The following is a 55,456-nucleotide window of genomic DNA, read 5'->3' as shown; positions in this document are numbered from 1 at the left end:
CGCGATGGCGTCGGTAAAGGCGGCCTGGTCGACATTCGGCGCGATGCCGGCCACGCCGGAGCGCTCGCGGCCGGCGTTGCGCGTGGCCAGCCAGCCTTCGACCTGGGCCGGCGTCATGCGCTCGCACTGCGCGAACAGCAGCACCTGCGCCAGCGGTCCGTCCTGGGGCCGCGCCGGCAATCCCGCCAGGTGCGCGCCCAGTTCGTAGCTCAGCAGCGGGACCGCGTACAGGCCGCGTGCGAGCGCCTCCTGCAGCGCCTGCAGCAGCGGCGGCCAGCCGGCGGCATCCTCGCAGCGCAAGGTGCCCGCATGGCCGCTATACAGGCGCGAGCGCGCCTCCAGCCCGGCGCCGGCGTCGTCCAGCAGCGCAAAGACTTCCTGGGTATCCATGTCCCTTGCGCAGACCTCAGGCTGCAAGCAGCAGCGACAGCTGCAAGGCTGTGCCTTCTGCCGGATTATGTTTGAAGCCGCTCTTGGCAAAACGATGCCAGCGGCCGGTAACATAGCTTACCAGCAGACTGGCGCGCGCGCCGACGTCCGCTTCGACGCCGTGTCCCTGGGTGACCGCGACGCGCAGCGCCTGCTTGCAGGCCAGTTCGACCTTGTCGTAGAACTGGTTCATGCGCAGCTGCAGGCGCTCGTCCTCGCCGACCAGCGCGTCGCCGATCAGCACCCGGGTCATGCCGGGGTTGTTTGCCGAGAAACCGAGCAGCATCTGCAGGATCGCGTGGGCCTGGTCGAGGCCGCGCTCCTCGCGTTCGCTGATCTGGTTGATGACGCCGAATACGCTCGATTCGATGAACTCGATCAGGCCCTCGTACATCTGCGCCTTGCTGGCGAAATGGCGGTACAGCGCCGCCTCCGACACCGACAGGCGCGCGGCCAGTGCGGCGGTGGTGATCTTGTCGCCCTTCGGGTGCTCGAGCATCGAGGCCAGAGCCTGGAGAATTTGCAGCTTGCGCTGGCCTGGCTTGGTGCTTGCCATGGAATCCCTAGTGATGTTGTTGTTCGATTAGCGCAACCGGTGCAGGCGTGCAGGAAGTTGCCGCACGGATTTTACTTTGACATCGACATAACCGGGGAGTTTCAAGGTTCGCGGCAGCGGCGCGCGCCGCCCTTGTCCTGAAAAGTCGCTCACGCGCAGGTATTGGGTGACCCAGACCGTGCGCAAGCCGAGCTGGCTGGCGCTCTTCAGGTTGGCCAGGGTGTCCTCGACCAGGATGCAGCGCCGGGCGGCCACGCCATGGCGGCGCAGCAGGCGGCGCAGCATCAGCTTCGAGGGCTTGGGGCGCAGCTGGCCGTGCACGTGCATGTGTTCGATCGCGACGTGCTGCGAGAAATGGTGGTGCAGCTTCAGGCGGCGCACGATCTCGGTCGAGTAGTGGTTCGGCGCATTCGTCAGCAGGATCTTGCGGCCCGGCAGGCGGCGTAGCAGGCGCGCCAGGCCGCGCTCGGCGCGCATCATGCGGTCGAGCGGTCCGATGTCGTGGGTTTCGCGCAGGAAGTCGGCGGCCTGCACCTGGTGGTGGCGGATCATGCCGAGCAGGGTGGCGCCGTAGCGCTTCCAGTAGCCCAGGCGCGCCGCATCGACCACGGCCTGGCTGGCGGGTACGCCGCCGGCGCCCAGCACGCGCGCGATGTAGACGTTCATGTTGGCGCTGATGGCCGGGAAGATCGCGTGGGAGGCGTCGTGCAGCGTGTTGTCGAGATCAAACAGCCAGACCGGCGCGCGTAGGGTCGAAGTTGCCACGGTGAGCATGAAGCGAATGGTTGCGACCTGCGATTATAGCCACCTGGACGGCGGCATGCAGCGGACGGACGGCTTCAGGCATGTACCAGGAGGTACAGCAGAAAATGTCGGGAAAAGCGGGGGAGGGAAATGGTGCCCTTGACGTGGATTGAACACGTGGCCTCTCCCTTACCAAGGGAGTGCTCTACCACTGAGCTACAAGGGCTGGTAGTGTCGCGGCGGGTAAGACCCGCCGGGATGCGCCGGGCGGGATTTTTTCCGCCGCAACGTTTAGTGCGAACGGATCATAGTGCCAAAAGCCTGTTCGGTCAAGACTTCCAGCAACAAACTGTGTTCGATACGTCCGTCGATGATATGCACCGTATTGACGCCGGACTTCGCGGCGTCGAGCGCCGACGAGATTTTCGGCAGCATGCCGCCCGAAATCGTACCGTCCGCGAACATTTCGTCGATCTCGCGCGCCGACAGGTCGGTGACCAGGTTGCCGTTCTTGTCCTGCACGCCGGCGATGTTGGTCATCATGATCAGCTTCTCGGCTTTCAGGATCTCGGCGATCTTGCCCGCGACGACGTCGGCGTTGATGTTGTACGCCTGGCCGTCCTGGCCGAAGCCGATCGGCGAAATGATCGGGATGAAGGCGTCGTCCTGCAGCGCCTTGACCACGGCCGGGTTGATCGCATCGATCTCGCCGACGAAACCGATGTCGAGGAACTCGCCCGGCTTCTCGCGGTCAGGCATCGCCATCCTGCGTGCGCGGATCAGGCCGCCGTCCTTGCCGGTCAGGCCCACGGCCTGGCCGCCGTAGTGGTTAATCAGCATCACGATGTCCTGCTGGACTTCGCCGCCCAGCACCCACTCCACCACTTCCATGGTTTCTTCGTCGGTGATGCGCATGCCTTGCACGAAGGTGCCCTGCTTGCCGATCTTCTTGAGCGCGTTGTCGATCTGCGGGCCGCCGCCATGCACCACGACCGGATTCATGCCGACCAGCTTGAGCAGGATGACGTCGCGTGCGAAGCCGTGCTTCAGGCGTTCGTCGGTCATGGCATTGCCACCGTATTTGATGACGATGGTCTTGCCGTGGAAATTGCGGATGTAGGGAAGCGCCTCGGCCAGGATTTGCGCCTTGATCTGCGGCGAGACCGCGGTCAGGTCACTGGGTTGGTCGTCGGTCTTCAGGCTGGTCACGTGAGCGTTCATGGAGGGTCCGAAAATAATTTCGCGAGATTTTACAGGCAACGGCGCGAAAACAGCGTATACCTTGTACGGATTATAGGGCGTCTTGTTGTATTTTATGGCGCTGCACACAACTCATCTTCTGACATGCCTGAGTGTCTTTTCATAGCAAACATTTCCTTGGTGCTAAAAAAGGGGGCGCGATGAGCACCTGTACCCGCTGCGGCGCAGCATTCGGGTGCGCCATGGCCGACGGCGCCAGCGGTCCGTGCTGGTGCACCTTGCTGCCGCCCGCCGTTCCCGTGCCGCAGGAAGCGGCGGGCTGCTGGTGCCCGTCCTGCCTGCGCGCCCACATCGCGGAGCAACAAGGGCCCGGGCCTGCGCCCGACGGCATCAGCGCCGGGTCGTGAAGAAGCGCATCATCTCGCGGCTCGCGTCCGGACCCTTGCCGTCCGTATAACTGCCGCGCGCATTGCCGCCGAACCAGGCGTGGCCGGCGCCATGCACCACCCAGTGCTCGGCATGCACGGCGCCGTCGGCGCGCCGGTGCACGGTGCGCGTATAGGCGTGCCCGTCCGGCACGCGGCCCGGCTCCACCGCCACCCGGCGCGGCAGGTGGCGCGCTCCCTGGGCCACCACTTCCTCGCCGTTGGCCGGGTGCACCGTGGTGTCGCGGTCGCCGTGGAACACGATGATCGGCAGCGGGCGCCCGGTTTCCGCCTGGGCGCGCCGGAACCCGCCCTTCATGGCCGCCAGCGCGGACGGCAGGTCGTGCGCCGACGCGAACGGCAGGCCCGAATGCACGCCCACCGCCGCATACAGGTCGGGATACAGGGTGCCCATGATGGTCGCCATCGCCCCGCCGGCGGACAGCCCGGCCACGTAGACCTGGCCGGCCTCGACCGCATAGCGCTCCATGATGGCGCGCGTCATGCCGGCGATGATCGAGGGCTCGCCCTGGTCGCGCCGCTGGTCGACCGCGTTGAACCAGTTCCAGCAGCGCGAGGCGTTGGCCTGCTTGCTCTGCTCCGGATACAGCACCAGGCAGGGGAGTTCCTCGGCCAGCGCATTCATCTGGGTGCCGTTGGCGAAATCCTCGGGGTCCTGGGTGCAGCCGTGCAACATCACCAGCAGCGGGACCGCTTCGCCCGTATAGCTGCCGGGCACGTAGAGCTTGTAGTCGCGCGTGCCGGCCTCGTTGGCATGGCTGCCATCGATGAACTTTCCCGGCGGGGTCTCTTGCCTGCCTGTCGTAAACGGCAGGTCCACCGGCGCGGGTGCCGGCGCCGTCACGCCCAGGTCATGCATCTGGCGCTGGGCGGCGTGTTGCGGGGCCGAGGCGTCATTCAGCGCCTCCTGGATCACCGCGGCCGGTCCCGCCGGTCCCTTGCGCATCAGCGAGCGGGTCACGGCGCGCAGTTGTGCGAGCAGTCTCTGGTTGAGTTTCATCGGTATCCCTTATCCGTGTGCATGCTTGCAATCTCGACCCCGATCCTTACACGAGCCTTGCAGGCGTTGCCGGACAGCCCAGGCGCACCAGTCCATCTTGCGAGGCAGGCAGGATCACGGTGTTTGGGGTAACCTGCGCGCATGCTCCCCACTTTTCGACCCGGTCTGCGTTTCGAATGGCAATACACGGTACCGCCGCGCGCAACCGTGCCCGAGCTCTACCACGATACCCCGTTTTGCCGCGACATGCCGGATGTGCTCGCCACCGGCTACCTGGTCGGCATGATGGAGCTTGCCTGTCTCCACGGAATGATGCCCTACATGAATTGGCCGCAGGAGCAGAGCCTGGGAACGATGGTGAGTTTCAGCCACTTCGCGCCGACCCCGCCGGGCATGACGCTGACCATCCGCGGCGAAGTGACCGAGGTGGAAGCAAGGCGCGTGCGTTTCCGGCTCGAAGCCTGGGACGACGTCGAGCCGGTCTGCGAAGGCGTGCACGAGCGCTGCCTGATCGACAGCGCGCGCTTCGCCGAGAAAATGGCGAAGAAGCGGGCGGCTTGGTGTTCTGAATTGTGAGTTCGCCGAATTTATTCAACGAATCTGCAATTCAGAACACTTAACCGCAGGTTTCGACGTACTCGACCGCCGGCTTGACGCCGGCGCGCATGCGCGTCAGCTTGCCGTTCTTCGCCTCGAAGATCAGCGCCTTCTGCTTGCCCTTCTCGAGGATGAGGTACTGGCCGTTCTCGTCGTACTTGTGCTTTTCCACGCGCAGGCTTTTCTGCTGGCGCAGCGCCTGCTCCACGGACATGGCGGACGTGATGCCGGCGCTGTTGCGCACGATGCTGCTGGCGTCGGCGCGCGTGATGCGGCCTTCCTCGACCATGAAGCGCACGTTCGGATATTTCTTGAAGCGCACCATCGAGCAGGCCGGGTCGACCGGCGGGGGCGCGGCGCGCTGCACGAGGCGGCGCTCGGCGGTGTCGAGCCGGTCGCCGAAGCGGATATCGCCGTAGCCATCGGGGCTGAGGGTTTGCGCCGACGCGACGGCGCAGGCGCCGAGCAGGACGGCGCCGACAAGCAGGGAAGAATTGGACATGGAAGCACCTTTCCGAGAGCGTTGCTCACAGGGCGACGCGTATTGACGAGTATAGCGGCCGCCGCGCAAATGCGGCGCCTGCCTCGCGAACGCGCGATAATGCAGGTTACCCGATCCGGCGCCCGGCGCCGATACCCCAGATAGCCCATGACGCCCCCTGAACTGCAAACCCCTGTTCCCTCGCCCTGCATCAACATTTGCCAGATGGCGCCCGATACCGGCCTGTGCCGCGGCTGCCTGCGCACGATCGACGAGATCGTCGCCTGGGGCCGGGCGGACGACGACTACAAGCGCGCCGTGTGGGCCGAGATCCGGCGCCGCGAAGCGGATATCGCATGGCGCTAGCATGAGCGTGCGCCTGCCGCCGCCGATCCGCCTCCTCGAGCGCGGCTGGCTGTCGTCCAACAGCGTCCTGCTGACCGGGCCGGACGACACCGCCCTGATCGACAGCGGCTACGCCACCCACGCCGGCCAGACCCTGGCGCTGGTGCGCCATGCGCTGGCCGGGCGGTCCCTGGACCGCCTGCTCAATACCCACCTGCATTCCGACCATTGCGGCGGCAACGCGGCGCTGCGCGCGGCCTACGGCTGCCAGGTCGCGATTCCGGCGCTCGACGCCGCCAGGGTCGCCGCCTGGGACGAGGAGGCGCTCAGCTACCGCGCGACCGGGCAGCAGTGCCCGCGCTTCGGGTTCGACGCCACGCTCGCGCCGGGCATGGCCTTGATGCTGGGCGGCCTGCGCTGGGAAGTGCTGGCCGCGCCCGGCCACGATCCGCATGCGCTGCTGTTTTTTTGTGCAGAGGAGGGCGTGCTGGTCTCGGGCGACGCGCTGTGGGAAGACGGTTTCGGCGTCATCTTCCCCGAACTGGCGGGCGAGCCGGGCTTCGACGAGGTCGGCGCCACGCTCGACCTGATCGCCGGCCTTGGGGCGCGCGTGGTGATCCCGGGCCACGGCAGCGCCTTCACCGGGGTGGACGGGGCGCTGGCGCGCGCCCGGGCGCGGCTGGACTACCTGCGCGCCGACCCGGTGCGCAATGCGCGCAATGCGGTCAAGGTGCTGCTCAAGTTCCTGCTGCTGGAGCGCCAGGCGATCGCGCTGGCGGCGCTGCCGCAACTGCTCGGTTCGATCCCGCTGGTGGAGCGCGTGCGGCGCGCGCAACTGGGGCTGGCGCCCGAGGACATGGCGCACTGGGCGGCGCAGGCGCTGCTGAAGGCCGGGGCCGCCCGCATCGACGGCGCCATGCTGCACGACGTTTAGAGTCCATGGTCTAGCACGGTCGTTCTTTTTTCGGGGATATAATGACCGGAGGCTTTCCGATCAATCCGACATGCGAGCTCTTCCATGACCTTGCCACCCGTGCTGCAACACCTGTCCCTTCCCGTCATCGCGTCGCCGATGTTCATCGCCAGCGGCCCCGCGCTGGTGGCGGCCCAGTGCAAGGCCGGCATCGTCGGCTCCTTCCCGGCGCTGAATGCGCGTCCGGCCGAGCTGCTCGACACCTGGCTGACCGAGCTGCAGCGCGAGCTGGCCGACTACCAGGCCGCCCATCCGGATGCCAGGGTCGGCCCGATCGCTGTGAACCAGATCGTGCACCAGTCGAACGACCGCCTGGCGCATGACGTCGAGGTCTGCGTCAGGCACCAGGTGCCGATCATCATCTCGTCGCTGCGCGCGCCGCCGCGGGAAATGCTGGACGCGGTGCACGCCTACGGCGGCATCGTGCTGCACGACGTGGTCTCGATCCGCCATGCCCAGAAGGCGCTGGAGGCCGGCGTCGACGGCCTGATCCTGGTCGCGGCGGGCGCCGGCGGCCACGCGGGGGCGCTGTCGCCGTTCGCGCTGGTGGGCGAGGTGCGCAAGTTCTTCGATGGCCCGCTGGCGCTGTCCGGATCGATCGCGACCGGCGACGCGATCCTGGCGGCGCAGGCGATGGGGGCGGACTTCGCGTACATCGGCTCGCGCTGGCTGGCGACCAGGGAGTCGAATGTCTCGGACGACTACCGCGAGGCGATCGTCACCTCGAACGCGGCGGACGTGGTGTACACCAACCTGTTCACCGGGGTGCACGGCAACTACCTGAAGAAGTCGATCGTCGCCGCGGGACTGGATCCGGAGAACCTGCCGGAATCGGACAAGAGCAAGATGAGCTTCGGGTCGGGCAGCGCCAAGGCGTGGCGCGATATCTGGGGCGCGGGGCAGGGCGTGGGCCTGATGGACGACGTGCCGAGCGTGGCGGAGATGGTGGAGAGGCTGAAGAGGGAGTATGCGGCGGCGCGGGCGAGGTTGTCGCTCGGGGCGTAGGCATGCAGTTCGTAGGATGGGCGGGGGACCCGCCCATCCTACACCGCCGGCTTCAGGTCTTCCTGGCGCAAGATCCACAAGCCCGGGAGGTTGCGCCAGTACCCGTACACATCCATCCCGAACCCCACCACGAACTCGTTCGGCAGGGTCAGCCCCACCAGGTCGGCCTGGATCGGCTTGGTGCGCTTCAGGTCCTTGTCCGCGAACACGGCGATGATCACCTCGGCCGCGCCCATGTCGAGCAGGCGCTGCTTCACGTGGGCCAGGGTCTCGCCTTCGTCGAGGATGTCGTCGACCACCACGATCGTGCGGCCGGCCACGTTCTGGCGCGGGATCACCTTCCACACGATCTGGCCGCCACGGTCTTCGTCGCCGTAGCGGCTCACGTGGATGTAGTCGAATTCGAGGGGAAAGTCGAGTTGCGGCAGCAGGTGGCCGGTGAACACCACCGCGCCTCCCATCACGCCCAGCAGCAGCGGGAAGGCTGCTTCGCCAGGCTTGCCAAAACGTTCGTTCAGCTGGGCTGCGACACGCCGCACCGCCGCCTGGACTTCCTCCGGGCTGACGATCTGTTTGGCGTTCGCAAGCAGCGCGCGGGCGCGCTCGTCGTGGAATTCTTGCATGGTCGCTCAGGTCAGTTGGATTGCCAGGGCATTATGCTCCATCCCGGGGCAACATGGCGTTCCCGTTGGAATCAGGCCACGTCGAGGATCTCGCGCTGCAGCTTGCGGGTCAGCCTGGCGAACACCAGTTCATACGAACGGCGCAGCAGGGCCGCCAGCTCCGCGTCGGCCATGTCCGCGCCGGCGGTGACGTACACCCATTTCGCGCGCGCCAGGTAAGGCGCCGGAATGATGCCGGGACGGTCGGTCAGCTCCAGGAAGCGCTCGTCCTCCGCCTTCAGGCTGAAGCCTTCCGAGGGAAGCGCCGCATTGGTCACCGCGAACATCTTGCCGCCCACCGAGAACACGGCGTCGTGCTCCCATTTCAGGTCCTCGGTCGCGCCGGGAAAGCCGCGGCACAGCGCTTTTGCTGCTTCGAAATCCATGTCTGTCTCCTGTGCTCCGTGTCTGGTCACGGCCGCCATCTTAGCGCGACCGGTTCTTCCTGATGTATTTTTGATGTCGTTATGCAATGATCCTTCACGCCACACAAAGGGATTGCGGCGTATCATACGTAGCTGGAAAACAAAATCGAATCACCGAGCCATGTCCATCATCGCCACCCGCCTTGCCCACCTGCGCGCCGCCATGGAGCGCCACGGAATCGACGCCTGCATCGTGCCGTCGAGCGACCCCCACCTGTCGGAATACCTGCCCGGCCACTGGAAGGGCCGCGAGTGGCTGTCCGGCTTCACCGGCTCGGTCGGCACCTTCATCGCGACCGCCGATTTCGCCGGTGTCTGGACCGATGGCCGCTACTGGACCCAGGCCGAGACCGAACTGGCCGGCACCGGCATCGCACTGATGAAGATCCCCGGCGTGGCGAGCCAGGTGCACATCGACTGGCTGGCCGCCAACCTGCCCGCGGGCCGCACGGTGGCGGTCGACGCGCGCGTGCTGGGACTGGCCGGCGCGCGCCTGCTGTCCGACGCGCTCAATGCGCGCGACATCGCGCTGCGCACCGACATCGACCTGCTCGACGACGTCTGGAGCGACCGTCCGGCGCTCCCGGCCGACCCCGTGTTCGAGCACCTGCCGCCGTACGCCACGCTGGCGCGCGCCGACAAGCTGGCCGCCACCCGCGCCGCGATGGCCGCGCTGGGCGCCGACCATCACTTCATCTCGACCCTGGACGACATCGCCTACCTGTTCAACCTGCGCGGCGCCGACGTCAGCTTCAACCCGGTCTTCCTGGCGCATGCGCTGGTCGGCCCGCAGCGCGCGATGCTGTTCGTCGGCGAGGGCAAGGTCCCGGCCGACGCAAGGGCGCGCCTGGAAGCCGACGGCGTCGACCTGGCGCCGTATGCCGGCGCCTCCGAGGCGCTGGCCTCGCTGCCGCAGGGTGCGACCCTGCTGGTCGACCCGCGCCGCATCACGGCCGGCATGCGCGCAGCAGTGCGCGACGACGTGCGCGTGGTCGAGGCGATCAACCCGACCACCTACGCCAAGTCGCGCAAGCTGGATGCGGAAGCGGCCAACGTGCGCGCCGCCATGGAGCAGGACGGCGCCGCGCTGTGCGAATTCTTCTCCTGGCTGGAGCCGCGCCTGCTCGACGCCAGGCGCACGCCGCTCGATGAAGTCGACATCGACACCCACATCACCGCCGCGCGTGCGCGGCGCCCGGACTTCATCAGCCCGAGCTTCTCGACCATCGCCGGCTTCAATGCGAACGGCGCGATCATGCACTACCGCGCCGCGCCCGAATCCTGCGCCGACATCGAAGGCGACGGCCTGCTGCTGATCGACTCCGGCGGCCAGTACCTGGGCGGCACCACCGACATCACCCGCGTGATCCCGGTCGGCACGCCGTCCGATGCGCAGAAGCGCGACACCACCCTGGTGCTCAAGGGCCTGATCAACCTGTCGTCCACGCGCTTCCCGCGCGGCACCCGCTCCCCGATGCTGGATGCGATCGCGCGCGCGCCGATCTGGGCCGCCGGCATCGACTACGGCCACGGCACCGGCCATGGCGTCGGCTACTTCCTGAACGTCCACGAAGGACCGCAGTCCATTTCGCCGTCGACGCCGCCCGATCCGCACACCGCCATGGAGCCGGGCATGATCACCTCGATCGAACCGGGCATCTACCGGCCGGGCCGCTGGGGCATCCGGATCGAGAACCTGGTGCTCAACCGTCCGCACGAGAGCACCGAGTTCGGCGAGTACCTGGCCTTCGAGACCCTGACCCTGTGCCCGATCGACACGCGCTGCATCGACCTGTCGCTGCTGCGCCCGGACGAGATCGCGTGGCTGAACGACTATCATGCGACCGTGCGCGCGCGCCTGGCGCCGCACGTGAGCGGCGCGGCGCGCGACTGGCTGATGCTGCGCACGGAGGCGATCTGATGGCCGGCGCGCGTTCCACCCGCGCCAGCGCGGCGGTCGAGCGGCTGAAGAAGCGCACCGGGAACGCCGCCTATTCCATGGCGCGCACCGGCGACGGCCTGTTCTTCCTGTCCGAGTCGCCCGGCGCTCCGCCGCTGTGCGCCCCGCTCGAACTCGACGACTTCGTGGCCTTCGTCGACAAGCTCGGCCCGCAGGCCGAGAAACGCGTCAGCAAGTATGACGTGGCGTTCGAGAAGCAGCTGGTGAGGAAGAAGCCCTGATCCGCAACACCTGAGAAAGCTGCATGGACTATTACGAACTGTTATCCGCCTACTGGTCGGAGCGCGAGATATACACCAATGCCCTGATCCTGGCGCACCTGCTCGGGGCGCTGGCGCTCGGCCTGCTGGTGGGCTACGAGCGCGCCTACCACGGGCGCGCGGCCGGCATGCGCACCTATGGCCTGGTGTGCATGGCCTCGGCGGCGCTGACCATCCTGGCCGGCTATCCCGATTTCTGGTACGGCGGCGGCCATTCCGGCGTGCTGGCGCCGGTCGATCCGACCCGCATCGTCCAGGGCGTGGTGACCGGCATCGGCTTCCTCGGCGCCGGCGTGATCATGCGCGACGGCTTCAACATCAGCGGCCTGACCACGGCGGCGTCGATCTGGGCCTCGTCGGCGATCGGCATCCTGGTCGGGGTGGGCTTCTACCTGGCCGCGATGGGACTGGCCTTCTTCTCGTGCATGATCATGATCTACCTGAACCGGATCGAGACCTTCCTGCCGTCGCGCCATGCGGTGGCGGTGCGGCTGCGCTTCAAGCCCAAGTACATGCCGAGCGAGGACGGGCTGCGCGAGGCGGCCCTGGAGCGCGGCTACGAGATCGCCGGCAGCTCGCTCACCATCAGCAGCGAGGACGGACGCCAGGAATGGCGCTTCGTGGCGCTGGCGCTGGCGCGCCAGAGCGGGGCGCCGCTGGCCGCATTGGCCGAGGAACTGACCGCCTTCGAGGGTGTGGAAGACTTCCAGCTGTCCCACGCCCGCAACTGACCATAACAATAACCATCCCTACCAAAACCGGAACACTCCATGGAAGCACAAGACGTACTCGATTTCTGGTTCCTGCCGCGTACCAGTGAAGGCTATGGACAACAGCGCGGTGAATGGTGGCGCAAGGACGACAGGTTCGACGCCCTCATCCGCGAGCGCTTCGGCGCCACCATCGCCCAGGCGGTGGCGGGCGGCCTGCGCGAGTGGGACGCCATCGGCCCGCACGGCGTGCTCGCGCGCATCATCGTGCTCGACCAGTTCACCCGCAACGCGCACCGCGATACGCCCGAGGCCTTTGCGGGCGATACGCTGGCGCTGGCCGGCGCGCGCAAGCTGGTCGAATCCGGCGCCCACCTGGAACTCTCGCCGGTCGAGCGCTCCTTCGCCTACATGCCGTTCGAGCACGCCGAGGACGCCCGCATGCAGGAGCAGGCGGTGGAACTGTTCACCGAACTGGCCGCCGGCCATCCCGGCTTCGAGAGCATGCTCGATTACGCGCACCGCCACCGCGGCGTGATCGCGCGCTTCGGCCGCTTCCCGCACCGTAACGCGATCCTCGGCCGCGCTTCCACGCCGGAGGAACTGGAATTCCTGTCCAGGCCCGGTTCCGGCTTCTGACGTGTCCCCGGTCCTGAACCTGGCCGGCGCCGGCCATGTCGGGCGCGTGCTGGGACGGCTGTTCGCCGCAAGCCGCGCCTTTGCCGTGCAGGACGTGCTGACCCGCTCGCACGACAGCGCGCAGGCTGCCGCCGCCTTCATCGGCGCGGGCCGGGCCTGCATCGACCCGGCCGCGCTGCGCCCGGCGCAGGCGTGGATGCTGGCGGTGAACGACGACCAGATCGCGCCGGTGTGCGCGGCGCTGGCGCAGGCCCACGACCTGCGCGGCGCGGTGGTGTTCCATTGCAGCGGCGCCAAGGCTTCAGACGAGCTGGCGCCGGCCAGGGATGCCGGCGCGCTGGTGGCGAGCGTGCATCCGGTGCGCAGCTTCGCCGACCCCGAGGCGGTGGCGCGCGATTTCGCCGGCACCTTCTGCGGCATCGAGGGCGACGCCGGCGCGCTGGCCCTGCTCGGGCCCGCGTTCGAGGCGATCGGCGCGCGCCTGGTTCCGATCGACCCGGCCGCCAAGACGGTCTACCACGCGGCGGCCGTGTTCGCGTCGAACTACCTGGTCACGGTGCTGGACGCCGCCCTGCGCGCCTACGTCGCCGCCGGCGTGCCGGAAGACGTGGCGCGCGAACTGGCGCGGCCGCTCGCCACCGAGACCCTGGCCAACGTGTTCCGCCTCGGCCCGGCGGCGGCGCTGAGCGGGCCGGTGGCGCGCGGCGACTTCGCGACCGTGGCGCGCCAGCAGCAGGCCCTGGGCCACTGGGACGCGCCCACCGGCAGCCTGTACGAGGCGCTGGTGGCCCCGACCGCGGACCTGGCAAGGCGCAAGCGCGAGCAGCAAGGCTGATACCAGGCTTGTGATGGGCTGGATGCAGCTACAATGCCTCTTTTTTTACTCTCCGAAACCATCATGATCCTGTCCGCCTGGGCCACGCTGGCCGTACTGGGCGTCTATTTCTGGACCTGGGCCAACGCGGCCCGCGCCCGCGCGCGCTACGACGTGCCCGCGCCGTCGATGGACGGTCCCGAAGGCTTCCTGCGCAGCCAGCGGGTGCAGATGAACACGCTGGAACAGCTGCCGCTGGTGCTGGTGCCCCTGTGGCTGTGCGCGCTGTACCTGGGCGACCCGTGGGCCGCCGCGGGCGGCATGCTGTGGTGCGCCAGCCGGGTGCTGTATGCGCTCGGCTATTACCGCGATCCGGCCAAGCGCGAAGCCGGCTTCGTCCTGGGCATGCTGGCCTGCGCCGCCCTGATCGGCGGGACCGTGCTCGGGCTGGTACTGCGCTAACGCCAAGAAAGTGCATTTAGAGATCGACAAAGTTACCGTATGGCAATAAGCTAGGGTATTTACACGACTAAAGCACCCGCGCGCCAGCCACACCTGGTGCTTGCCGACGCGGGACGGCGAAGGAGATCAGCATGTTGTTTCTGAAGAGCACCGCAGTGACCAAGGCCCCAGGGATCTACGAAGTCGACATCGCCGCCAAGCCGCCCGGCAAGACCTTCGGCGTCTTCCTGGCGACCGATCCCGACAACCCGCCGCAGGCGCTGCTGGCCGGGCTGGCCGAGCTGGGTTTCCGCAATACTCACCAGCAGAGCTATATCCACAAGGACAAAGGCAAGGTGCTCGACCTGCACTTCCACAAGGACGGCAGCGACCTGTTCGCCGGCTGGAAGGCGGAGGAATGCAGCGTCAACCTGGCCGCGATCGACACCCTGTTCGGGAATGTCGGCATCAAGGTGGCGCCGCGCGTGATGAGCCTGGCCGAAGCCTATGCCTGATCAGGTCTGGACGTCGATGTGGTAGAGCGCCCAGGGGCAGGCCCCGAAGCGTTCCCTGACCGGGCGGGCCGCCATCTCGGGCACCCGGTCGGCGTCGTAGACCGCCCATAGCGGCCCCAGGCCGCCCAGCGGCATCGGCTTGCCGTCCAGGTGGGTCGCCACGATGAGATTCCAGGCGCGCAGCTGGCGCATCTCGACCGCGGCGGCATACCCGTCGACCGCGCGCAGCAGCACCCTGGCCGTGTCCTTCGGCCGCGCACCGGCCTGTGCCAGCACCTCGTCCAGCAGCGGGCCGCGCAGGACGTGCACCTTGCCGTCGTATTCCAGGGTCGGGCGGATCGTGCGCGCGGGCAGGGCGGCCAGCGCGCCGAAGTCCATCGCCCAGGCGCGCGAAAAGGCCAGCTTCTGCTTGTGCATCATCTGGTCGAGCGCCGGGTCGAGCGCTCCGCGGTTGCTGCGGCCGATCGCGCCGGTCATGGTCAACAGCGCCGGGCCCGACAGGGCCGCAGGAGCGGGAGCGGCGAAGACCGGCGCGGCGCCGGCGAGCGCGGCCGCGCCGAGGAAATGGCGTTTGTCCATGCGAGAATGTCCTTCCGGTGGAAAGCCGCCATCATAGCTTTGAAACTTGCACCATGGATTTATTTAGCTCAGGCGCAAGCCTGACGCCGCTCCCCATCGACGATGGCGAACTCGCCTGGCTCGCACAACTGCCGCTGCCCTGGACCAATGCCGACGTGCTGGCCCGCCTGATCGCCGAGACGCCCTGGCGCGAAGAGACGGTGGTGGTCTACGGCAAGCGCCACCTGCAACCGCGCCTGAGCGCCTGGTATGGCGATGCCGCCTACCGCTACTCGGGACTGACGCTCGCGCCGGCGCCGTTCACGCCCCTGTTGCAGGCGCTCCGCGCCGCGGTGGAGGACGTCACCGGCCACGACTACAACAGCGTGTTGCTGAATTACTACCGTAACGGGTGCGACAGCATGGGCATGCACAGCGACGACGAACCGGAACTGGGGCCGGCGCCGGTCATCGCATCGCTCAGCTTCGGCGCCGAGCGTGTGTTCATCCTCAGACACAAGCGCAGTAAGCAGACAATCCGACTACCCCTTTCGGGGGGCAATTTATTGGTGATGAGTGGTTTTATGCAGCAAAATTGGTTGCATGGCATCAATAAAACAACAAAATCGCTAGAACCCCGCGTGAACCTAACTTTCAGGAAGATCCTTTCAACCTGAATCTTTTTACGCTATCGTGCACGCATTTTATCTAACCGGCTGGTCATTAACTTACATCTGCTTACAGTTTTTACGGAATAGGCACGGATTTGAAGTTTCGCGAGTGCTATCTTGGCCACATCGCGATTCATTGGGAATCGCGAACCAGGTAACAAGAAAGAAAAGGATTCCGAGATGAAAAAACTTATCGTTGCACTGATCGCGTCCGCTGCTGCCATGTCGGCAGCTCAAGCACAACAAGATACTCCGCGCGCCTACGTGGGTGCTGGCGTCAACTTCGCCGACCACGAGAGCCGCGCTCCGGGTGCCACCAATGTCGACGCCGATGGCTACAAGGCCGGCGGCAAGCTCTTCGGTGGTTACGAATTCAACCGTACTTGGGGTGTGGAGCTCGGTTACAACGACTTCCGCGGTGCGGACGTGAATTTCACCCGCAACGGCGTGCGCGGCAACGGTGAGGCGAAAGGTCATGCGGTCTACCTTGCCGGCAAGGCGAGCATGCCGCTGAACGATCAGTTCGTTGCCTACGCCAAGCTGGGCATTACCCGCACCAAGAACGAACTGGAAACCGTGAACGCCTTCGTCAACCGTAGCGAGAGCAAGACCGAAGGCTACGGCGCGCTGGGCCTGCAGTACAACATCAACCAGAACGTGTCGGTGATCGCCGAGTACGAACGTTATGGCAAGAGCAAGGACTGGGGCGTGAAGCCGGACGCCTTCACCATCGGCGCGAAGTACAGCTTCTAAGCCGAGCGTGTTGCAACAGAAGAGGCCCTGCGGGGCCTTTTCTGTTTTTGGGCGATCGTTATCGGCACCGATGCCGATGATCTCACTGTTAACGATCACCGCGTGGGCGGGAAGACCAGCCCACCCTACAGGCTGGCCAGGCCCAGCTCCTGCGGCCTGGCCACCCACGGCGGCACCACCAGCTCGGCGTCAGGTTCCCTGTGCCCGGCCGACAGGAAACGGTGCAGCGACGACCACGGCCACTGGCCGGGCGCCTCGCAATGGCCGTGGCGTACCGCGTCGGTGTGGACGTAGTCGACCAGCGCGGCATAGTCGGCATCGTCGCCGACGCGGAAATGGCGGTAGTGGCGTTCCCACACCGCGCCGTCGCTCGAATCGGGCACGCCGGCCTTGCGCAGCGCTTTCGAAAACGCGATCTTGACCGCGCGCCAGCGGCTCGAGCAGTCGTGGTCTCCCGGCGGCAGGGTCCAGATCGTGTGCGCATGGTTGGGCAGCACCACCCAGGCATCGAGGTGGAAGGGCTTGCGCACGCGCGCCAGCCGCATGGCTTCCCCGAACGCCGAGATATGCTCGGTCAGCAGGGCGCTGCCACGGTCGATCAGGCGCACAGTGAAAAAAAACGTCCCGCCCGGGACGCGGTTGTCGCGGTAGTCTGTCATGGGTTCGATCAGCATTTCCGCAGCCACCAGAGGCCGGAGCAGAGATGAGCGTATTGATAGCCTAGTCGGCAATGATTCTACACACGAATGATTCTCATGCGCGCCCGTTTCCGCCAATAAAGAAAGCCCACCGAGGCGGGCTTTCTTTTACGAAACAAATGCTCAGGCCGTCAGTGGCTTGTAGCGGATGCGCTTCGGCTTCGCGCCTTCTTCGCCCAGGCGCTTCTTCTTGTCGGCTTCGTATTCCTGGTAGTTACCGTTGAAGAAGGTGACTTGCGAGTCGCCTTCGAAGGCCAGGATGTGGGTCGCGATGCGGTCCAGGAACCAGCGGTCGTGCGAGATGACCATCACGCTGCCGGCGAATTCCAGCAGGGCGTCTTCCAGCGCGCGCAGGGTTTCCACGTCGAGGTCGTTCGACGGTTCGTCCAGCAGCAGCACGTTGCCGCCCTTGAGCAGGGTCTTGGCCAGGTGCAGGCGGCCGCGTTCGCCGCCCGACAGGTTGCCGACCAGCTTCTGCTGGTCCGCGCCCTTGAAGTTGAAGCGGCCCAGGTAGGCGCGCGACGGCATGTCGAAGCGGCCGACGGTCAGCATGTCGGCGCCGCCGGTGACGTCCTCGAACACCGACTTGCTGTTGCCCAGCTCGTCGCGGCTCTGGTCGACCAGCGAGATATTCGCGGTCTTGCCGAGCACGACCTCGCCGCTGTCCGGCTGTTCCTTGCCCGCGATCATCTTGAACAGGGTCGACTTGCCGGCGCCGTTCGGGCCGATGATGCCGACGATCGCGCCCGGCGGCACGGTGAATGACAGGTTGTCGATCAGCAGGCGGTCGCCGAAGGCCTTCGAGACGTTCTTGAACTCGATGACTTCATTGCCCAGGCGCTCGGCGACCGGGATGAAGATTTCCTGGGTCTCGTTGCGCTTCTGGTATTCGAATTCGGACAGTTCGTTGAAGCGGGCCAGGCGGGCCTTCGACTTGGCCTGGCGCGCCTTCGGATTCTGGCGCGACCACTCGAGTTCCTTGGCCAGCGCCTTCTGGCGCGCCGATTCGGTCGCTTCTTCCTGCTTCAGGCGGGCCTGCTTCTGGTCCAGCCAGGAACTGTAGTTGCCCTTCCACGGGATGCCGTGGCCGCGGTCCAGTTCGAGGATCCACTCGGCGGCGTTGTCGAGGAAGTAGCGGTCGTGGGTGATGCCCACCACGGTGCCCGGGAAGCGCAGCAGGAACTGCTCCAGCCACTCGACCGATTCGGCGTCCAGGTGGTTGGTCGGCTCGTCCAGCAGCAGCATGTCGGGCTTCGACAGCAGCAGCTTGCACAGCGCCACGCGGCGCTTTTCACCGCCCGACAGCACGGCGATCTTCGCGTCCCACGGCGGCAGGCGCAGCGCGTCGGCGGCCATTTCCAGCTGCAGGTTCAGGTTGCCGCCGTCGGAGGCGGAGATGATCGATTCCAGGCGTTCCTGCTCCTTGGCCAGCGCGTCGAAGTCGGCGTCCTCGTCGGCGTAGGCGGCGTATACTGCTTCCAGCTTGGCTTGCGCCTCGAAGGCTTCGCCGAGGCCGGATTCGACTTCCTGGCGCACGGTTTTTTCGGGGTCGAGCTGCGGTTCCTGCGGCAGGTAGCCGATGTTCAGGCCCGGCATCGGGCGCGCTTCGCCCTGGATGTCGGTGTCGATGCCCGCCATGATCTTCAGCAGGGTGGACTTGCCCGAGCCGTTCAGGCCCAGCACGCCGATCTTCGCGCCCGGGAAGAACGACAGCGAGATGTCTTTCAGGATCTGGCGTTTTGGCGGGACGATTTTGCCCACGCGGTTCATGGTATAGACGTAATTGGCCATGCTTTACTCTGGTGTTATTTAAGGTGCACAGGATACGACAGAACCCAAGGCCGGACACAGGATTTCTTGTTTCTCCTGTATCGCGGCTGCGGGCCGTCAGGTTTTCTGGGGCGCCGGGACGCGCTTGAGCAGGCCTTCGCCCGCAAACAGCGCGAGCGCGGCCCAGATCATCGCGAAGCCGACCAGGCGGTCCGCGCTGAAGGCTTCCTGGAACAACAGCACGCCCAGCAGGAACTGCATGGTCGGCGACAGGTATTGCAGCAGCCCGAGGATGGACAGCGGGATCTGGCGCGCGCCGCTGGCGAACAGCAGCAGCGGGATCGCCGTGATCGGCCCGGCCGCGATCAGGAGCCAGCGCGTCGTGTCGGAGGGGGTGGTCAGGAACATGTTCTCGCCGTGCAGGGTCAGCCAGCCGATGTAGCCGGCCGCGACCGGGAACAGCACCATGGTCTCGAACGACAGGCCTTCCAGCGCGCCGAGCGCGGCGGTCTTGCGCAGCAGGCCGTAGCCGCCGAACGAGGCCGCCAGGAACAGCGCGATCCAGGGCACCGTGCCGGACTGCCAGGTCAGCCAGGCCACGCCCAGCGCCGCCAGCCCGATCGCGCCCCACTGCGCCGGGCGCATGCGCTCCTTGAGCAGCAGGAAGCCGAACATGATGTTCACCAGGGGATTGATGAAGTAGCCCAGGCTGGCCTCGATCACGTGGCCGTTGTTGACCGCCCAGATATACGCCAGCCAATTGGCGCTGAGCAGGAAGGCCGAGGCCACGAAGCTGAAGAACACGCGCGGCTGGCGCACCTGGTTCAGCCACTTCCACTGGCGGCGCAGCGCCAGCACGATCAGGAGGAAGCCGAGCGACCACAGCATGCGGTGGGCCAGGATCTGCAGCGCCGGCACTTCGCCGATCGCGTGGAAATAAATAGGAAACAGGCCCCAGCACAGGAATGCCAGGGCGGCGGAAACGATACCGGAGCGCATGGGGGGAAGCGGGACGAATGCAGGGATGACATTATCCCCGAATTGGTGCAACTCTGCCGGCGCTCCCCCTTTTTGCGCAGGTGTATGATGCCAGACGAAATCTTCTTGCAATTTTCTTGTCGATATCCTATGGTGCGCCGCACCAGAACAGAAGAATGGTGCAATCTTGAAGTCTGAAAACAAGAAAAGCAGCCTGGCCGCGCTGACCCTGGCCGCGGTCGGCATCGTCTACGGCGATATCGGAACCAGCCCCCTCTATACGCTACGCGCGATCTTCGATGACACGCATGGCCTGACGCTGACCACCCCCAACATCCTCGGCGTCATTTCGCTGATTTTCTGGAGCCTGACGGTCATCGTCTCGCTCAAGTACGTGACCCTGGTGCTGCGCGCCGATAACAAGGGCGAGGGCGGCATCATGGCCCTGATGGCGCTGGCCACCACCTCGGTGACCAGGCACTCGGCCTGGCATTTCCCGCTGCTCGTGATCGGGGTGCTGGGCGCCACCATGTTCTATGGCGACAGCGTGATCACGCCGGCGATCTCGGTGCTGGGCGCGATCGAGGGCCTGGAAGTGGCCGCGCCCGGCATGTCGCACTACGTGGTGCCGCTGGCCGTCGTGGTGCTGGTCCTGCTCTACAGCGTGCAGCGCCATGGCACCGCCGGCATCGGCCGCTTCTTCGGCCCGATCATGCTGGTGTGGTTCATCGCCCTGGCCGTGATGGGCATCATCAACATCGTCGAGGCGCCGGTGATCCTGCAGGCGCTGAATCCCTGGCACGCGCTGCATTTCATGCTCGAAAACGAGTTTCTCGCCTTCGTGGCGCTGGGCGCGGTGGTGCTGGCGGTGACCGGCGCCGAGGCCCTGTACGCCGACATGGGCCACTTCGGCCGCAAGCCGATCCGCATGGCCTGGTTCGCGATCGCCTTCCCGGCGCTGGCGCTGAACTACCTGGGCCAGGGCGGCCTCCTGATCACCCGGCCGGACGCGGTGGAAAACCCGTTCTTCCACCAGCTCGGCACCTGGAGCGTGATTCCGCTGGTGATCCTGTCGACGATGGCGGCGGTGATCGCCTCGCAGGCGACGATCTCGGGCACCTATTCGATGACCAAGCAGGCCATCGCGCTGGGCCTGCTGCCGCGCATGCGCGTCATGCACACCTCGGAGAGCCAGATCGGCCAGATCTACATCCCGGCGGTGAACTGGCTGCAGCTGGCCGTGGTCCTGATGGCGGTGGTCGGCTTCGGTTCTTCCGACGAGCTGGCCGGCGCCTACGGCATCGCGGTGACCGCGACCATGATGGCGACCACCATCCTGACCTTCTTCGTCACGCGCTACCGCTGGAACCTGCCGCTGGCCGTGTGCCTGGGCGCGACCTCCTTCTTCCTGCTGATCGACATCATCCTGTTCTCGTCGACCACGCTCAAGCTGTTCCACGGCGGCTGGTTCCCGCTGCTGCTGGGCACGGTCCTGCTGACCCTGATGCTGACCTGGAAGCGCGGCCGCGAGCTGGTCTTCGACAACCTGCAAAAGCATGCGATCCCGCTGGAAGCCTTCATGGAATCGCTGTTCGTGGGGCCGCCGACGCGCGTGCCCGGGACCGCGGTCTTCCTGCGCGGCGAGAGCGACGGCGTGCCGCATGCGCTGCTGCACAACCTGCTGCACAACAAGGTGCTGCACGAGCGCGTCGTGTTCCTGACGGTGCACATCCGCGAGGAACCGTGGGTGCCGCTGGACGACCAGGCCCAGGTCGTCGCGCTGGGCCATAATTGTTTCCAGTTAAATATCCGCTACGGCTTCAAGGACGAGCCGGACATCCCGGATGTGCTGAGCCGCTGCGCCGAAGAGGACTTGCCGTTCGAGATGATGGAAACCTCGTTCTTCATCGCGCGCCAGACCGTGATCTCGGCGCCGGGCGGCGGCATGTCGCCATGGCGCGAGCAGCTGTTCGTGATGATGTCGCGCAATGCGCGCGGCGCCGCCGACTATTACCAGATCCCGACCAACCGCGTCATCGAGCTGGGCACGCAGATCGAGATCTGAGAGCCCAGGCGGAGATGTCCATACAATACATATGGGATACAAATTCCGGACAGTTTGATGTTGTTGATCAGGTAAGGTGAGAAGTTTCCTATTGCAAAGTTTCTTTGCCACCTCTCCCTTAAGGACCGTCCATGAAGCTGAAGTATCCCGTGATCGCCGCCTTCGCCGCCGTGCTCGCCCTGACCGCCTGCGGCGGCGGCGGTGACGGCGCAGGCCCCGCCAAACCGACCATCCCCGTCAGCAGCCCGGCCGCGCTGACCAAGACCGACAACGTGGTCGGCAGCGGCGCCGAAGCGGTGACCGGCAAGACCGTCACCGTGACCTACACGCTGTGGCTGTACAGCGAGTCGGCGGCCGACAAGAAGGGCGGCGCCAGCCTGCAATCGGGCTCCTTCCCGTTCAAGCTGGGTACCGGCTACGTCATCGCGGGCTTCGAGCAGGGCGTGCTGGGCATGAAGGTGGGCGGCAAGCGCACCGTCCTGATTCCGGCCAACCTGGCCTACGGCGCGCAAGGCCAGGCCCCCCACATCCCGCCGAACTCGGGCCTGGTGTACGAAATCACCCTGGACAAGGTCGAGTAAGCCGACCGCATCCTCGTCGCGCACCGCCGGCCCTGGCCGCGCGGTGCGGCGCCCCCGCCGCCATCCATCCCGCTGTCCTCCCTGCCGACCGGCCCTTGCGCGCGCCGCCGCCTGCCTTTGATGTCGCGCAGGATGGCCCTACCCGCTCTGGGACATTGTTGAGATTCCGCTAACAAGCCGGATACCTCTTATGTCCTTACGCAAACATTTCCTAAGTATATTGTTGCTTCAGGTATTGAGCATGCCGCTGGTAGCGCTGGCTGCGCCTCTCTACCGGATGACGCTGCTGCCTGGCGACTTCCATGCGTCCGCCCTCAACAACGCCGGGCAGGTGGTCGGCACCGCGCGGGGCGGCGCCGCGATCTGGTCGCGCACCGCCACCATCTACCTGGGCGGCCTGCTGCCCGGCAGCGAAGGGCTGGCCATCAACAGCCGCGGGGCCATCGCCGGCCGCGTCGGCGCCAGCGCCTTCATGTATGCCGACGGCGCGGTCTCCACCTTCGGCCTGCCGGGCTTTGGCAGCTGGGCCGCCGGCATCAACGATGCGGGCCAGGTGGCCGGCACCACGCGCCGGGATACCGGCGAATTCCGCGCCTTTGTCCGCGACGGCGCGAGCTTGACCGAACTGGGCACCTTCGGCGGCTTGCTCAGTTTCGCCACGGCGATCAACGCCAGCGGCCATGTGGCAGGCTTCGCCAGCGTCCCGTCGGGGAACTTCGAGGATCCCGATCGCTACGCGTCGGTGTACCGCGACGGCCGCCAGGTCAACCTGGGTTCGCTTGGCGGACGCATCAGCGAAGCCAGCGACATCAACGACGCCGGCTTCGTCGCCGGCTGGTCGGAACTGGCCGACGGCTCCGAGCGGCCCTTCCTGTACTCGCCGCTCGACGGGCGCATGATCGACCTCGGCTCGCTGGGCGGACTGTCCGGCCGCGCGAATGCCGTCAACGGCGACGGGACGGTGGTCGGGCTGTCGGCCGTCGCCGGCGGCGGGGGCTTCGACTACCGCGCCTTCGTGGCGGGCGCGGGCCGGATGAGCGACCTGAACCAGCTGGTGGCGGCGCTGGACGACTGGCGCCTGGTGAGCGCGACCGACATCAACGATGCCGGGCAGATCCTGGCCCAGGCCTGTCGCGCCGGGCTGGACGAATGCCGCCCGGTGCGGCTCGATCTGGTTGCCGAATTGCCCGAACCGGGCACCTGGGCGCTGCTGGGCGCCGGGCTGGCGCTGCTCCTGTGGCGCCACCGGCGCCGCGCCGCCTGGCTGGCGGCCGCGCCGCTGCTGGCCGCGCCGCTGGCGCCGGCCGCAGCCGCCGCAAGCTCGTATACGGCCGTCTTCGTTCCCGCCGGTTTCAACGCCATGGCGATCAACCGGCATGGCCACCTCGGCGGCAGCCATAACGGCAGCGCGGCGCGCTGGGATGGCCGGACAGTGACCGACAACGCGGCGCTGGCGCCGGGCTCGTTCGGGCTGGCGATCAACGGCCATGGCCATCTCGCCGGCGGCTGGGCGGGCGATGCCTATGCCTTCGGCCCGTTCGGGCTGCGCAATGCCAGCCGCCAGGTGCTGATGGCCTTCAGCTTCGCGGTGGCGATCAACGATGCGGGCGGGGTCGCGGGCAGCGCCCTGTGGGGCGTCGGCGAACGCGGGAACGGCTTCGTCCTTGCCAATGGCGTGACGCGCATGATCCCGAGCTTCGGCGGCGACTGGAGCAGCGCCAGCGCCATCAACCGCCACGGCCACGTGGCCGGCAGCGCCGCGCTCGAAGACGATTCGATCGGCGCCGCGCACCACCATGCCTTCGTCTACCGCGACAAGAGCATGCTGGACCTCGGCACGCTCGGCGGCCGGAACAGCGCCGCCTACGACATCGACGACGCGGGGCGGGTGGTCGGCGATTCCCAGACTGGCGTCACCGATCCCGTTTTCGGTCCGGAGCTCCATCCTTTCCTCTACGAGAACGGGAGCATGCGCGACCTCGGCACCCTGGGCGGCAGGGACGGCCGGGCCTGGGCCATCAACAACGCCGGCGTGGTGGTGGGCGAATCCAGCCTCGGCGCACCCGATAATCCGCAGCTGCGCGCCTTCGTGCTGGAGACCCGCGGCAGCCCGGGTCCGATGCGCGACCTGAACGACTTGAGCGCGATGCCGGAAGGATGGGTGCTGGCGATGGCGCGCGACATCAACGACGCCGGCCAGGTGCTGGCGCTGGCCTGCAGCCTGGAGGACTGCCTGCACGTGCGGCTCGACCCCCAGCCTTGAGGCTCAGCGCAGCATGTCGACGTGCATGATGCCGTCTTCGTCGTAGGGGGCGGAGACGGTCCGGAAGCCGAAGCTTTGATAAAACGCTTCCAGGTACTGCTGCGCGCCGATACGGATGCGGTGGCCCGGGTACAGGCGCTCGGCGCAGGCGATGCCCTGTTCCAGCAGGGCGCGTCCCGCGCCGGTGCCGCGCGCGGCCGGGGTCGTGATCACGCGCCCGAGCGACATCTCGTCGTACTTGGCGCCCGGCGCCAGCACCCGCAGGTAGGCGGCCAGCTCGCGCCTGCCGTCGACGCTGCGCCAGCCGAGCAGGTGGTGGGCGTCGAGGTCGTAGCCGTCGATGTCCGGGTACAGGCAGGCCTGTTCGAGGATGAAGACGGCCTGGCGCTGGGCCAGGACTTCGTACAGGTCCTTGTTGGACAGGTCGGAAAAGCGGGAGAACTGCCAGTCGATCATGATGGTGTGATGGTGAAGTGGATTGCAGGTGTTGCCCGGCGCTGCGCCGGCGGTTCATTCCGTGGCGGTTTCGAAGCCTTCGAGCACGTTGACGGTATGGATGCCCAGCTCCGGGGCCAGGTCGCCGCCCTCGAAGATGAAGGCGGTCGGCAGCCCCAGGTGGGCGATGCGTTCGCCGATGCGCAGGAAGTCGCCGCCTTGCAGGCCGAAGCGCGCGGCCGGACCGGCCGCGAAGGTGTCCACGCCCAGCGACACCACCAGCGCCTGCGGCCGGAACATGGCCAGCTTGACGCAGGCGGTCTCGAGGGCGGTGAACCACTGCGCGGCGCTGCTGCCGGCCGGCAGCGGCAGGTTCATGTTGTAGCCGAGGCCGGCGCCGGCGCCGGTTTCGTCGGCATGCCCGAGGTAGAACGGGTAGTCGGTGCGCGGGTCGCCATGGATCGAGACGAACAGCACGTCGCTGCGGCCGTAGAAGATGCTCTGGGTGCCGTTGCCGTGGTGGTAGTCGAGGTCGAGGATGGCGATGCGCTGCAGGCCGTCGTCGAGCAGGTGCTGGGCCGCCAGCGCCGCGTTGTTCAGGAAGCAGGAACCGCCGAAGAAGTCCGCGCCCGCATGGTGGCCGGGCGGGCGCGTCAGCGCGAAGCTGCCGCGCTCGCCGAGGCGCAGCGCATGGGCCGCGTTGACGGCGCAGTCGGCGCCGGTCTTGGCCGCGATCCAGGTGCCGCTCGTGAGCGGCGTGCCGCAGTCCATCGAATACAGGCCCAGGCGGGCGCAGAAGTTCTCGGGCTCGACATCGGCGCGCAGGCTGCGCACCGGCCACACGGCGGGGAAGGCGTCCTTGCCGGCGTTGGCCGGGTCGAGCGCGATCCATTCGCTCCAGGCGTTGCGCAGGAAATGCAGGTAGCGCGGGCTGTGCACGCGCTCGAGCGAGACCAGGGACACGCCATGCGGCGTCACGATGCGGCCGAGGCCGCGCCGTTCGAATTCCGCCAGCACCAGGCCGACCCGCTCGGGCTTTTCCGAACACGGCACCAGTTCGCCGCGGAAGATCTCGGCGCGGCCGTCGTGCTGGGCGTGGTGTTCGTTGTAAAAGGTGAGCAAGCGGGCCTCGCGGCTAGTGGGTCACTTGGCAACGGGCGTGGCCAATAAAAGTGATGGATTTTTGCGCCAGGCTAGGCGCAAACCGCAGCGCTAGCTGGCTATCGCGAGGATTTGCAACAACGCCTGGCGCAAAAAGACGCGCTTTTATGCCACGATCTGTTGTCAAGTGACCCACTAGTGATTGCCGCACAGTGTACTGCTGTTATACGCGGCGACGAAATCGTCGAAGCTGCCGGTGTCGGTCGCTTCGATCCTGTCCTGTTCGGCCAGCGAGGCCGCCGCCAGCTCGTCGAACAGCGCTTCCTCGGCCGGCATCAGCGGGCTGTCGCGGAAGCTTGCCGCATGCAGTTCGCTCTGGCGCAAGCCGAACGCCGCGACCGAACCCAGGGCGCGCACCTCCTCCAGTACGCGCGCCGACGGCGTCAGGGCCGGATCCTCGATCTTGGCCTTCTGCAGCCCCAGCGAGGCCGCATGCACGCCATGCTCGTTGTGCTGCTCGTCCAGCAGCGCCGCCACCGGGCGGATGCGCTCGATCAGCTCCAGCGCCCATTCCCTGAGCGGCACTTCCTGGCCGTCGCGGGTCAGGGTCAGGTCCGGACGGCGGCCTTCCTTCACCGTGCGCGCGAAGTTGCGCGCGTGAATCTCGCCCTCGTGGGCGCTGATCAATGGGCTGTCCTCGAGCGCGCAGAACATCAGGAAGGCGTCGAGGAAGCGGCCGGTGTCGAGCGCGATGCCGATCGGCTCGAACGGATCGACGTCGAGGCAGCGCACCTCGATGTACTGCACGCCGCGGTTGCACAGCGCCTGCACCGGGCGCTCGCCGGTGCGGATCACGCGCTTCGGACGGATGGTCGAATAGTATTCGTTCTCGATCTGCAGCACATTGGTCGACAGCTGGATCCACTCGCCATCCTTCTTGGTGCCGATCTTCTGGTAGGGCTCGTAGGGGCGGTTCACCGCGTCCATCAGGCTCGTGACATAGCTCTCCAGGCTGTTCTCGTGCGGGCGCAGGCCGGACTGGGCGTCGTTCTGGTAGCCCAGGTCGCTCATCCGCAGGCTGGTCGCGTACGGCAGGTAGAGCGTGTCATCGGACAGGGTTTCCAGCTGGTGCGGACGGCCGCGCAGGAAGCTGGTCGTCAGGGCCGGGGTGGCGCCGAACAGGTACATCAGGAGCCAGGCATGGCGGCGGAAGTTGCGGATGGTCGCGATATAGCTCTCGGACTGGAAGTCGCGCAGCGCGTGGCGGCGCTCCTCGGCGATCCCTTCGTCGGCGGCGAACAGCTGCCACATCTTTTCCGGCAGCGAGTAGTTGTAGTGGATGCCGGCGATGCACTGCATCGCCTTGCCGTAGCGCAGGGCCAGGCCGCGGCGGTACACATGCTTGAGCATGCCGATGTTCGAGTTGCCGTACCAGGCGATCTCGATCTCTTCCTCGGACGGCAATTCGCCCGGCATCGAGACGCCCCACAGCATCTCGTCGCCCAGCTTCGAATAGGCATGGCGGTGGATCGCGTCGAGCCGGTGCAGCGCCAGGCCGATGTCGTGTTCGGCCGGCGTGATGAATTCCATCAGCGTTTCGGCATAGTCGGTCGTGATCTGGGGATGCGTCAGTGCCGAACCCAGCGCCACCGGATGGGGCGTGCGGGCCAGGTGCCCCTGCTTGTCCACGCGCAGGGTTTCGCGTTCGATGCCACGCAGTCCCTGGCCCAGCAGGGCGCGGTGTTCGTCGTCGTCGAGCAGGGCCAGGCGGCGGTTCAGTTGGTTCGACACGGGTGTTTCCTTTCTTATACCACTTATTCAGTGGTGCAGAGAGTAACCGAAAAATGGCAACTGCGCCGAAGCTCTCCTCATTCCTGGCTGGCTGCGGTGGCGGGGATCGAGGCCGGCGCCGGGACCGGAGCCGGAGCCGGGACGGGCGCCGGGGCGGGAACGGGCGCCGCAGCGGGAACGGGCGCCGGGGCGGGAACGGGGGCTGGAGCATGGACGGGCGCGGGAGCCGCAATGGAAGCCGATGCAGGGCGGGTCTCGGCCTCGATCCAGCGCTCCACCTGGCGCTCGAGTTCGGGCAGCGGCAGGGCGCCGCCGGCCAGCATGGCGTCGTGGAAGCGGCGCAGGTCGAAGCGTTCGCCGAGCGCCGCGCGCGCCCTGTCGCGCAGCGCCAGCATGCGCAGCTGGCCGATCTTGTAGCCCAGCGCCTGGGCCGGCCGGGCGATGTAGCGGTCGACCTCGGCCTCGTTGTCGGCCGGCGGGTTGGCCGTGTTCGCGTTCAGGTAGTCGATGGCCTGCTGGCGCGACCAGCCGAGCGCATGGATGCCGGTGTCGACCACCAGCCGCGCCGCACGGAACATGCTTTCGTTGAGGTGGCCGAACAGCGAGAACGGGTCCTGGAAAAAGCCCAGTTCCGGTCCCAGCCCCTCGGCATAGGTGGCCCAGCCTTCGCCGAACGCGCCCACCCAGCCGTAGCGGCGGAACGGCGGCAGGTCGAGCTCCTGGGCGCGCGCCACCTGCAGGTGGTGGCCCGGCACCGCCTCGTGCAGGGCCACGGTGTCGACCTGCCAGATCGGACGCGCCGCCAGCTCGGCCACGTTGACGACCAGGGCGGCGCTGCGCTGCTCGCTGCCGGCTTCGTAATAGGCGGCCGGCTGGCCCGCGCCGGCGTCCACGGCCATCGGCTTGACCGCGATGCCGGCGGCGGGAACGGTGGCGACGACCTTGTCCAGCCTGGCCTCGGCGCGCGCGACGGCGCGGCGGTAGCGCGCCAGCAGGGCGTCGGCGGAGGCAGGGAACAGGCGCCGGTCGGTGCGCGCGAACACCAGGAACCTGGCGACGTCGCCGCGGAAGCCGGTGCGCGGCAGCAGGGCCTTGATCTCGGCGCGCAGGCGCGCGACTTCCTTCAGTCCGAGCGCGTGGACATCGAGCGGCGACAGTTCGGTCGTGGTGGCGCTGCGCACCAGGAAGGCGTAGTAGGCGGCGCCGTTCGGCAGGCTGGACAAGCCGATGCTGTCGCGCGCCGCCGGCAGGTATTCGCTGCGCAGGAAGTCTTCCAGCCGGCGCAGGGCCGGGGCCACGCCGCTGTTCAGGGCGAGCGTGCCGGCCTCCAGCAGCCCGTCGCGCGCCTCGGGCGGAATCGTCGCCGGGATGCGCCGCAGCGGCGCGCCCAGCGGACCGTCCAGCAGGCCCACGCGCAGGGCGCGCAGGGCGTCCGGCACCGGCCGCAGCGCGGCCTTCGGCACCGTCCAGCCGGCGCGCATCCCGGCGCGCATCTGCTCGATGATGCCGTCCACATGGGCGGGCAGGGCCAGCAGGCGGGCGATCCAGGTGCGGTAGTCTCCTTCGGTGGCGAACTGCATCTGCGCCACCAGCCGCGGCAGCCGCACGTGCAGGCCGTCCCAGGCGCTCAGGGGCAGGGGATCGAAGGGCATGAAGGCGGCGGCCGCCAGCTCGCGCTCCTTGTCGGCCACGAACAGGTCGTAGGACAGCAGCACCTGGCCGTCGAGCCGCTCGCGTTCGATCGCGCGCGCCGCGTCGAGCATTTGGCGTTCGTGTTCGATGGCGTTGGCGCGGGCCGCCAGCGTGGTGTCGCACAGGAAGGCGTCATGCCGGTAGTCGCCCAGCGCCGTGGCGCGTTCGGGGTGGCGGCGCAACTGCCATTGCCAGTCGCGCTCGAACAGCTTGCCCGCCTGCTCGGCCGCCGTGTCGGCGGCGCCGCAGACCAGGGGCGCGAGCAGGACGAGGGAAGTGAACAGTTTGCGCATGCAGGCTCCGGATGTGGGGCTGGGAATTGTAACAAGCACGCATGGAAGGGCGCGCAATGCTTGGTTTTAGTTTCCGATGGGAATTGCCCGCCGCACCTTACGGGCGCCACCGGCGGACCGTTACAGCCGCCCGCCGCTGACCCGCTCGATGCCGCCCAGGTCGCGCCAGCTCTGCACCCCGGCAAACCCGCGCGCGGCCAGCAGCGCGCGTACCGCCTCGGCCTGGTCGTAGCCGTGCTCGAGCAGCAGCCAGCCGCCCGGCTCCAGCCAGGCCGGCGCCCCATCGATGATGATGCGCAGGGCCGACAGGCCGTCGGCATGGTCGGTCAGCGCGCCGGCCGGCTCGAAGCGCAGGTCGCCTTCCGCCAGGTGGCGGTCGCCGGCCGCGATGTAGGGCGGATTCGAGGCGATCACGCCGAAGCGCTCGCCTGCCAGTGCGCCGTACCAGTCGCTGCGCAGGAAGTCGACCCGGGCGCCGTTGGCCGCCGCGTTGGCGCGCGCGATGGCGAGCGCATCCTCGCTGACGTCCAGCGCCGTGACGCTGGCGTCGGGCCGCGTGTGGGCCACCGCGACCGCGATCGCGCCGCTGCCGGTTCCCATGTCGAGCAGGCGGCCCTGCGGCGCCAGGCGTTCCAGCGCCAGTTCGACGATCAGTTCGGTGTCGGGGCGCGGGATCAGCACCGCCGGGCCGACCCGGAACGGCAGCCCGAAGAATTCGCGCTCGCCGACAATGTAGGCGATCGGCTCGCCATCCAGGCGCCGCTGCACCAGCGCGCCAAGGCGCGCCGCTTCCTCGGCAGTAAGTGCCCGCTCCGACTGCGTGATCAGGGCCACGCGCGGCAGGCCCAGCGCATGGCACAGCAGGATGCGGTTTTCCAGGGGATCGAGCGGCAGCGCCTGCTGCAGCCGGCCGATCGTGGCGCCTGCGGCGATCATCAGGCTTTGCGGCGCACCAGCACCCAGGCCAGCAGCACGGTCAGGACCACGAACCAGATCGCCGACCATTGCGGGATCGCCAGGCCGAGCACCACATCGGTCGCGCCTTCGCACAGGCCGTCGGCGCGGAACAGCCAGGGCAGGTATTCGGCGGTCGGGATCTTGTTGAGGAAGGTTTCCATCGGGTCGATCCCGCACGAGAAGCCCGGGTTGGCGATCACGTACAGGTGCTTGCCGACCGCGTACAGCCCGCCCAGCCCGGCCAGCAGGGCCAGGATCGTGCCTTCGCGGACCTTGCCGCTGATGGCGGACACCAGGGTGCACACGCCGATGCCGAGGAACATGTAGCGCTGGATCACGCACAGCGGGCAGGGACGCATCTCCAGGATGTGCTGCAGGTAGAGGGCGAAGGCGATCAGCGCGAAGCTGATCGACGACACGGCGAACAGGATCTGGCGGGAAGTAGGCAGCATTGCTTTCTCTGTCTTGGGTGGATCGAAACGGGGCATTCTCGCACGAAGCCGGCGCGCCTGCCCGGATGCATTTTCAATCTGGCAACTTAATCCTTGCTTAACCCGCCGCCTCAGTCGCCCAGCGCCGCCAGCAGCTCGGCCTGGTGCTCGGAGGCCAGCGCATTGGTGAGGTCGGCCAGGTCGCCGTCCATGATGAAGTCCAGCTTGTACAAGGTCAGGTTGATGCGGTGGTCGGTCAGGCGGCCCTGCGGGAAGTTGTAGGTGCGGATCCGTTCGCTGCGGTCGCCCGAGCCGATCAGGCTCTTGCGGGTGGCCGCTTCCTTGGACTGCTGCTCGCGCAGCTGGGCGTCCTTCAGGCGCGCCGCCAGCACCTTCATGGCCTGGGCCTTGTTCTTGTGCTGGCTGCGGTCGTCCTGGCATTCGACCACCAGGCCGGTCGGCAGGTGGGTGATGCGCACCGCCGAATCGGTCTTGTTGATGTGCTGGCCGCCGGCGCCCGAGGCGCGGTAGGTGTCGATGCGCAGGTCGGCCGGGTTGATGTCGATGTCCTCGACCTCGTCCGCCTCGGGCATCACCGCCACCGTGCAGGCCGAGGTATGGATGCGGCCCTGGGTCTCGGTGGCCGGCACGCGCTGCACGCGGTGGCCGCCCGATTCGAACTTGAGCTTGGAATAGGCGCCGTTGCCGACGATGCGCACGATGACCTCGCGGTAGCCGCCCAGGTCGGACGCCGATTCCGACACCATCTCGACCTGCCAGCGGTTGCGTTCGGCGAAGCGGGTGTACATGCGCAGCAGGTCGCCGGCGAACAGGGCCGACTCGTCGCCGCCGGTGCCGGCGCGGATCTCGAGGAAGATGTTGCGCTCGTCGTTGGCGTCCTTCGGCAGCAGCATCTTCTGCAGGTCCAGCTCGAGACCGGAAAGGCGGCCCTTGGCCGACTCGATCTCTTCCTGCGCGAATTCCTTCATCTCCGGATCCTGCAGCAGTTCCTGGGCCGCCGCGATGTCGCCCAGGGCGCCCTGGTACTGGCGGTACAGCGCGACCAGCGGCGACAGCTCGGCGTGCTCGCGGGTCAGCTTGCGGTAGCTGTCCATGTTGGCGGTGGCGCCTTCGTGCATCAGGAGTTCGTCGAGTTCGACGAGGCGGTTGGCGAGCTGGTCCAGCTTGGCCAGCATGGATGGTTTCATACGGATTCCCGGAACAAGACGGATAAGGAGACGGATCGCCGCGAGTATAGCGGCAGGAATGCGCCTGCGCGCCAGGCGCACGCAAGGAGCGGGAAAGAAGGGAGGGCCGCTAACGGCGGCCGCGGAACAGCTGTGGCAGCAGGGCCGCGAGACGGGCGCGCTCGTCGCCCTGGGCATGGTGCAGGGCCTGTTGCGGGCCGTGCAGGAACTTCGCGGTCAGGCCCCTGGACAGCGCTTCGAGCACGGCGTCGACGTCGTCGCCGCGCGCCAGCAGCTTGCGTGCACGGTCCAGTTCAGCCAGGCGCAGCGCCTCGCTCGATTCGTGCAGGTCGCGGATCACCGGCACCATGGCGCGGTCGCCGACCCAGTGCATGAAGGACTGGACGCGGTTCTCGATGATGGCCTCGGCCTGGCGGACGGCGGCCTGGCGGCTTTCCATGCCGGTCTGGACCACCTGCGCGAGGTCGTCCACGGTGTACAGGAACACGTCGTCCAGGCGCGCGACTTCGGGTTCGATATCGCGCGGCACGGCCAGGTCGACCATGAACACCGGGCGGTGGCGGCGCGTCTTGATCGCGCGTTCGACCAGGCCGAGACCGATCAGCGGCAGGGTCGAGGCGGTGCACGAGATCACGATGTCGAACTGGTGCAGGCTGTCGGACAGGTCGGCCAGGCGGATGGCCTTGCCGTTGTAGCGGGTCGCCAGCGCCTCGCCGCGCTCCATGGTGCGGTTGGCGATGGTGATCGATTTCGGGTTCTGGGCCGCGAAGTGGGCCGCGCACAGCTCGATCATCTCGCCGGCGCCGATGAACAGCACGTTCTGGTCGGCGATGCGGTCGAAGATGCGCTGCGACAGGCGCACCGCGGCGGCGGCCATCGACACGCTGTGGGCGCCGATCTCGGTGGTGCTGCGCACTTCCTTGGCCACCGCGAAGCTGCGCTGGAACAGCTGGTGCAGGTAGGTGCCCAGGCCGCCCGCTTCCTCGGCGGTGCGCACGGCGTCCTTCATCTGGCCCAGGATCTGCGGTTCGCCCAGCACCATGGAATCGAGGCCCGAGGCGACCCGGAACGCATGGCGCACCGCGTCGTCCTGCGGCAGCAGGTAGAGGTGCGGGCGCAGCTCGGCATAGTTGAGCGCATGATAATGCGCCAGGAACTGGGCCGAGGCGTCGAGGGGATGGGGCAGGCTGTGTGCCGCGTAGAGCTCGGTGCGGTTGCAGGTCGAGAGGATGGCCGCTTCGTCGGCGCCGCTGGAACCCTGGCGCGCGAACCAGACGCGCGCCGCCTGCACCGCCTTGCCGAGCTGGTCGGGCGCAAGCGCCAGTTGCTCGCGCAGCGAGACCGGTGCTGTGGTGTGGTTCAGGCCGACGGCAAGCAGTTGCATTCCGAGAGGAGGGTAATCAAGGGATGATCCCATTATACCCTCATGGCGAAAGGGTTTCAGGCGCCCAGCTTTTCCAGCCTGTAGCCATAGCTATAGACCGGCACCAGGCGGAAACCGTTTTCCGGCCGCAGGTGGAGTTTGTTGCGCACGCGCGAGACGTGGGTGTCCATGGTGCGCGACGGCACTTCGGTATCGCGGACCCAGACCGATTCGTGGATGTAGGCGCGCGACAGCGGGCGGCCGATGTTGCGGAAGAACAGCAGCGCCAGCGAAAACTCCTTCTGGGTCACGTCGATGACCGCACCGTCCTTCAGCAGGCGGCCCGGGCGGGTCTCGAAGACATACGGGCCGAATTGCAGCTGCTCGGCGCTGTTCTGCGACGGATAGGCGCGGCGCAGCAGGGCCGAGGCGCGCGCCACCAGTTCGCCGCGGCGCAGCGGCTTGACCAAATAGTCGTCGGCGCCGGCGGCGACGCCGGCCATGATGTCGTCTTCGGCATTGTTGCCAACCAGGAACATCGTCGGAGCATTGGCCGCCAGCTTTTCCTTGGCGCGGCGCAGCACTTCGGCGCCTTCCATGTCGGTCACGCTCCAGTCCATCAGGAGCATGTCCGCGCTCTCCTTCCGCAGCTGACCGAGCAAATCCTTGGCGCTTTGATACGGTTGGCAGCTGTGGCCAGCAGCGCTCAGGACCTGGCAAATCAGGTCTGCTTGGGGACGGTCTTGTTCCAGTACGGCAATCTTCATGTTGACGCTTAAGTTAAAAGTTGCCGTTGTAGGAAGAGTCCTACAACGTTAAACCAAATATATCAGACTTTCACAAAATAGTGCTATAGGAAAACATCGAATTTACATTTGTTGCCACTCATGTGTTGTGTGAAAGGGACCACGGAGGCGCGGCAGGCGAGGGAGTACACTCGGGAACAGCCAGGTCAACACAAGCGGAGGTAAGGATATGTTGTTTCGACGCAAACAAGTCATTGACGATTCCGGGCGCGTACCGGTTGCCGGCGCGGAAATCGAACAGGCGCGGGCGCGCTGCATGCAGATGGTGAGGAAGCGCGCCGCGATTTCGGCCGGCGTGGCGGCGGTGCCGCTGCCGGTGGTGGACATCCTGTCCGACCTGACCGCCTTCACCGTGCTGGTCGACGAGATCAACCAGGAATTCGGCCTGACCCAGAAGCAGATCGAGCGGCTGCACCCGCGCCTGCGGGTGCTCGCCTATGAGGCCGCGGCCTCGGTCGGCGGCATGCTGGTGGGTAAGCTGATCACGCGCGGCCTGGTGATGCGGCTGTTCCGGCGTTCCAGCGGAAGGATCGCGGCCAAGACGGTGAGCAAGGTCGTGCCGCTGGCGGGACAGATCGCCTCGGCGGCGATCGGCTACGTGCTGTTCAAGAAGATGGGCGACCAGCACGTCGAAGCCTGCGTGCGCGTGGCGCGCGAGCTGGAGTCGGCCTCGATGGTCGACCTCGACAAGGCCGAGGCGCCGGTGCCGGCCTGGACCGAGAAGAAGGCGGACGAGGAGATCCGGCCGTCCTGACGGAACGAAACGTAGGTGGGCGGGAAACCCGCCCACCTACGTGGCGCACAAAAGACGATGCCCGCCTGACGCGGGCATCGGGGACCGGCGCAGGAAGGATCAGGCGTCGGGCAGCACCACGTTCACGTCGAGCACCTCCAGGTTGCCCTGGCGGTCGAGCGAGATCTTGATGTCGTCCGCGTTGACCTTGGTGTACTTCGAGATCACCTCGATCAGTTCGCGGTGCAGGGCCGGCAGGAAGTCCGGACCGGCGCGGTTGGTGCGTTCGCGTGCAATGATGATCTGCAGGCGTTCCTTGGCGGCTGTCGCGCTCTTCTTTTTTTCCGGGAAGAGGAAGGAGAGCAGGGGCATATCACTTGGCTCCGAAAATGCGCTGGAACAGGCCGGGCTTCTCGTAGTTCGTGAAGCGCAGCGTACGCTCCTCGCCCAGGAAGCGCGCCACCACGTCCTCGTACGCATCGGACACGTCGGTTCCCTTGAAATGGATCGCCGGGTTGCCCTGGTTCGAGGCATGCAGCACCGATTCCGATTCCGGAATGATGCCGATCAGCGGGATGCGCAGGATTTCCTGGACATCCTGGTAAGACAGCATTTCGTCGTTTTCGACGCGCTTCGGCGAGTAGCGGGTGATCAGGAGGTGTTCCTTGACCGGCTCCGAACCGCTCTGGGCGCGGCGCGACTTGGCCTGCAGGATGCCGAGGATGCGGTCGGAGTCGCGCACCGACGACACTTCCGGGTTGGTCACGACGATCGCTTCGTCGGCGAAGGTCAGCGCCATCAGCGCGCCGTGCTCGATGCCGGCGGGCGAATCGCAGATGATGAAGTCGAAGCCCATCTTGACCATGTCGTTCAGGACGCGCTCGACGCCTTCTTCGCTCAGGGCCTCCTTGTCGCGCGTTTGCGACGCCGGCAGGATGAACAGGTTGTCGCAGTGCTTGTCCTTGATCAGCGCCTGGTTCAGGCTCGCTTCGCCATTGATGACGTTGATCAGGTCGTAGACCACGCGGCGTTCGCAGCCCATGATCAGGTCGAGGTTACGCAGGCCCACGTCGAAATCGATGACCGCGGTCTTGTGGCCGCGCAGGGCCAGTCCGGTCGAAAAGCTTGCGCTCGAGGTCGTTTTGCCCACACCGCCCTTGCCGGACGTCACAACAATAATTCGTGCCACAAAAAAGTCCTTTTTCAATATCTGGGAGTTCGGGGATCAGGCGCGCGACGATGCCGGTGCCAGCGAATGGATTTCGATCCGGTCGCCGACCAGCCGGATCTGCGATGGCTGGCGCGACAGGTCGTTCGGGACACCTTCGTCGAAGGTGCGGTACACGCCCGCGATCGACACCAGTTCCGGCTGCATCGAGAGCGCGAAGATGCGCGCCCCGGCGTTGCCGGAAGCGCCCGCCAGTGCGCGGCCGTTGAGGGGCGCGTACACGTGGATGCTGCCGTCGGCGATGATTTCCGCGCCATTGTTGACCACCGCCGTGATGATCAGGTCGCCGCCGCGCGCATAGATGCGCTGGCCGGCGCGCACCGGGGTGTCGATGATCATCGCCGCCGGCGCCGGCGCCGGCGCGGCGGCAGGGGCCGGAATAGGGGCCGGAATAGGGACGGGCGCCGGAGCGGGCTCGGGCGCCGGGGCGGCGGCCGCTGCGCCGCTCTCGGGCGCACGCGCGCCGCTCGAGCCGTCGTCCAGCGCCAGCCCGTGGGCCCGGATCGCATCGGTCATCGCCGGGCTGGCGCCGCGCACCGCCACGGCGTTGAGCCGGTATTTCTTGAGCAGCGCCACCAGGGCCCGCCAGTCGATCGCCGGGGCCTCGTGTGTGATCGACGCAACATCGATGACCGCGAATTCGTCTTCGAAAAAGTCCGACACCCCGCCGGTCATCTGGGTCAGCGCCGCGTCGATGGCTACCGGATCGGCCGAGTGCAGGATAGTCGAGATGGCGACGACCGTGGAAATCTTGATTTCGATTGGCAGGGTGGTTTTCGGCATAAAACGGGAATGGTTGGCGTTGCGCTCGTGCATTCTACTGTGAAATTTACGGGAATGGACAAGCGTGTACGCATCATTCCTAGCGGAAATTGACGCTTTGCCTATGTAGTAAAAATAAGTCGCTCAGCAGGCTGAATGAGCATCCTGACAGGTTGTATTTAATGAATAAACTGATAAGATTGACTCTGCTTAAACATTTAAGCAGACCCCCGATCGTAATATGCATGGGTTTTCGCAACGCTGGCGCACGGTGCAGCGCCAGCACGCTTTCTCAACCAGCCGGCCTGTCGGGCCGGGAGAACGGAGATTGACATGGAAGACGTAGTAATCGTGGCCGCCGGCCGCACTGCAGTCGGCAAATTCGGCGGCACGCTCGCCAAGATCCCAGCCGCCGAACTCGGCGCGCAGGTGATCCGGCACCTGCTCGCGAAGACGGGGATCGATCCTGCAACCATCAGCGAAGTGATCATGGGTCAGGTGCTGACTGCGGGCGTGGGCCAGAATCCGGCCCGCCAGTCGGTCATCAAGGCCGGCTTGCCGGACATGGTTCCCGCCTACACCATCAACAAGGTGTGCGGCAGCGGCCTGAAGGCGACCCACCTGGCGACCCAGGCGATCCGCTGCGGCGACGCGGAGATCGTCATCGCCGGCGGACAGGAAAACATGAGCGCGTCCCCGCACGTGCTCAGCGGCTCGCGTGACGGTTTCCGCATGGGTGACGCCAAGCTGACCGATACGATGATCGTGGACGGCCTGTGGGACGTCTACAACCAGTACCACATGGGCGTGACGGCCGAAAACGTCGCGCGCAAGTACGAAGTGTCGCGCGCGGAGCAGGATGAATTCGCCTTGCAATCGCAACTCAAAGCCGAGGCCGCCCAGAAGGCAGGCCGCTTCAAGGACGAGATCATCCCGATCGAGATTCCGTCCAAGAAAGGCACGGTAGTGTTCGACACCGATGAATACCCGAAACATGGCGCCACCCTCGAAGGGCTGTCCAGCCTGCGTCCGGCCTTCAACAAGGAAGGCAGCGTCACCGCCGGCAATGCGTCCGGCCTGAACGACGGCGCGGCAGCTGTGATCATGATGAGCGCCAGCAAGGCGCGCGAGCTGGGCCTGACCCCGCTGGCGCGCATCAAGGCTTATTCCTCGGCCGGCCTGGACCCATCGGTCATGGGCATGGGCCCGGTATCGGCGTCGAAACTGTGCCTGCAGAAGGCCGGTTGGAAGCACGAGGACGTGGACCTGATGGAAATCAACGAGGCCTTCGCTGCCCAGGCCATCGCCGTGAACAAGGAAATGGGCTGGGACACCTCGAAGATCAACGTGAACGGTGGCGCAATCGCGCTCGGTCACCCGATCGGCGCGTCCGGCGCCCGCGTGCTGGTCACCCTGCTGTACGAAATGATCAGGCGCGACGCCAAGCGCGGCCTGGCCAGCCTGTGTATCGGCGGCGGCATGGGTGTGGCGCTGGCGGTGGAGCGCGACTGACGCTGTGGAAGTATAGGGACGTGATTAACTAAAAATCTGGAGAAGACAATGGCACGAGTAGCATTAGTGACGGGCGGCATGGGCGGCCTGGGCGAAGCGGTCTGCATCAAGTTGGCTGCACTGGGATATCGGGTTGTCACGACCTTTTCGCCGGGTAACACCAAGGCAGACGCCTGGCTGAGCACGATGCGCGAGCAGGGCCTGGACTTCAAGGCCTATGCCTGCGACGTGGCGGACTACGATTCGGCGCAGCAGTGCGTGCGCCAGATCGAGCAGGATGTCGGCCCGGTCGACGTGCTGGTCAACAACGCGGGCATCACCCGCGACATGACCTTCAAGAAAATGGACAAGCCGAACTGGGACCTGGTCATGAAGACCAACCTGGACTCCGTGTTCAACATGACCAAGCCGGTCTGCGACGGCATGGTCGAGCGCGGCTGGGGCCGGATCATCAACATCTCGTCGGTGAACGGCCAGAAGGGCGCTTTCGGCCAGACCAACTACTCGGCAGCCAAGGCCGGCATGCACGGCTTCACCAAGGCGCTGGCGCTGGAAGTGGCGCGCAAGGGCGTGACCGTCAACACCATCTCGCCGGGCTACATCGGCACCAAGATGGTGATGGACATCCCGAGCGAAGTGCTGGAAACGAAGATCCTGCCGCAGATTCCGATGGGCCGCCTGGGCAAACCGGAAGAAGTGGCGGGCCTGGTGGCCTACCTGTCCTCGGACGAGGCTGCCTTCGTTACCGGCGCCAACATCGCGATCAACGGCGGTCAGCACATGTTCTGATCCGCGCGTCGCATCGCGTCAAAAAGCACCGCTTCGGCGGTGCTTTTTTCTTTGCGGTCCTGGCAGCGGGCTTACAATATTCATCCGCCCGTCATCAAGCCACGACCCCATGCACACCTTACCCCACGGCGGCCTCGCGCTGTCCGGCCTCGAAGAACAACTGCTCCACCCCGGCACCAAGGGCCTGCCCCTGCGCGAGCCCCTGCGCCAGGGCGCGATCCCGGTCCAGGGCTGGAACATCCTGCGTGGCGACACCAGTTTCCCGGTCGCGGTGCTCAAGGAATCGGCGCTGCGCCACAACCTCGACTGGATGCGCGCCTTCTGCGAACGCTACGGCGTGACCCTGGCGCCGCACGGCAAGACCACGATGAGCCCGCAGCTGTTCGGCGCCCAGCTGGCCAATGGCGCCTGGGGCATCACCCTGGCCAGCGCCACCCAGGTGCAGCTCGCGCACCGCTTCGGCGTGCGCCGCGTGCTGCTGGCCAACCAGCTGGTCGCGCGCGCCGACATCGACAGCGTGCTGTCGCTGCTGCACGGCGATCCCGACTTCGAATGCATCGTGCTGGCCGACTCGCTGGACGGCGTGGCGCGGCTGGCGGCGGCCGTGCAGGCCAAGGGACTGGCGCGCCCGCTGCCGGTGCTGGTCGAGCTGGGCCTGGCGGGCAAGCGCGCCGGCTGCCGCACCCCCGACGCCGCGCTCGCGGTGGCGCGCGCCGCCGCGCAGGCCGAGGGCCTGGCGCTGGCCGGCTTCGAAGGCTACGAGGGCCTGCTGGTCACCCATGACCGCGCCGCCGACGTGGCCGCCGTGAACACCTTCCTGGAACAGCTGGTGGCCCTGGTGCGCGGCGCCGACGCCGACGGGCTGTTCGGCACGCCGGAGATCCTGCTGTCGGCCGGCGGCTCGTCCTACTTCGACCTGGTGGCGCGCGGCTTCGCCGGCATCGCGGACCTGTCGCGCCCGGTGCGCGCGGTCCTGCGCAGCGGCTGCTACCTGACCAGCGACCACGGCACCTATTACCGCCAGCTGAAGGAACTCGACGAGCGCGAAGGCCGGCCGCAAGGCGGCCTGCGTCCGGCGCTCGAGGTCTGGAGCATGGTGCAGTCGCGCCCCGAGCCGACCCTGGCGATCCTGACCATGGGCAAGCGCGACGCCTCCTACGATGTCGACCTGCCGGTGCCGCTGTTCATCCACCGGCCCGGCAGCGAAGCGGTTCTGCCTGCGCCGCTGCCGCCGGGTTGCGAGATCGTCAAGCTGAACGACCAGCACGCCTACCTGCGCCTGCCGGAAGGCGACCCGCTGTGCGAAGCCCTGGCGGTGGGCGACCTGGTCGGCTGCGGGATCTCGCACCCGTGCACGACCTTCGACAAATGGAGCCTGCTGCTGGCGGTGGACGACGCCTACGCGGTGCGCTTCGCCGTCAATACCTTCTTCTGAAACCGCAGGGCGGTACGCTACAATCGGTTCCCAGACCCACCAAGAGAGCCGCCATGCCTGTCACGCCGCCGTCGCTATTCCCGCCGATCCAGCCCAACCGCCATGGCATGCTCGCCGTCGACGAGCTGCACACGATCTACTGGGAAGAAGTCGGCAACCCGGACGGCATCCCGGTGCTGTTCCTGCACGGTGGCCCGGGCGCCGGGCTGTCGCCCCAGCACCGGCGCTTCTTCGATCCGCGCGCCTACCGCGTGATCCTGTTCGACCAGCGCGGCGCCGGCAAGTCTACCCCGCTGGGCGAGTGGCGCAACAACACCACCCAGCTCCTGATCGAGGACATCGAGCGCCTGCGCGCGCTGTTCGGCATCGAGCGCTGGCTGGTGTTCGGCGGCTCGTGGGGCTCGACCCTGGCCCTGGCCTACGGCCAGGCGCACCCGCAGCGCTGCCTCGGCTTCGTGCTGCGCGGGATCTTCCTGTGCACCCACGCCGAAGTCGACTGGTTCCTGAATGGCGTGCGCTGGTTCTATCCCGAGCTGTACGAGGAATTCGTGGCGCCCATCCCACAGGAAGAGCGCGGCGACCTGCTGAAGGCCTATGCCAGCCGCCTCCTGTGCCACGACCCGGATGTATACTGGCCGGCCGCGCGCGCCTGGAGCCGCTTCGAGGGGCGCCGGGTGTTCCTGCTGCCCCAGCCCGAGGAAGTCTCGTCCGACACGCTCGACCTGGGCGTGGGCCGGCTCGAATCGCACTACATGGCCAACGGCGCCTTCGTCGAGGAAGACCAGCTGGTGCGCGAGGTCGGCCGGATCGCCCACCTGCCGGCGGTGATCGTGCAGGGCCGCTACGACGTCATCTGCCCGCCGCTGTCCGCCTACCGCCTGCACGCGGCCTGGCCCGGCGCGAAGCTGCACATGATTCCCGACGCCGGCCACGGCGCGCTGGAAAGCGGCATCGCGCGCGCGCTGGTGTCGGCCACCGAACAGTTCAAGCGGCACGGCCGCTTCGATTGAGTGCAGGCCAGCCCGCGCGGGCTGCTACACTAGCAACCAGACACACCACAACAATTCGAACGTGTTTTCATGAATATCCAGATCAGCGACATCGGTCATGTCATCCAGCTGGCGATCGCGCCGGTTTTCCTCCTGACCGGGGTGGCAACCAAGCTGACCGTGCTGACCAACCGCCTGGCGCGCATCATCGACCGCACCCGGGTGCTCGAAGACCGCCTGAAAGTAAGCCGGAACGAAGAGTTTTCCGCCGAGCTCGAGCATATGTACCAGCGTTCGCACCTGATCAACTTCGCGATCACCTCCAGCACTTCCTGCGGCCTGCTGATCTGCGTGGTGATCGCGATGCTGTTCCTGGGCGACACCACCAACCTGCCGCTCGACCAGTACATCGCGGGCTGCTTCGTGCTCGCGATGATCGGCCTGATCTGCAGCTTCGTTTTCTTCCTGCGCGAGATCCTCATCGCATCGCGCTTCATGCGCATGCAGCACGTCGCTTCGCTCACGCAGCAGTCTCCCCGCTGACGCGGTCACGAAAGAATTTATGCACGACTACCAACGCCCCCCGACCCTCCACCGCTACGCACTGCACGCCGAGCTCGACGCCGCGCTGCGTGGCGGCCAGTTCCGCCTGGTTCCGTCCGGCGGCTTCCTGACCCTGTCGTTTTCCCAGGCCTGGGACAAGCGCCTGTTCGATGTGCTGGCCCCGGCCGATACCTGCCTGGTCATCCACAACACCGAGGAATTCGGCGAGCGCCTGCACCGCGCGGTGCAGCGCATGCTGCCGAACTGGGCGGGCATCGACGGCCCGGTCGAATACGGCAGCCGTTCGCGCCTCGGCGCCGCCTTCACGAAAAGCCTGGCCCATTCGCAGGAGCAGGAATGGCAGTTCGCCTGGCGCTCGATGTCGGCCAACGCCAGCCTGCACCCGGTCACGGTCAACATCGGCAGCATCGAGCAGTTCGCCGAGCTGCGCAGCCGCGAAAGCCACCTGGCCTGAGCAGCCGCCTCTGGCCAGTTTAGAAACACGACTCCAGGAAATCACGGTGTAATGCCGTGATGACCTCTACTACCGCTTTTCCCCGCCTGCTCGCGCCGCTCGACCTGGGTTTCACCACCCTGAAGAACCGCGTGATCATGGGCTCGATGCACACCGGGCTCGAAGACCGTTTCTACAACTACGGCAAGCTGGCCGCGTTCTACCGCGAACGCGCGCGCGGCGGCGTCGGCCTGATCGTCACCGGCGGCATCTCGCCCAACCGCCAGGGCTGGCTGCTGCCCTTCGGCGGCACCCTGAACTTCCTCGGCGACGTGCCCAACCACCGGCGCGTCACCCGCGCCGTGCACGAGGAGGGCGGCAAGATCGTGCTGCAGATCCTGCACGCGGGCCGCTACGGCTACCAGCCCTTCGTGGTCTCGGCGTCAAGCCTCAAGTCGCCGATCTCGCGCTTCACGCCGAAGGCGCTGAGCGACCGCGGCATCGAAGCGACCATCCGCGCCTACGCGCGCTGCGCGAAACTGGCGAAGCTGGCCGGCTACGACGGCGTCGAGGTGATGGGCAGCGAAGGCTACCTGCTGAACCAGTTCCTGTGCGCGCGCACCAACCAGCGCCCTGACGCCTGGGGCGGTTCGATCGAGAACCGCATGCGCCTGCCGGTCGAGGTGGTGCGGCGCATCCGCGCCAGCGTGGGCCGCGAGTTCATCCTCATGTACCGCCATTCGCTGCTCGACCTGGTCGAAGGCGGCAACACCTGGGACGAAGTGGTGGCGACCGCCCAGGCGCTGGAGGCGGCCGGGGTCGACATCCTGAACACCGGCTACGGCTGGCACGAGGCCCGGATCCCGACCATCGTCACCTCGGTGCCGCGCGCCGCCTTCGCCGGCCTGGCGGGGCGCCTGCGCGGCGCGGTGAGCATTCCGGTGGTGGCCTCGAACCGCATCAACATGCCGGCCGAGGCCGAGGCGCTGCTGGCCGGCGGCGCGGCCGACCTGGTGTCGATGGCGCGTCCCTTCCTGGCCGATCCCGAGTTCGTCGCCAAGGCCGCCGGCGGCCGCAGCGACGAGATCAATACCTGCATCGCCTGCAACCAGGCCTGCCTCGACCACACCTTCTCGAACCGGCGCGCCACCTGCCTGGTCAATCCGCGCGCCTGCCACGAGACCGAGCTGGTCTACCGCAAGCCGGTGAAGGCGAAGCGCATCGCGGTGGTGGGCGCCGGGCCGGCCGGCCTGTCGGCGGCCACGGTCGCGGCCGAGCGCGGCCACCGGGTCACCCTGTTCGACGCGCTGGACCGCATCGGCGGCCAGTTCAACGTCGCCATGCGCGTGCCCGGCAAGGAAGAATTCGCCGAGACCATCCGCTATTTCGGACGCCGGCTCGAACTGCTCGGCGTCGAGCTGCGCCTGGGCCGGCGCGCGACCCGCGAGCAGCTGCTGGCTGAGGGCTACGACGAGGTGATCGTCGCCACCGGCATCACCGTGCGCCATCCGAAGATCGAGGGCATCGACCATCCAAAGGTGCTGAGCTATCTCGACGTGCTGCGCCACGGGAAGCCGGTGGGCCGGCGGGTGGCGGTCATCGGTGCCGGCGGCATCGGTTTCGACATGGGCGAGTTCCTGGTGCACGACCCGCAGGTCGCCTTGCCGGTGCCGGCCGCGCACTGGATGGGCGAGTGGGGCGTGGACCCGCTGGTCGCCACGCCCGGCGGGCTGGCGCCGAAGGTGGAGCCGCATCCGCCGCGCCAGGTGTGGCTGTTGCAGCGCAAGAGCACGAGGCCGGGGGCGGGACTGGGCAAGACCTCGGGCTGGGTGCACCGCGCGACCCTGGTGCGCAACGGGGTGACCATGCTGGCGGGGGTGCAGTACGAGCGCATCGACGATGCGGGGCTGCATATCACCGTCGGGGGCGAGCGGCGGCTGCTGGAAGTGGATAACGTGGTGATCTGCGCGGGGCAGGAGAGCCTGGCGGAGCTGATGCCGCCGGAGGGCACGCGCGGCGGGCCGGGATTCCACAAGATCGGCGGGGCGGCGCTGGCGGCGGAACTCGACGCCAAGCGCGCGATCCGCGAAGGCGCCGAGCTGGCTGCGCGGCTTTAAGAAAGGCCTGTAGGGTGGGCGGGTCCTCCCGCCCACGCGGCGAAAGTTGGCGGCACGATACCGAGCGCGATGATCTTGCCTTCAACTATCACCGCGTGGACGGCGAAGCCGTCCACCCTACTTCTTGCGCACGACGACGCAGCCGATCGAATAGCCGGCGCCGAACGAGCAGATCACGCCCTTGGCTCCCGCCGGCAGATCGTCCTGGTACTTGTGGAATGCAATGATCGACCCCGCCGACGAGGTGTTGGCATAGGTATCGAGGATCACCGGCGCTTCCTCCGGCGTCGCGTCGCGCCCGAGCAGGGTGCGTGCGATCAGGAGGTTCATGTTCAGGTTCGCCTGGTGCAGCCAGTAGCGCGAGATGTCCTTCACCTCGAGGCCGGCCTTGTGCACGGTGTCGGCGATCGTCTCGGCCGCCATCGGGCACACTTCCTTGAACACCTTGCGGCCCTGCTGGCGGAACAGCTTGTCCGGCTGGCCCACGCCCGCCTCGTCGAAGCGGTTCATGAAGCCGAAGTTGTTGCGGATGTTGTTCGAGAACTTGGTCTTGAGCTGGCTGTCCAGGATCTCCCACTGGTGTTCGCCGGTCGCAGTCTCGGCCGCCTCGACGATCACGGCGGTGCAGGCGTCGCCGAAGATGAAGTGGCTGTCGCGGTCGCGGAAGTTCAGGTGGCCGCTGGTGATCTCGGGATTCAGCATCAGGACCGCGCGCGCGCGGCCGTTGCGCACCGCGTCGACCGCGGTGGCGATGCCGAAGGTGGCCGAGGAGCAGGCCACGTTCATGTCGAAGCCGAAACCGTCGATCCCCAGCGCTTCCTGGACTTCGACCGCCATGGCGGGGTAGGGACGCTGCATGTTGCTGCAGGCGACCAGCACCATGTCGATGTCGGCCGCGGTCTTGTTGGCGCGCGCCAGCGCTTCGCGCGCCGCGCCCAGGCACATCTCGGCCTGCAGCGAGATCTGGTCGTCGGCGCGCTCGGCGATGCGCGCGGTCATGCGGTGCGGGTCCAGGATGCCCGACTTCTCCATCACGTAGCGCGACTTGATGCCCGATGCCTTCTCGATGAAGCCGCTGCTCGACGGCTCCAGCGCAGTCGCTTCGCCGGCCGCGATCGCGGCGGCGTTTTCCTGGTTGAACAGCTCGACGTAGGCGTTGAAGGCCACTACCAGCTCGTCGTTGGAGATCGAGTTCTCGGGCGTAAACAGGCCGGTGCCGCTGATGACGACAGGTTTCATGATCGGGAAACTTTCAAAGGGAATAAAGGGACTTGCCCGCAGGATGCGCCGATTCTACACGGTCGTGCTAAAACGTGGAATCGCCGGAGACAGGCTTGTTGAAGGCGATCCGGACTGGTATGCAGGCCGCTTGCCATGCGTCGGTCCACGTCCCCGCAAGGGTGGGGCAAGTGCCGGCTCAGCGGCCTTCGACAGCCTGCTGGGCCAGCCTGGTCGAGCGCGCCCCCTTGGACAACTGGACCTGCTCGCCCTTGAGGTGGCGCAAGGCCTGCGCCAGCTGGAAGTCTTCGTTGCTGCCGTAGTCGACCGGCTTGCGCAGGCGCGCCTCGGCCAGCACGCGCACCTGTTCGTCGATGTCGTCCTGGCGCGTCGCCACTTCCTTGTCGCGGTCGTTCGACAGGTGGCGCTCCAGGTCGGCCTCGCGCATGCGCAGCGCATTCAGGCCGTCGCCTTCGGCGGTCTCGTCGACCGGGAAGTCGGGCACGATGCCGCGCGCCTGGATCGAGCGCCCGGCCGGGGTGTAGTAGCGCGCCGTGGTCAGCTTGACCGCCGCGTCGCGGCCGATCGGGCGGATGGTCTGCACCGAGCCCTTGCCGAAGGTCTGGGTGCCGAGGATGATGGCGCGCTTGTAGTCCTGCAGCGCGCCGGCCACGATTTCGGAGGCCGAGGCCGAGCCGGTATTCACCAGCACCACCATCGGCAGGCTCTTGAATGCTGACGGCAGGCTGGCCAGCGGGTCGGAACCGCTGCGCAGCATGTAGAACTCGGGACGCCCGTAGAAGCGCTGCTTGGAATCGGCCAGCTGGCCATTGGTCGAGACGATCTCGGCATCCTTGGGCAGGAAGGCCGCCGCCACCCCGATCGCGCCCTGCAGCAGGCCGCCCGGGTCGTTGCGCAGGTCGAGTACCAGGCCCTTCATGTCCGGATCCTCGCGGTATAGCGCCTGCAGCTTGGCGGCCATGTCGTCCACGGTAGGCTCCTGGAACTGCGAGACGCGCACCCAGGCATAGCCGGGTTCGACCATCCTGGCCTTGACGCTTTTCTGGATGATCTCGCTGCGCACGATGGTGAAGCGCAGCGGTTCCGGCGCATCCTTGCGTGCGATGGTGAGCGTGACCCTGGTGCCCGGCTCGCCGCGCATGCGCTTGATCGCGTCGTTGATCGGCAGGCCCTGCACCGGATGGCCGTCGATCTCGGTGATCAGGTCGCCTTCCTTGATGCCGGCATGGAAAGCGGGCGAATCCTCGATCGGGGCGACGATCTCGACATAGCCCTCCTCGCTTTCGGAAATCTCGATGCCGAGGCCGACGAAGCGGCCCTCGGTGCCTTCGCGCAGCTCGCGGAAGGCGCGCGGGTCGAGATAGGCCGAATGGGGATCGAGCGAGGCGACCATGCCGGAAATGGCTTCCGACAGCAGCGCCTTGTCCTCGACCGGTTCGACGTAGGTGGCCTTGATGACGCCGTAGACGTCGGCCAGCTGGCGCAGTTCGGCCATGGGCATGCCTGCCTCGACCGGTTTCTGGGCGAGGGCGGAAAACTGCATGGAGATGGCGACCCCGGCAATCGCGCCAAGGCCAACGAGACAGGAATTCTTGAAAGTGGAGCCCATGGGTCACCCGTAGTGGCAGCGCGCGCCATTGTCACACCTGAGGTAGCGCGAGCCCAGTATAAACCCGTTCACGCGGTCCATGCGGGCGCGAGCGCAAACGGACGCGCGCCCGGCGCCAGGCGGGTGCGACTACCTGGAGTGTAAAGACAAATCGGGAGAAAGTGTCAAGCTTGTTCGCGCTTTGCCTGGCGTTGGTAAGCAATTGTAAGAGTGCAAGCGAACGGGGGAGAGGCACCCTATAGTCAATCTCAGTTTTTCTCTCTCTCCACTCTTTGAAGTGGTCTTCGCCCACGGCCCCCTCCGTGGGCTTTTTTCTTTCCGGACTGCTCAAACGCGCAGGGCGCGATCCCGGATGCCTCCCTGCGGATTGTACATTCCGTTCCGCAACTCCCACCGTCTGTTTGCCAGGCTGTTGTCCGGGTCCAACACATGCATATGTCAGTTTCATCGATCCGACATACAGATCATGTATCGAAAAGTAAAAAAAGCCTGATTGCCATCGCTGCCTGTTTTTCAGCCGCTAGAATGCCTCAACCCTGCCGGCATGCGCCTTCGCCGCGCGTCCCGGGATGCCACTGCAAGAACAAGAATAGCGAATGAAACCATATGCTTCCCTGGCCTGCGCGGCGCTGCTCGGTACTGCAGCCGCCCACGCCGCCGGCCAGGTCACTCCTGAAGCCGGCGCCGCGCAGGAACAGGCCCCATCTCCCGCCCCGGGCCGCTCCGCCGCCGCCAAACCCGACGCAACGATCCAGCAGGTCACGGTCAGCGGCAGCCGCGCCAACGACACCGACCAGCGCCGCCTGTCGACCGCCGGCAAGATGGTGTTCGGGCGCGAAGAGCTGGACCGCAATGGCGACAGCAATGTCGGCGACATCCTCAAGCGCCTGCCGGGCGTGACCGTCGGCGGTGCGCCGGGACGCGGCGGCGGCGGGGTGCGCATGCGCGGCATGGGCAACGGCTATACCCAGATGCTGGTGAATGGCGAGCGCCCGCCGCCGGGCTTCTCGCTGGAGTCGCTGCCGCCCGACCAGGTCGAGCGCATCGAGGTGATGCGCGGCCCGGTGGCCGAGCACAGCACCCAGGCGATCGCCGGCACCATCAATATCGTGCTGCGCGAGGGTTACCAGCAGAAGGACATCCAGTTCCGCGTCAGCGACAGCGTGGCGAAAGGCCTGCATTCGCCCAACGTGTCGCTGGCGATGCCGGGCAAGTCGGGCCAGCTGGGCTGGCTCACCAACGTGATGCTGCACCAGAACCGCAACGAGAACGAGAGCACGACCTACGACCGCAGCGAGCGGCGCGACGGCACGCCCGATAGCGAGCAGCTGCTGCGCGGCCGCAGCGATGCGCGCTCCAGGGGGCTGCACCTCAGCCCGCGCGTGTCCTACACCTTCGACAACAAGGACACGCTGACGATCCAGCCCTTCCTCGGCGTCAATCGCAGCAACTCGCGCCTGGCCAACGAGGTCGAGCGCATCGCCGGCTCGCCCGACTATGCGCGCCTGTTGCAGGCATCGAGATCGGAAGCGACTTTCGGGCGCCTGTTCGGCAACTGGCTGCACCGCATGGAAGGCGGCGCCAAGCTGGATGTGAAGTTCGGCGCCGGTGGCGCCAACAGCGAAAACAGCAGCCTGCGCCGCAGCTTCGGCTTCGCCGGCGAGCCGCTGCGCGTCTTCAACGACAGCGGCGACTCGCGCTTCCGCAGCGCGAACACCGGCGGCAAATACACGAAGCCGGTCGCCAAAGGCCACCTGCTGGCGATCGGCTGGGATGTCGAGGCGAACCGCCTGGAACAGGTCCAGGTGGCCGAGGACGACGGCAGCCCGCTGTACGAGGAATCGGGCGCCAGCCTGGCCGCCAAGCAGCGCCGCCTGGCGCTGTTCGCCCAGGACGAATGGGACATCACCGAGCGCTGGTCGGCCTACCTGGGCCTGCGCTGGGAAGGCATCCGCACCACCAGCCAGGGCGCCGGCAAGGACGTGAAGAACCTCAGCCGCGTCTGGAGTCCGGTGCTGCACACGGTGTGGCGCATTCCCGGCAGCGAGAAGGACCAGCTGCGCGCCAGCCTGACGCGCAGCTACCGCGCCGCGCCCCTGAACGACATGATCGCGGCCCCGGGCATCTCGGCCGACAATTCCTTCGTGCGCCCCGACCGCAGCGGCAATCCGGACCTGAAGCCCGAGCTGGCCACCGGCATCGACCTGGCCTATGAACACTACATCGGCCGCACCGGCATCGTCTCGGCGAGCGGCTTCGTACGCGACGTGGACGACCTGATCCGCCGCGTGGTCATCGAAACGGCGACTGCCCAAGGCCTGCGCTGGATCTCGCGTCCGGCCAACATCGGCAAGGCGCGCACCAGCGGCATCGAACTGGAAGCCAAGTTCCAGCTGTCCGACCTGTTCCCGGCAGCGCCGAACGTCGACGTGCGCGCGAACTACAGCCGCTTCTGGTCCGACGTCGAGGACATCCGCGGCCCGTACAACCGCCTCGAGGGCCAGGCCGGGCAGACCGCCAACCTGGGCGCCGACTGGCGCCTGAAGGCGATCCCGCTGACCCTGGGCGCGAGCATCAACTGGACTCCGGAGTTCGCGGTCCAGGCCAGCAACGAGGAGCTGTCGCGCACCGGCGCCAAGCGCCAGCTCGACGTGTTCGGCCTGTGGCGCTTCCCGGCCCATACCCAGCTGCGCCTGTTCGGCAGCAACCTGCTGTCGCAGAACTACGACACGGCGCGCAGCGTGACCCTGCCGGACGTGTTCACCAGCACCCAATCGCGCACTTACGCAACGGTCGGGGTACGGCTGGAGACGAAACTGTGATTCCCGCCGACACCCTGTGCTACATTTTCCGGCTTATCAAGCCGACTTACCCCCGCAATTGAGGATTTTCATGAAGCGACACCTTCTGAGCACCTTGACCTTGTCCCTGATGGCTGCATTCGCCCACGCGGCGGATAACACGCCAGCCCCGGCTACCGCCGGATCGGCACGCATCTCGGGCATCGACACGCAATACATCGACACCAGCGTGCGTCCTCAGGACGACTTCTTCACCTACCTGAACGGCAAGTGGCTGAAGAGCACCGAGATCCCGAGCGACAAGGCCAGCTGGGGCACCTTCATGAAGCTGCGCGACGACACCACGCCGCAGCTGCGCGCGATCATCGAGGCCGCGCAACAGGATCCGGCAGCAAAGTCCGGCAGCGAAGCCCGGAAGATCGGCGACCTGTACGCCAGCTTCATGGATGAAGCGCGCCGCGAAAGCCTGGGCTACAAGCCGCTGACCGGCGAGCTGGCCCGCATCCGCGCGCTGAAGGACAAGAAGGGCGTCCCGACCCTGGTCGCGCACCTGTCGAAGATCGGCGTGGCGACCCCGTACGGCATCCGCGTCGGCCAGGATGCGCGCGCGTCCACCAAGTACGCGACCTATATCGGCCAGAGCGGCCTGGGCATGCCCGACCGCGACTACTACCTGAAGCTGGACGACAAGCGCATGGCCGAGACCCGCGCCGCCTACGAGAAGCACGTGGCGAAGATCCTGGCGCTGGCGGGCGAAACGAATGCCGAGGCCCAGGCCCGGGCGATCGTCGAGTTCGAGACCGAACTGGCCAGGGTGCAATGGACCAAGGTCGAGAACCGCGACCCGGTCAAGCGCTACAACAGGATGGACGTGGCCAAGCTGGCCGAACTGGCGCCGGGCTATGACTGGAAGGCCGCCCTGGGCGCCGCCGGCGTGGCCAGCAAGCTCGAGTACGTGATCGTGGCCCAGCCGAGCTACCTGACCGGCTTCAACCAGGTGCTGGAAAAAACCGAGCTGTCCACCCTGAAGTCCTACTTCGAATGGCAGCTGCTGCGCGAATACGCGCCCTACCTGTCGAAGGCCTTCGTGGACGAGAACTTCGCCTTCTACGGCACCGTGCTGACCGGCGTCACCGAGCAGCGCCCGAACTGGAAGATCGGCGTGGCGACCGTCGAGGGCGCGCTGGGCGAGGCGCTCGGCAAGCTGTACGTGAAGGAGCACTTCCCGGCCGAGCGCAAGGCGCGCATGGAAGTCCTGGTGAAGAACCTGATGGCCGCCTACAAGGAATCGATCGACAAGCTCGACTGGATGAGCCCGGCGACCAAGGAGCAGGCCCAGGCCAAGCTGGCCAAGTTCACCCCGAAGATCGGCTATCCGGACAAGTGGCGCGACTACGCGGCCCTGAGCGTCAAGCGCGACGACCTGGTCGGCAACGTGATGCGCGCCTCGACCTTCGCCTACAACCGCAACGTCAACAAGCTGGGCAAGCCGATCGACCGCCAGGAATGGGGCATGACGCCGCAGACCGTGAACGCCTACTACAGCAGCTCGATGAACGAGATCGTGTTCCCGGCCGCGATCCTGCAGCCGCCGTTCTTCGACATGCGCGCCGACGACGCCGTCAACTACGGCGCGATCGGCGCCGTGATCGGCCACGAGATCGGCCACGGCTTCGACGACAAGGGCAGCCAGTCGGATGGCGACGGCAACCTGCGCGACTGGTGGACCAGGGAAGACCGCGCCGCGTTCCAGGCGCGCACCGACAAGCTGGTCAGGCAGTACAACGCCTTCAGCCCGCTGCCGGGCTATAACGTGAACGGCGAACTGACCCTGGGCGAGAACATCGGCGACAACGCCGGCCTGTCGATCGCCTACAAGGCCTACCGGATCTCGCTGGCCAAGCAGCCGGCCCCGGTGATCGATGGCTTGACTGGCGACCAGCGCTTCTTCATGGGCTTCGGCCAGGTGTGGCGCTCGAAGATGCGCGAGGCGCAGCAGATCAACCAGGTCAAGACCGACCCGCACTCGCCGGGCCAGTTCCGTGCCAACGGCACCGTGATGAACCTGCCGGAGTTCTATGAAGCATTCGGCGTGAAGGAAGGCGACAAGATGTATCTGGCGCCGAAGGACCGCGTGACCATCTGGTAAGCGCGGCACAGGCAGTACGGGCCGGCGTCACGAGCGCCGGCTCGCCCCCACCAAAACAACATTGGAGAGACTGATGAAACGACATCTGCTGAGCGCCGCGGCGCTCGTCCTGGTGGCATCGATGGCGCAAGCCGAGACCGGCAGCGCCGCCAGGAGCACCGCCAAGAGCGGCGCCAAGGCCGCCACCCTGACGTCCGGCATCGCGCTGCAGTACGTGGAACCGTCGGTACGCGCGCAGGACGACTTCTTCGAGCACCTGAACGGCAAATGGCTGAAGACGGTCGAGATCCCGGCCGACAAGTCGACCTGGGGCGCCTTCCACCAGCTGCGCGACGACACCCTGCCGCAGCTGCGCGCGATCATGGAAAAGGCGGCCGCCGACAAGAATGCGGCGGCCGGCACCGAAGTCCAGAAGATCGGCGACTTCTACGCCAGCTACATGGACGAGGCGCGCCTGGAACAGCTGGGCATCACGCCCTTGAGCGGCGAACTGGGCAAGATCGCCGCGATCAAGGACAAGGCCGAACTGCCGGCGGTGTTCGCCCACCTGGGCCGCATCGGCGTGAACGTGCCGTTCGTCTTCTACATTCACCAGGACGCCAAGGATTCGACCAGGTACGTGGCCGACCTGTACCAGGCCGGCCTGGGCATGCCGGACCGCGACTACTATCTGAAGACCGACGATGCCAAGCTGGCCGACATCCGCGCCAAGTACCAGCAGCACGTCGAGAAGCTGCTGGCCATGGCCGGCAACAAGAACGCCGCCCTTGACGCCAAGGCGATCGTCGAGCTCGAGACCGAGCTGGCCAAGGTGCAGTGGACCAAGGTCGAGAACCGCGACCCGGTCAAGACCTATAACAAGGTCGAGCTGGCCAAGCTGGCCGAGCTGGCGCCGGGCTACGACTGGAAGTCGTGGCTGGACGCCTCCGGCATCGGCGCCAAGACCGGCTACGTGATCGTCAGCCAGCCGACCTACCTGAAGGGCTTCGCCGAGGTGGTCAAGCGCGTGCCGCTCGAGACCTGGAAATCCTACCTGCAGCTGCACCTGGTGAACGGCTACGCCAACTACCTGTCGAAGGCCTTCGTCGACCAGCGCTTCGCCTTCAACGGCACCACCCTGGCCGGCATCCCGCAACTGGAACCGCGCTGGAAGCGCGGCGTCACCACCCTCGAGTCGGGCGTGGGCGATGCGGTCGGCAAGCTGTACGTGAAAGAACACTTCCCGGCCGAGCGCAAGGCGCGCATGGAAGTGCTGGTCAAGAACCTGCTGGCCGCCTACAAGGATTCGATCGATACCCTCGACTGGATGAGCCCGGCAACCAAGAAGGAAGCCCAGGCCAAGCTGGCCAAGTTCACCCCGAAGATCGGTTATCCGAACAAGTGGAAGGATTATTCCACCCTGAGCATCAAGCGTGACGACCTGGTCGGCAACGTGATGCGTTCGCGCGAAGTGGAATACAACCGCGAGTTGAACAAACTGGGCAAGCCGATCGACCGCGAAGAGTGGGGCATGACGCCGCAGACGGTGAACGCCTACTACAACCCGGAACTGAACGAGATCGTGTTCCCGGCCGCCATCCTGCAGCCGCCGTTCTTCGACGCCAATGCGGATGACGCGGTCAACTACGGCGGCATCGGCGCCGTGATCGGCCACGAGATCAGCCACGGCTTCGACGACCAGGGTTCGCAGTACGACGGCGACGGCAACATGCGCAACTGGTGGACCGCCGAGGACAGCAAGAAGTTCGCGGAAAAGACCAAGGTGCTGATCAATCAGTACGCGTCCTACAGCCCGCTGCCGGGATACAACGTGAACGGTGAACTGACCCTGGGCGAGAACATCGGCGACAACTCGGGCCTGGCGATCGCCCACAAGGCGTACAAGATCTCGCTGAAGGGCAAGAAGGCGCCCGTGATCAACGGCCTGAGCGGCGACCAGCGCTTCTACATGGGCTGGGGCCAGGTGTGGCGCACCAAGATGCGCGAGCCGGCGCAGATCGCCCAGATCAAGACCGACCCGCACTCGCCGGGCCAGTACCGCGCCAACGGCACCCTGAAGAACCAGCCGGGCTTCTACGAAGCCTTCGGCGTCAAGCCGGGTGACAAGATGTACCTGGCGCCGAAGGATCGCGTGATCATCTGGTAAGCCGCTTTCCGGACGGGCCTGCCTCGTCCGGACATCCGTGATGAACGAAAAAAAGTCGTCCGGCGCAAGCCGGACGACTTTTTTCATGCATGCCGGGCATCGTTGCCGATGCCGGCCTGGCAACTGACGGGGCAGCTTGCTCCGTCAGCCCGGGTGCTTACTTGGCCTCGTAGGCGCCGATGTCGACGGTGCCCAGGACCGGACGGGTGACGCCCTTGGCCACGTGCTGGTAGCTGGCGATAGCCTTCAGCGCGGCGGTGGACACGGCCGAACCCGTGTTCAGGGCCTGGGTCGAAGTCGGACGCAGGTCCCATGCCGACTTGTTGACGAAGCC

The 55,456-nt window shown here is 66.8% G+C and carries 55 protein-coding genes and 1 tRNA gene (1 of these 56 cut by a window edge); 28 read left to right on the top strand and 28 right to left on the bottom strand.

Annotated features, from left to right (window positions below; translation table 11 throughout):
- From pabB to argB, 5 genes are all read right to left on the bottom strand, one after another.
- Positions 1 to 390: the 5' end (the start) of an aminodeoxychorismate synthase component I gene (gene pabB, locus H162_RS0119875; RefSeq protein WP_020655248.1), read on the bottom strand. 1,461 nt of this gene lie to the left of the window's left edge; the window shows 390 of its 1,851 coding nt (coding positions 1–390); the start codon lies at positions 388 to 390; its stop codon lies beyond the left edge, outside the window.
- A 16-nt stretch (positions 391 to 406) separates the two neighbouring features.
- On the bottom strand, positions 407 to 985 hold the full coding sequence (gene slmA / locus H162_RS0119870) for a nucleoid occlusion factor SlmA (RefSeq protein WP_020655247.1): 579 nt from the start codon (positions 983 to 985) through the stop codon (positions 407 to 409).
- Positions 986 to 1,012: 27 nt separating this feature from the next.
- Complete coding sequence (locus H162_RS0119865; RefSeq protein ID WP_020655246.1) at positions 1,013 to 1,759, bottom strand: pyrimidine 5'-nucleotidase; 747 nt, start codon at positions 1,757 to 1,759, stop codon at positions 1,013 to 1,015.
- Positions 1,760 to 1,880: 121 nt separating this feature from the next.
- A tRNA-Thr gene (locus tag H162_RS0119860) sits at positions 1,881 to 1,955 on the bottom strand.
- Between the two features lie 65 nt (positions 1,956 to 2,020).
- Complete coding sequence (gene argB / locus H162_RS0119855; protein WP_051109965.1) at positions 2,021 to 2,950, bottom strand: acetylglutamate kinase; 930 nt, start codon at positions 2,948 to 2,950, stop codon at positions 2,021 to 2,023.
- A gap of 179 nt (positions 2,951 to 3,129) precedes the next feature.
- On the opposite strand from argB, the gene H162_RS33355 reads away from it, so the two are divergent.
- Positions 3,130 to 3,336, top strand: coding sequence for a cysteine-rich CWC family protein (locus H162_RS33355; RefSeq protein ID WP_084677070.1), 207 nt, complete (start codon positions 3,130 to 3,132; stop codon positions 3,334 to 3,336).
- Here the strand turns inward: H162_RS33355 and H162_RS0119850 are convergent.
- Positions 3,320 to 4,375, bottom strand: coding sequence for an extracellular catalytic domain type 1 short-chain-length polyhydroxyalkanoate depolymerase (locus H162_RS0119850; RefSeq protein WP_020655244.1), 1,056 nt, complete (start codon positions 4,373 to 4,375; stop codon positions 3,320 to 3,322). The two genes, H162_RS33355 and H162_RS0119850, sit on opposite strands and share 17 nt — an antisense overlap.
- A 141-nt stretch (positions 4,376 to 4,516) precedes the next feature.
- On the opposite strand from H162_RS0119850, the gene H162_RS0119845 reads away from it, so the two are divergent.
- On the top strand, positions 4,517 to 4,951 hold the full coding sequence (locus H162_RS0119845) for a thioesterase family protein (RefSeq protein WP_026354862.1): 435 nt from the start codon (positions 4,517 to 4,519) through the stop codon (positions 4,949 to 4,951).
- 40 nt (positions 4,952 to 4,991) lie between these two features.
- On the opposite strand, the gene H162_RS0119840 is transcribed toward H162_RS0119845, so the two are convergent.
- The gene (locus tag H162_RS0119840; RefSeq protein ID WP_020655242.1) at positions 4,992 to 5,474 is read right to left on the bottom strand and encodes a hypothetical protein; all 483 of its coding nucleotides are present in this window, start codon (positions 5,472 to 5,474) and stop codon (positions 4,992 to 4,994) included.
- A 147-nt stretch (positions 5,475 to 5,621) separates the two neighbouring features.
- Between H162_RS0119840 and H162_RS32780 the strand changes: the two genes are divergently transcribed.
- The 3 genes from H162_RS32780 to H162_RS0119825 all read left to right on the top strand — a co-directional run bounded on the left by H162_RS32780 (position 5,622) and on the right by H162_RS0119825 (position 7,776).
- Positions 5,622 to 5,819: a DUF1289 domain-containing protein gene (locus H162_RS32780; protein WP_051109964.1), complete on the top strand. Its 198-nt coding sequence runs from the start codon at positions 5,622 to 5,624 to the stop codon at positions 5,817 to 5,819.
- 1 nt (position 5,820) lies between these two features.
- Positions 5,821 to 6,732 carry an MBL fold metallo-hydrolase gene (locus H162_RS0119830; protein ID WP_020655240.1) on the top strand — a complete coding sequence of 304 codons (912 nt, stop codon included), beginning with the start codon at positions 5,821 to 5,823 and terminating at the stop codon, positions 6,730 to 6,732.
- Positions 6,733 to 6,816: 84 nt separating this feature from the next.
- Entirely contained in the window at positions 6,817 to 7,776 is a 960-nt protein-coding gene (locus H162_RS0119825) for an NAD(P)H-dependent flavin oxidoreductase (RefSeq protein ID WP_020655239.1), read from the top strand.
- Positions 7,777 to 7,814: 38 nt separating this feature from the next.
- Here the strand turns inward: H162_RS0119825 and H162_RS0119820 are convergent, their stop codons facing one another.
- Together H162_RS0119820 and H162_RS0119815 are read right to left on the bottom strand one after the other, a co-directional pair.
- Positions 7,815 to 8,399, bottom strand: coding sequence for a hypoxanthine-guanine phosphoribosyltransferase (locus H162_RS0119820; protein ID WP_020655238.1), 585 nt, complete (start codon positions 8,397 to 8,399; stop codon positions 7,815 to 7,817).
- Between the two features lie 71 nt (positions 8,400 to 8,470).
- A complete protein-coding gene (locus tag H162_RS0119815; protein WP_020655237.1) occupies positions 8,471 to 8,824 on the bottom strand; it encodes an MmcQ/YjbR family DNA-binding protein in 354 nt (117 codons plus the stop codon).
- A gap of 160 nt (positions 8,825 to 8,984) precedes the next feature.
- Here H162_RS0119815 and H162_RS0119810 point away from each other — a divergent pair, with 160 nt between their 5' ends.
- From H162_RS0119810 to H162_RS0119780, 7 genes are all read left to right on the top strand, one after another.
- Positions 8,985 to 10,784, top strand: a complete 1,800-nt coding sequence (locus tag H162_RS0119810) for an aminopeptidase P family protein (protein WP_020655236.1) — start codon at positions 8,985 to 8,987, stop codon at positions 10,782 to 10,784.
- Complete coding sequence (locus H162_RS0119805; protein ID WP_020655235.1) at positions 10,784 to 11,044, top strand: hypothetical protein; 261 nt, start codon at positions 10,784 to 10,786, stop codon at positions 11,042 to 11,044. The genes H162_RS0119810 and H162_RS0119805 overlap by 1 nt, the downstream gene beginning before the upstream one ends.
- Before the next feature lie 23 nt (positions 11,045 to 11,067).
- Positions 11,068 to 11,814 (top strand): MgtC/SapB family protein, encoded by a 747-nt coding sequence (locus H162_RS0119800; RefSeq protein ID WP_020655234.1) that lies wholly within the window; start codon positions 11,068 to 11,070, stop codon positions 11,812 to 11,814.
- A 39-nt stretch (positions 11,815 to 11,853) separates the two neighbouring features.
- Positions 11,854 to 12,432: a DUF924 family protein gene (locus tag H162_RS0119795; RefSeq protein WP_020655233.1), complete on the top strand. Its 579-nt coding sequence runs from the start codon at positions 11,854 to 11,856 to the stop codon at positions 12,430 to 12,432.
- Position 12,433: 1 nt separating this feature from the next.
- The gene (locus H162_RS0119790; protein ID WP_020655232.1) at positions 12,434 to 13,267 is read left to right on the top strand and encodes a Rossmann-like and DUF2520 domain-containing protein; all 834 of its coding nucleotides are present in this window, start codon (positions 12,434 to 12,436) and stop codon (positions 13,265 to 13,267) included.
- Positions 13,268 to 13,330: 63 nt separating this feature from the next.
- The gene (locus H162_RS0119785) at positions 13,331 to 13,708 is read left to right on the top strand and encodes an MAPEG family protein (protein ID WP_020655231.1); all 378 of its coding nucleotides are present in this window, start codon (positions 13,331 to 13,333) and stop codon (positions 13,706 to 13,708) included.
- A 131-nt stretch (positions 13,709 to 13,839) separates the two neighbouring features.
- Positions 13,840 to 14,202, top strand: coding sequence for a hypothetical protein (locus H162_RS0119780; RefSeq protein WP_020655230.1), 363 nt, complete (start codon positions 13,840 to 13,842; stop codon positions 14,200 to 14,202).
- Here the strand turns inward: H162_RS0119780 and H162_RS0119775 are convergent, their stop codons facing one another.
- Positions 14,203 to 14,781: a putative pterin-binding protein gene (locus H162_RS0119775; RefSeq protein ID WP_020655229.1), complete on the bottom strand. Its 579-nt coding sequence runs from the start codon at positions 14,779 to 14,781 to the stop codon at positions 14,203 to 14,205.
- 53 nt (positions 14,782 to 14,834) lie between these two features.
- On the opposite strand from H162_RS0119775, the gene H162_RS0119770 reads away from it, so the two are divergent.
- Together H162_RS0119770 and H162_RS0119765 are read left to right on the top strand one after the other, a co-directional pair.
- Entirely contained in the window at positions 14,835 to 15,437 is a 603-nt protein-coding gene (locus tag H162_RS0119770; protein ID WP_020655228.1) for an alpha-ketoglutarate-dependent dioxygenase AlkB family protein, read from the top strand.
- Between the two features lie 174 nt (positions 15,438 to 15,611).
- Positions 15,612 to 16,184, top strand: coding sequence for an outer membrane beta-barrel protein (locus H162_RS0119765; protein ID WP_026354861.1), 573 nt, complete (start codon positions 15,612 to 15,614; stop codon positions 16,182 to 16,184).
- 125 nt (positions 16,185 to 16,309) lie between these two features.
- On the opposite strand, the gene H162_RS31340 is transcribed toward H162_RS0119765, so the two are convergent.
- The 3 genes from H162_RS31340 to rarD form a co-directional block, all read right to left on the bottom strand.
- Positions 16,310 to 16,843 carry an REP-associated tyrosine transposase gene (locus tag H162_RS31340; RefSeq protein WP_229452157.1) on the bottom strand — a complete coding sequence of 178 codons (534 nt, stop codon included), beginning with the start codon at positions 16,841 to 16,843 and terminating at the stop codon, positions 16,310 to 16,312.
- 162 nt (positions 16,844 to 17,005) lie between these two features.
- Positions 17,006 to 18,673, bottom strand: a complete 1,668-nt coding sequence (gene ettA / locus H162_RS0119755; RefSeq protein ID WP_020655225.1) for an energy-dependent translational throttle protein EttA — start codon at positions 18,671 to 18,673, stop codon at positions 17,006 to 17,008.
- A 96-nt stretch (positions 18,674 to 18,769) separates the two neighbouring features.
- Positions 18,770 to 19,651: an EamA family transporter RarD gene (rarD, locus tag H162_RS0119750; protein ID WP_020655224.1), complete on the bottom strand. Its 882-nt coding sequence runs from the start codon at positions 19,649 to 19,651 to the stop codon at positions 18,770 to 18,772.
- 166 nt (positions 19,652 to 19,817) lie between these two features.
- Between rarD and H162_RS0119745 the strand changes: the two genes are divergently transcribed.
- The 3 genes from H162_RS0119745 (at position 19,818) to H162_RS0119735 (ending at position 24,539) form a co-directional block, all read left to right on the top strand.
- Positions 19,818 to 21,695, top strand: coding sequence for a potassium transporter Kup (locus H162_RS0119745; protein WP_020655223.1), 1,878 nt, complete (start codon positions 19,818 to 19,820; stop codon positions 21,693 to 21,695).
- 131 nt (positions 21,696 to 21,826) lie between these two features.
- Positions 21,827 to 22,276, top strand: coding sequence for an FKBP-type peptidyl-prolyl cis-trans isomerase (locus H162_RS0119740; protein ID WP_020655222.1), 450 nt, complete (start codon positions 21,827 to 21,829; stop codon positions 22,274 to 22,276).
- 241 nt (positions 22,277 to 22,517) lie between these two features.
- The gene (locus H162_RS0119735) at positions 22,518 to 24,539 is read left to right on the top strand and encodes a PEP-CTERM sorting domain-containing protein (protein ID WP_051109963.1); all 2,022 of its coding nucleotides are present in this window, start codon (positions 22,518 to 22,520) and stop codon (positions 24,537 to 24,539) included.
- A 3-nt stretch (positions 24,540 to 24,542) separates the two neighbouring features.
- On the opposite strand, the gene H162_RS0119730 is transcribed toward H162_RS0119735, so the two are convergent.
- The 9 genes from H162_RS0119730 to H162_RS0119690 form a co-directional block, all read right to left on the bottom strand.
- The gene (locus H162_RS0119730; RefSeq protein WP_020655220.1) at positions 24,543 to 24,995 is read right to left on the bottom strand and encodes a GNAT family N-acetyltransferase; all 453 of its coding nucleotides are present in this window, start codon (positions 24,993 to 24,995) and stop codon (positions 24,543 to 24,545) included.
- 54 nt (positions 24,996 to 25,049) lie between these two features.
- Complete coding sequence (locus tag H162_RS0119725) at positions 25,050 to 26,096, bottom strand: histone deacetylase family protein (protein ID WP_020655219.1); 1,047 nt, start codon at positions 26,094 to 26,096, stop codon at positions 25,050 to 25,052.
- A 174-nt stretch (positions 26,097 to 26,270) separates the two neighbouring features.
- On the bottom strand, positions 26,271 to 27,866 hold the full coding sequence (gene gshA, locus H162_RS0119720) for a glutamate--cysteine ligase (RefSeq protein ID WP_020655218.1): 1,596 nt from the start codon (positions 27,864 to 27,866) through the stop codon (positions 26,271 to 26,273).
- 77 nt (positions 27,867 to 27,943) lie between these two features.
- Positions 27,944 to 29,851 (bottom strand): DUF885 domain-containing protein, encoded by a 1,908-nt coding sequence (locus H162_RS0119715; RefSeq protein ID WP_020655217.1) that lies wholly within the window; start codon positions 29,849 to 29,851, stop codon positions 27,944 to 27,946.
- 120 nt (positions 29,852 to 29,971) lie between these two features.
- A complete protein-coding gene (prmC, locus tag H162_RS0119710) occupies positions 29,972 to 30,787 on the bottom strand; it encodes a peptide chain release factor N(5)-glutamine methyltransferase (RefSeq protein ID WP_020655216.1) in 816 nt (271 codons plus the stop codon).
- The gene (locus H162_RS0119705) at positions 30,787 to 31,260 is read right to left on the bottom strand and encodes a disulfide bond formation protein B (protein ID WP_020655215.1); all 474 of its coding nucleotides are present in this window, start codon (positions 31,258 to 31,260) and stop codon (positions 30,787 to 30,789) included. The genes prmC and H162_RS0119705 overlap by 1 nt, the downstream gene beginning before the upstream one ends.
- 110 nt (positions 31,261 to 31,370) lie before the next feature.
- The gene (prfA, locus tag H162_RS0119700; protein ID WP_040787734.1) at positions 31,371 to 32,447 is read right to left on the bottom strand and encodes a peptide chain release factor 1; all 1,077 of its coding nucleotides are present in this window, start codon (positions 32,445 to 32,447) and stop codon (positions 31,371 to 31,373) included.
- A gap of 109 nt (positions 32,448 to 32,556) precedes the next feature.
- The gene (gene hemA, locus H162_RS0119695; protein ID WP_020655213.1) at positions 32,557 to 33,831 is read right to left on the bottom strand and encodes a glutamyl-tRNA reductase; all 1,275 of its coding nucleotides are present in this window, start codon (positions 33,829 to 33,831) and stop codon (positions 32,557 to 32,559) included.
- 56 nt (positions 33,832 to 33,887) lie between these two features.
- Positions 33,888 to 34,577 (bottom strand): response regulator transcription factor, encoded by a 690-nt coding sequence (locus tag H162_RS0119690; RefSeq protein WP_026354860.1) that lies wholly within the window; start codon positions 34,575 to 34,577, stop codon positions 33,888 to 33,890.
- Between the two features lie 208 nt (positions 34,578 to 34,785).
- Here H162_RS0119690 and H162_RS0119685 point away from each other — a divergent pair, with 208 nt between their 5' ends.
- Positions 34,786 to 35,370, top strand: coding sequence for a hypothetical protein (locus H162_RS0119685; RefSeq protein WP_156885707.1), 585 nt, complete (start codon positions 34,786 to 34,788; stop codon positions 35,368 to 35,370).
- 99 nt (positions 35,371 to 35,469) lie between these two features.
- Here H162_RS0119685 and minE read toward each other — a convergent pair whose 3' ends face one another.
- From minE to minC, 3 genes are read right to left on the bottom strand one after another with little or no spacing between them, the layout of a single operon-like run.
- Positions 35,470 to 35,721 (bottom strand): cell division topological specificity factor MinE, encoded by a 252-nt coding sequence (minE, locus tag H162_RS0119680; RefSeq protein ID WP_020655210.1) that lies wholly within the window; start codon positions 35,719 to 35,721, stop codon positions 35,470 to 35,472.
- Between the two features lies 1 nt (position 35,722).
- Complete coding sequence (gene minD / locus H162_RS0119675; RefSeq protein ID WP_026354858.1) at positions 35,723 to 36,538, bottom strand: septum site-determining protein MinD; 816 nt, start codon at positions 36,536 to 36,538, stop codon at positions 35,723 to 35,725.
- Between the two features lie 36 nt (positions 36,539 to 36,574).
- On the bottom strand, positions 36,575 to 37,360 hold the full coding sequence (minC, locus tag H162_RS0119670; RefSeq protein ID WP_040787742.1) for a septum site-determining protein MinC: 786 nt from the start codon (positions 37,358 to 37,360) through the stop codon (positions 36,575 to 36,577).
- 312 nt (positions 37,361 to 37,672) lie between these two features.
- Here minC and H162_RS0119665 point away from each other — a divergent pair, with 312 nt between their 5' ends.
- From H162_RS0119665 to H162_RS0119635, 7 genes are all read left to right on the top strand, one after another.
- Positions 37,673 to 38,851 carry an acetyl-CoA C-acetyltransferase gene (locus H162_RS0119665; protein ID WP_020655207.1) on the top strand — a complete coding sequence of 393 codons (1,179 nt, stop codon included), beginning with the start codon at positions 37,673 to 37,675 and terminating at the stop codon, positions 38,849 to 38,851.
- Positions 38,852 to 38,899: 48 nt separating this feature from the next.
- Positions 38,900 to 39,640: an acetoacetyl-CoA reductase gene (gene phbB, locus H162_RS0119660; protein ID WP_026354857.1), complete on the top strand. Its 741-nt coding sequence runs from the start codon at positions 38,900 to 38,902 to the stop codon at positions 39,638 to 39,640.
- A 109-nt stretch (positions 39,641 to 39,749) separates the two neighbouring features.
- Complete coding sequence (locus H162_RS0119655) at positions 39,750 to 41,075, top strand: amino acid deaminase (protein WP_020655205.1); 1,326 nt, start codon at positions 39,750 to 39,752, stop codon at positions 41,073 to 41,075.
- A 53-nt stretch (positions 41,076 to 41,128) separates the two neighbouring features.
- Positions 41,129 to 42,085, top strand: coding sequence for a prolyl aminopeptidase (pip, locus tag H162_RS0119650; protein ID WP_020655204.1), 957 nt, complete (start codon positions 41,129 to 41,131; stop codon positions 42,083 to 42,085).
- A gap of 69 nt (positions 42,086 to 42,154) precedes the next feature.
- A complete protein-coding gene (locus tag H162_RS0119645) occupies positions 42,155 to 42,607 on the top strand; it encodes a DUF2721 domain-containing protein (protein ID WP_020655203.1) in 453 nt (150 codons plus the stop codon).
- 19 nt (positions 42,608 to 42,626) lie between these two features.
- Complete coding sequence (locus tag H162_RS0119640) at positions 42,627 to 43,082, top strand: hypothetical protein (protein WP_020655202.1); 456 nt, start codon at positions 42,627 to 42,629, stop codon at positions 43,080 to 43,082.
- Positions 43,083 to 43,141: 59 nt separating this feature from the next.
- Entirely contained in the window at positions 43,142 to 45,178 is a 2,037-nt protein-coding gene (locus tag H162_RS0119635; protein WP_020655201.1) for an NADPH-dependent 2,4-dienoyl-CoA reductase, read from the top strand.
- Between the two features lie 117 nt (positions 45,179 to 45,295).
- On the opposite strand, the gene H162_RS0119630 is transcribed toward H162_RS0119635, so the two are convergent.
- Entirely contained in the window at positions 45,296 to 46,417 is a 1,122-nt protein-coding gene (locus H162_RS0119630; protein WP_020655200.1) for a beta-ketoacyl-ACP synthase III, read from the bottom strand.
- A gap of 178 nt (positions 46,418 to 46,595) precedes the next feature.
- Complete coding sequence (locus H162_RS0119625; RefSeq protein ID WP_026354856.1) at positions 46,596 to 48,026, bottom strand: S41 family peptidase; 1,431 nt, start codon at positions 48,024 to 48,026, stop codon at positions 46,596 to 46,598.
- Between the two features lie 596 nt (positions 48,027 to 48,622).
- On the opposite strand from H162_RS0119625, the gene H162_RS0119620 reads away from it, so the two are divergent.
- From H162_RS0119620 to H162_RS0119610, 3 genes are all read left to right on the top strand, one after another.
- Positions 48,623 to 50,848 (top strand): TonB-dependent receptor plug domain-containing protein, encoded by a 2,226-nt coding sequence (locus H162_RS0119620; RefSeq protein ID WP_020655198.1) that lies wholly within the window; start codon positions 48,623 to 48,625, stop codon positions 50,846 to 50,848.
- A gap of 70 nt (positions 50,849 to 50,918) precedes the next feature.
- A complete protein-coding gene (locus tag H162_RS0119615; RefSeq protein ID WP_026354855.1) occupies positions 50,919 to 52,976 on the top strand; it encodes a M13 family metallopeptidase in 2,058 nt (685 codons plus the stop codon).
- 73 nt (positions 52,977 to 53,049) lie between these two features.
- Positions 53,050 to 55,122, top strand: a complete 2,073-nt coding sequence (locus H162_RS0119610) for a M13 family metallopeptidase (protein ID WP_020655196.1) — start codon at positions 53,050 to 53,052, stop codon at positions 55,120 to 55,122.
- A gap of 157 nt (positions 55,123 to 55,279) precedes the next feature.
- Here H162_RS0119610 and H162_RS35760 read toward each other — a convergent pair whose 3' ends face one another.
- The gene (locus tag H162_RS35760; RefSeq protein WP_371846851.1) at positions 55,280 to 55,429 is read right to left on the bottom strand and encodes a choice-of-anchor Q domain-containing protein; all 150 of its coding nucleotides are present in this window, start codon (positions 55,427 to 55,429) and stop codon (positions 55,280 to 55,282) included.
- Positions 55,430 to 55,456: the final 27 nt, after the last annotated feature.

The sequence above is a fragment of the Massilia niastensis DSM 21313 genome (assembly GCF_000382345.1).
GTDB classification, from domain to species: Bacteria; Pseudomonadota; Gammaproteobacteria; order Burkholderiales; family Burkholderiaceae_D; genus Telluria; species Telluria niastensis.
The sequence above is the reverse complement of the archived record's forward strand: the minus strand, read 5'-3'. Positions and strand labels throughout refer to the sequence as shown.

Bases quoted from the DNA above. Each gene is read 5' to 3' on its own strand.
- H162_RS0119815 (WP_020655237.1), bottom strand. From the start codon at position 8,824: ATGGATTTCGAAGCAGCAAAAGCGCTGTGCCGCGGCTTTCCCGGCGCG.
- H162_RS0119800 (WP_020655234.1), top strand. From the start codon at position 11,068: ATGGACTATTACGAACTGTTATCCGCCTACTGGTCGGAGCGCGAGATA.
- H162_RS0119705 (WP_020655215.1), bottom strand. From the start codon at position 31,260: ATGCTGCCTACTTCCCGCCAGATCCTGTTCGCCGTGTCGTCGATCAGC.
- prfA (WP_040787734.1), bottom strand. From the start codon at position 32,447: ATGAAACCATCCATGCTGGCCAAGCTGGACCAGCTCGCCAACCGCCTC.
- slmA (WP_020655247.1), bottom strand. From the start codon at position 985: ATGGCAAGCACCAAGCCAGGCCAGCGCAAGCTGCAAATTCTCCAGGCT.
- H162_RS0119640 (WP_020655202.1), top strand. From the start codon at position 42,627: ATGCACGACTACCAACGCCCCCCGACCCTCCACCGCTACGCACTGCAC.
- H162_RS0119635 (WP_020655201.1), top strand. From the start codon at position 43,142: ATGACCTCTACTACCGCTTTTCCCCGCCTGCTCGCGCCGCTCGACCTG.
- H162_RS0119740 (WP_020655222.1), top strand. From the start codon at position 21,827: ATGAAGCTGAAGTATCCCGTGATCGCCGCCTTCGCCGCCGTGCTCGCC.
- H162_RS0119765 (WP_026354861.1), top strand. From the start codon at position 15,612: ATGAAAAAACTTATCGTTGCACTGATCGCGTCCGCTGCTGCCATGTCG.
- hemA (WP_020655213.1), bottom strand. From the start codon at position 33,831: ATGCAACTGCTTGCCGTCGGCCTGAACCACACCACAGCACCGGTCTCG.
- phbB (WP_026354857.1), top strand. From the start codon at position 38,900: ATGGCACGAGTAGCATTAGTGACGGGCGGCATGGGCGGCCTGGGCGAA.
- argB (WP_051109965.1), bottom strand. From the start codon at position 2,950: ATGAACGCTCACGTGACCAGCCTGAAGACCGACGACCAACCCAGTGAC.
- H162_RS0119810 (WP_020655236.1), top strand. From the start codon at position 8,985: ATGTCCATCATCGCCACCCGCCTTGCCCACCTGCGCGCCGCCATGGAG.
- H162_RS0119840 (WP_020655242.1), bottom strand. From the start codon at position 5,474: ATGTCCAATTCTTCCCTGCTTGTCGGCGCCGTCCTGCTCGGCGCCTGC.
- H162_RS0119645 (WP_020655203.1), top strand. From the start codon at position 42,155: ATGAATATCCAGATCAGCGACATCGGTCATGTCATCCAGCTGGCGATC.
- H162_RS0119830 (WP_020655240.1), top strand. From the start codon at position 5,821: ATGAGCGTGCGCCTGCCGCCGCCGATCCGCCTCCTCGAGCGCGGCTGG.
- H162_RS0119770 (WP_020655228.1), top strand. From the start codon at position 14,835: ATGGATTTATTTAGCTCAGGCGCAAGCCTGACGCCGCTCCCCATCGAC.
- H162_RS0119730 (WP_020655220.1), bottom strand. From the start codon at position 24,995: ATGATCGACTGGCAGTTCTCCCGCTTTTCCGACCTGTCCAACAAGGAC.
- H162_RS0119685 (WP_156885707.1), top strand. From the start codon at position 34,786: ATGTTGTTTCGACGCAAACAAGTCATTGACGATTCCGGGCGCGTACCG.
- prmC (WP_020655216.1), bottom strand. From the start codon at position 30,787: ATGATCGCCGCAGGCGCCACGATCGGCCGGCTGCAGCAGGCGCTGCCG.
- H162_RS0119825 (WP_020655239.1), top strand. From the start codon at position 6,817: ATGACCTTGCCACCCGTGCTGCAACACCTGTCCCTTCCCGTCATCGCG.
- H162_RS0119865 (WP_020655246.1), bottom strand. From the start codon at position 1,759: ATGCTCACCGTGGCAACTTCGACCCTACGCGCGCCGGTCTGGCTGTTT.
- H162_RS0119615 (WP_026354855.1), top strand. From the start codon at position 50,919: ATGAAGCGACACCTTCTGAGCACCTTGACCTTGTCCCTGATGGCTGCA.
- H162_RS0119620 (WP_020655198.1), top strand. From the start codon at position 48,623: ATGAAACCATATGCTTCCCTGGCCTGCGCGGCGCTGCTCGGTACTGCA.
- H162_RS32780 (WP_051109964.1), top strand. From the start codon at position 5,622: ATGACGCCCCCTGAACTGCAAACCCCTGTTCCCTCGCCCTGCATCAAC.
- H162_RS0119845 (WP_026354862.1), top strand. From the start codon at position 4,517: ATGCTCCCCACTTTTCGACCCGGTCTGCGTTTCGAATGGCAATACACG.
- H162_RS0119780 (WP_020655230.1), top strand. From the start codon at position 13,840: ATGTTGTTTCTGAAGAGCACCGCAGTGACCAAGGCCCCAGGGATCTAC.
- rarD (WP_020655224.1), bottom strand. From the start codon at position 19,651: ATGCGCTCCGGTATCGTTTCCGCCGCCCTGGCATTCCTGTGCTGGGGC.
- H162_RS33355 (WP_084677070.1), top strand. From the start codon at position 3,130: ATGAGCACCTGTACCCGCTGCGGCGCAGCATTCGGGTGCGCCATGGCC.
- H162_RS0119735 (WP_051109963.1), top strand. From the start codon at position 22,518: ATGCCGCTGGTAGCGCTGGCTGCGCCTCTCTACCGGATGACGCTGCTG.
- pip (WP_020655204.1), top strand. From the start codon at position 41,129: ATGCCTGTCACGCCGCCGTCGCTATTCCCGCCGATCCAGCCCAACCGC.
- H162_RS0119820 (WP_020655238.1), bottom strand. From the start codon at position 8,399: ATGCAAGAATTCCACGACGAGCGCGCCCGCGCGCTGCTTGCGAACGCC.
- H162_RS0119785 (WP_020655231.1), top strand. From the start codon at position 13,331: ATGATCCTGTCCGCCTGGGCCACGCTGGCCGTACTGGGCGTCTATTTC.
- H162_RS0119625 (WP_026354856.1), bottom strand. From the start codon at position 48,026: ATGGGCTCCACTTTCAAGAATTCCTGTCTCGTTGGCCTTGGCGCGATT.
- H162_RS0119775 (WP_020655229.1), bottom strand. From the start codon at position 14,781: ATGGACAAACGCCATTTCCTCGGCGCGGCCGCGCTCGCCGGCGCCGCG.
- minE (WP_020655210.1), bottom strand. From the start codon at position 35,721: ATGCCCCTGCTCTCCTTCCTCTTCCCGGAAAAAAAGAAGAGCGCGACA.
- minC (WP_040787742.1), bottom strand. From the start codon at position 37,360: ATGCCGAAAACCACCCTGCCAATCGAAATCAAGATTTCCACGGTCGTC.
- H162_RS0119715 (WP_020655217.1), bottom strand. From the start codon at position 29,851: ATGCGCAAACTGTTCACTTCCCTCGTCCTGCTCGCGCCCCTGGTCTGC.
- H162_RS0119655 (WP_020655205.1), top strand. From the start codon at position 39,750: ATGCACACCTTACCCCACGGCGGCCTCGCGCTGTCCGGCCTCGAAGAA.
- ettA (WP_020655225.1), bottom strand. From the start codon at position 18,673: ATGGCCAATTACGTCTATACCATGAACCGCGTGGGCAAAATCGTCCCG.
- H162_RS0119665 (WP_020655207.1), top strand. From the start codon at position 37,673: ATGGAAGACGTAGTAATCGTGGCCGCCGGCCGCACTGCAGTCGGCAAA.
- H162_RS0119630 (WP_020655200.1), bottom strand. From the start codon at position 46,417: ATGAAACCTGTCGTCATCAGCGGCACCGGCCTGTTTACGCCCGAGAAC.
- H162_RS0119805 (WP_020655235.1), top strand. From the start codon at position 10,784: ATGGCCGGCGCGCGTTCCACCCGCGCCAGCGCGGCGGTCGAGCGGCTG.
- H162_RS0119610 (WP_020655196.1), top strand. From the start codon at position 53,050: ATGAAACGACATCTGCTGAGCGCCGCGGCGCTCGTCCTGGTGGCATCG.
- H162_RS0119850 (WP_020655244.1), bottom strand. From the start codon at position 4,375: ATGAAACTCAACCAGAGACTGCTCGCACAACTGCGCGCCGTGACCCGC.
- H162_RS31340 (WP_229452157.1), bottom strand. From the start codon at position 16,843: ATGACAGACTACCGCGACAACCGCGTCCCGGGCGGGACGTTTTTTTTC.
- H162_RS0119795 (WP_020655233.1), top strand. From the start codon at position 11,854: ATGGAAGCACAAGACGTACTCGATTTCTGGTTCCTGCCGCGTACCAGT.
- H162_RS0119690 (WP_026354860.1), bottom strand. From the start codon at position 34,577: ATGAAGATTGCCGTACTGGAACAAGACCGTCCCCAAGCAGACCTGATT.